The organism is Pseudarthrobacter kochi (assembly GCF_055412805.1).
Genome location: NZ_JBVAYV010000033.1, coordinates 1 through 43,184, shown reverse-complemented (window position 1 = coordinate 43,184; position 43,184 = coordinate 1). Strand labels below are relative to the sequence as shown.

The following is a 43,184-nucleotide window of genomic DNA, read 5'->3' as shown; positions in this document are numbered from 1 at the left end:
TCGGATTGGCCAAACGGAGTTCTAGACAAACCCCATTTTTCCCGATCCGACAGGCATTCTCCGTTTAAACCGCCGATACAACCTCAACCCGACCGGTGGATCGAGGCTAAGCCCGGGTCCAGCGAACGTCCAGACTCCGCTGGCAGACTGCTCGCTGACCCCAAGCAAAGGAATCCCTGAACATGATCACGCCTGCGTCAGCCCCCAAGTCGCCCGATGGGGCCGCTGCCACCACTGTCGATCCGACGCGACCCGGGCTGCTGGGCCGGGTGTCCGCCGAAGCCGGGGGGACGTTCTTTGTGGTGATCGCCGGCCTGGGCGTTCCGTTATTCACCATTCCGCAGTCGAACCCCCTGTCGGCCGCCTTCGCCGCTGGACTGGCCGTTACCGCGGCAATGCTGGCATTCGGGTACCTCTCCGGCGGCCACTTCAACCCTGCGGTGACGGCCGGTAACGCCATTGCGGGCCGCATCCGCCCCCTCGACGCGGCGGCATATGTGGGCGCGCAACTCGTGGGCGCCCTGCTCGGCGGGGTGACGCTCTTTGGCATCCTGCGCACCGTCCCCAATATCGCCGACACCAGGACGGCCTTTGACACGGTGGCCGCCGGTTTCGGTGAAAGGTCCATCATCCAGGTCCCGATGGCCGGCGTGCTGCTCATCGAGGTGCTCGGTGCCGCCCTGCTGGTGGCCGTTTACCTGGGCACCACCTCGGAGCGGAACCCCTCACGGCTTGCGGCGCCCTTTGCCGTGGGCCTGGCCACGGCGGTGCTCCTGCAATTCGGCCAGGCGCCCGGCAACACTCCTTTTAATCCGGCGCGCGCCACCGCCTCGGCCGTCTTCAGCAGCCCGGATGCGCTCGGCCAGCTGTGGCTCTTCTGGGTTGCTCCGCTGGTGGGCGCGGCCCTCGCCGGACTTGTGTTCCGCGGTTTCGCGCTGTCGACGCCGGCCACGGTGCCGGTGCCTGCCGCGGAGGACGACGTGGACGAAGTTGACGACGTGGACGGACTTGACGCAATGGACCAGGACCGGACGCCGGAGCGTTCGGCCGGCGCCGAACCGGTTGCCGGCAGCGACGAAGCGCGTGCCTTCTTCGACGGGGAACGCGGGGAACGCGGCAAGTAGGCCGCCAGCCGCTGCGCCGGAGCGGTGGCGCAATCCTGTCGGTGGCAGCCGATACCGTAGGAGCATGCGGTTATTGCACACCTCGGACTGGCATTTGGGCCGGTCGTTCCACGGCGTTGGCATGCTCGATGCCCAGCGCGCCTTCATCGACCAGCTTGTGTCCTTCGTGCGGGCGGAGGCCGTCGACGTCGTCCTGATCGCCGGCGACGTCTACGACCGCGCCCTGCCGGGGGTCGACGTCGTCCGCCTGCTCGACGACGCCCTGGTGGGCCTGACCGGCGCCGGCGCCCAGGTGGTTCTGACCAGCGGCAACCACGACTCGGCCATCCGGCTCGGGTTCGCGTCCCGGCTGCTGGAACGCGGGGGAGTGCACCTGCGCACCCGGCTCACCGAGCTGGACCAGCCCGTGCTTTTTCCGCTCGACGCCGGACCGGACGCCGACGGCGGCGCCGGGCCGGTGCTCGCCATCTACGGCATTCCCTGGCTGGAACCACGGCTCGTGGCCGACCAGCTCGGCGTCGACACCGCCAGCCACTTCGAGGTGACCCGGGCGGCCACGGCCCGCATCCGCGCCGATCTTGCGGCCCGGGCCGGAACCCGCACGGTCCATTCCGTGGTCCTGGCGCACACTTTCGCCAGCGGCGGGATCAGCTCCGACAGCGAACGGGACCTCAGCATCGGCGGCGTCGGCGCTGTGCCGCTGGATCTCTTCGACGGCTTTGGCTACACGGCGCTTGGCCACCTGCATGGACGGCAGGAGCTCTCGCCGACCGTCCGCTACTCCGGGTCTCCGCTCGCGTACTCGTTCTCCGAGGCGAAGCACAAGAAGGGCAGCTGGCTCCTGGACGTCGACGCGGGCGGCATCCGCCGGCTCAGCGAGGTGCTCTGGGAGGCTCCCCGGACGCTGGCCGTGCTGCGCGGGAAGCTGGAGGAACTGCTGGTGGCCGAGGACCACGCGTGGGCCGAATCGGCCTATTGCCAGATCACCCTGACCGATGCCCAGCGCCCGGCCCAGGCCATGGAAAGGCTGCGCGCGCGGTTCCCCGACACCCTGGTACTGGGGTTCGACCCGGAAGGAGCCGGCGCTGCCGCAAAAACCAGCTACAGCAGCAGGCTCGCAGCGGCCGAGGACGACCTTTCCGTCTGCTGCGGTTTCCTGGAGCACGTCCGCGGCCGGGCGGCCGACGACGGTGAGGCTGCTGTCTTTGCCGAAGCCCTGGAATCCGTGCGCCTGGAAGGAATTTCCCTGTGAGGATCCATCGTCTCGAGATTTCCGCCTTCGGGCCTTTCGCAGGCACCGAACACATCGATTTTGACCGGCTGAGCGCGCACGGGCTGTTCCTGCTGAACGGTCCCACGGGAGCCGGCAAGACCAGCGTCCTGGACGCCATCTGCTTCGCGCTCTACGGGTCGGTCCCCGGGGCGCGGCAGGACGGCAAGCGGCTGCGCAGCGACCACGCCGCGGCCGCAGCGGAGCCCCGGGTCACGTGCGAATTCTCCGCCCGCGGCCGGCACTTCGAAGTCTCCCGCGCCCCCGCCTGGGACAAGCCCAGCGCCCGGGGCAAGAACGGCTTCACCGTGCAGCAGGCCAATACGCTGCTCCGCGAACGCGTCGACGGCGAATGGATTGAGAAGTCCGGCCGGAACGACGAGGCAGGCGCCGAGATCGCCGATGTCCTCGGCATGAACCGGGAACAGTTCACCCGTGTGGTGATGCTGCCGCAGGGCGACTTCGCGGCCTTCCTGCGGTCCAAGGCCACCGACCGCCTGGAGCTGCTCCAGAGCCTCTTCGGCACCCAGCGTTTCGAGGCCGTGGAACAGGAACTCGGCCGGAAGGCGCAGGCGGCCCGCACCGAGGTCGCCAGCCTGAACGGCCAGCTGGAGCTCCTGCTCGTCCAGGCGGAGGCCGAAACGGCCACCCTGGAACTCGACACGGAGGGTGCGCCGGACCGGGCTGATCCGGACTCCTTCCTGACCTGGCTGGAGGCGAATGCCGCCACCGCCGCGGAGCGGCGACGGGCTGCTGCCCTGGAGCGGGAGGTGCTGCGCGCCGACCGCTTGTCCGCCAGGGACGCCGCGACGGCGCGGGCCACCCGCCAGGCCAGGCTGGCCGCGGCCGAACGCCGGCGCTCCGAGGCTGAGGCCGCCGCGCCCACAGTCGCCGCCAAGAACAGCCAGCTGGGCCTGCACCGTCAGGCCGAAGTGCTCGGCGGGCAACTGCAGGCCGTGGACAGCGCCGGAACGGCGGAGGAAGCGGCCGCCGCCGCCGTGGCCGCTGCCGTGGAAGAACTGCGCGCCGTCGCGCTCACCGACCCCGAACTCGCCACGCTGCGGAACGGAACGGGTGACGGCGGCCCGGACTCACGGGCCGGCGCCTCCGTGGGCGGCGCCGGCTTCGGCGATGGCTCCACCGTCGACGCCGGCACGTTGCGGTCGGCGCTGCGCGGACTGCGCTCATTGCGCGCGGTGCTGGAGGAACGGCTTCCCGACGAAGCCAGGCTTGCCGGACTGCGGAGCCGCACCGCCCGGCTTCGCCTGGACCTGGCCCGGCTGGAAGACGACCGCACTTCCGGGGCTGCTGCCCTGACCGTCCTGCGCCTGGAATCAGAGGCCCTGCTCGCCGGACTGCGACCGCTTGAAGAACTCGCCGCCGAAGTGCACATGCGGACCAAGGAAGCAGCGGCCGCGGAGGAATTGCTTATCCTGGTCCGCCGGTACGCCGAGGCCGTGACGGCCTGCGGAGCGGTTACGGACCGCCATGGCCGCGCCCGGGAGGAGTACCAGGACCTCCGCCAGCGCTGGCTTGATCTGCGCGAGGAACGGCTGGCCAACGCTGCCGCGGGGCTCGCGTCCCAGTTGCAGCCCGGCGTCCCGTGTTCGGTGTGCGGCAGCCCTGACCATCCGGCGCCCGCCCCCGCCGCGGCTTCGGCGCTGACCGTGGCCGAGGCCGAAGAGACCGCGCAGCACGCCTGCGAGGTGGCGGAGGCCGCCCTCGTGGCGCTCGAACGCGAACTCGCCGATGCCCAGCAGGACGTCGCCGTGCTGGCGGCCCAGGGCGGCAACACGGCGCCCGACGACGCCACGCTCGAGGCCGCCCTGGCCAAAGAACGCGCCGCGGAAGCGCACCGCGCGGCGACGGAGCTTGCCGCCAACCGCGCACGGCAGTCCCGGCTGGACGAGGAGATCGCCGGCGCCGAGGAGGCCCAGGCGGCCGCGGCGTCCAGCATCGCCCACACCGGGTCCACCCTCACTGAAGTCCAGGAGCAGGCCGAGGCCCTGGAACTGGCCCTCGACAAACTCCGGGCGGGCCACCCGGTCCTGGCAGCCCGCATCACAGCGCTCGACGGCACCACCGCCGTGCTGGAACGCGCCGATGCCGCGCGGACCCGGGTGGAACAGGCCGCCGCACGTTCCGCGGACGCCCGGCACCAACTGGAGCTGGCGCTTCCCGGCGCCGGCTTCGAGTCCGCGGACGCGGCCCGGGCCGTGCTGCTTCCGGCCGCCGACGCCGCGGCACTCGAAGCTGCCGTCCGCGCCGGGCAGGACGAAGCGGCCCGGATTGAGGGGCTCTTTGCCAGCGAGGAACTTGTCCTGGCGGCGCACGAGCTCGAAACAGAAGGACCCCTCGTCGAGGACTTCATGGAACAGCTCCGCGCAGACGCTGCCGCGGCGGAACGCTCAGCCCGGGACGCGGAACTCGCGGCCGGCCTCGCGGAAAAATCCGCGCGGACCCTCGGCGCTATCGCCGCCAACTATGCGCAGCTTGCGGCGGCAGGACGGGAACCGCGGGAACGGGCGGCACTGCTGGCCGCCGTCGCCGACGCGGCCCGCGGTGCGGGAGACAACACCTACCGCATGAGCCTGAACAGCTACGTGCTCGCGGCCCGGCTCGAACAGGTGGCCGTCGCTGCCTCGGAACGGCTCATCGGCATGAGCGACGGCCGCTACACCCTGCAGCACACCGACGCCAGGGCGGCCCGCGGGCAGAAGTCCGGGCTCGGCCTGGAGGTCGTGGACCAGTGGACCGGGCAGCGCCGCGACACCGCAACGCTCTCCGGTGGTGAGTCCTTTATGGCCTCACTCGCTCTGGCTCTCGGCCTTGCGGACGTGGTGCAGCAGGAATCCGGCGGTGTCGACATTGAGACGCTGTTCGTGGACGAGGGATTCGGCAGCCTCGACGAACAGGCGCTCGAGCAGGTCATGGATGCCCTGGAGGGGCTCCGCGACGGCGGACGGGTGGTCGGCCTGGTGAGCCACGTGGGCGAAATGAAACAGCGCATCAGCACCCAGCTCCAGGTGGTCAAGGGACGCAACGGTTCCACCCTGCACATCGCCGACGACGCCCAGGCCTGACACGCGTCCGCGGGCCCGGCGACCGCCACGGCAGCCGGCCCCGCGGAGACGGCAACAGTTGCGGATACACTTGGGGTGTTACCGGGTCGCGCGCATCGGGAGGAGGGACGATGCGCACCATCGAACGAACCCGGAATCATGACCCTTTCAACGCGTTCCCAAGCGCCCGTTTCCGCGGCGCCCCAGTTCCCTGACACCCTTTCCTCCTGTCCCGGGTCCGACTCCGCGCCGGGACCCGGCACTCTGCGCGCGACGCCCCGCAGGGGCGGCCGGTACGCCCGCTTGCCGCTCCTCGCCGGACGAGGCTTTGTCCCGCTCGGGCTTTTTGCCCGCCTCCCGCTCGCCATGCTCACTGTCGGCGCCCTCACCCTGGTCACCGCCGTCACCGGTTCCTATGCCGTCGGCGGCGTGTCAGCCGGCGCGGTAGGCATTGGCTCGGCGCTCGGTGCCCCCGTGCTGGGCGCGCTGGCGGACCGGCGCGGCCAACGCCCGGTGCTGGTGATCGCCGCCGTCTTCAACACGGTCGCCGTCATCGCCCTGATCCTCGCCGTCTATCTGGTCCCGGGCGGACCGGACCTCGCCACCGCCTTCCCCTTCCTGGCGGCCGCCTTCTTGGCCGGGGCCAGCGGCCCCCAGGTGGGCCCGCTGTCCCGGGTCCGCTGGATGGCCCTGACCTCCCGCGGCGGACGCGACGCCAACCCCGCGGACCTGGACACGGCACTGTCCTACGAAAGCACCGCCGACGAACTGACCTTCGTCTTGGGCCCGGCGCTCGTGGGCATCCTCGCCAGCATGGTCGCACCATGGCTGCCCCTCGCCCTCGCCGCGGCCCTGACCATCACGTTCGTCCCGGCGTTTGCCGTGCACCCCACCCACCACGCAGTGGTCCGGACGCCGGCGCGGACAGCGGCCGGCGCCGCCCGGGCGAAACAGCTCCGGGCTTCCCTGCCGGCCGGACAGCGTGCGGGCGCCTTCGCCGCCGTCGCGCTTCCCGTGCTGGCCATGGTCTGCATGGGAACATTCTTCGGCTCGACCCAGACCGCGCTGAGCTCCTTCTCCGCCAGCTTCGCCACCTCCGAGCTGGCCGGCCTCCTCTACGCGGTGATGGGCCTGAGCTCCGCCGCGGCGGCCCTGTCCGTGGCGTACTGGCCCCAGCGGTTCACAGCGAACGCCCGCTGGCTCGCCTGCGCGGCACTGATGGCAGGACTTGCGCTGCTGCTGTTGCTGCCGTCGGCCGCGCTTCCCATGGTCCTCGTGCTCCTGGTCCTCGGCCTGCCGGTCGGACCACTCATGGTCACGGTCTTCGCAATCGGCGGCCTCGTCGCCCCGGCCGGAAAACCCGGCACGGTCATGACCGCACTGGCGAGCGGCATCGTCGCCGGCACCGCAATCGGCTCATCCGTTGCAGGGCAGCTGGCGCAGAACCACGGGTACTCCACCGCGTTTGTGGTGCCGGTATGCGCGGCCGCGGCACTGTTCCTGCTCGGAACGGCAGCCGCCGTCGTGCTCCGGCAACAGAACAGGACGGTGGCGCCGGCTGCTTGAGGGGTCCGGCGGCGGGGGAGTTGGGGTGCGCGTCAGCCCAGCTGGCTTTCGATGCGCCGGGCGCTAGCGGCCAGGGCAGCGGCCACTTCCTCGGGATCCTGGGCGGCGCGGATATATACGACGGCGAGCGCCGCCGGCCGCCCGCCCGGAACCTGGATGGGGACGGCCAGGGAGGAGACGCCGGAGATGACCTCGTCGTGGCTGGCGGAATAACCGCGGCGGCGCGCCTCGGCCGCTTCGGCCCGGTAGGGGATGCCGGGCGCGGCGGCGGCCCATTCCTGTTCTGACAGGGCGGACTGGATTGCGATGCCGGGGGCGCCGGCACTGATCGGATGCCGGGAGCCCGGATGCTGGACCACCGCGGCCCCGGTGTGCCGCGGATCCACGGTGACCAGGGTGACGCAGTCCTCGTGGTCCCAGACGGCGACGAAAGCACTCATCGTCAGCGCATTCGCGAGCTGGGTGAGCTCGGGCAGGGCCGCCGTCTGCAGGTTCCGCGACACCCCGCGGGCCAGGACGGCGAGGCCCGGGCCGGGCTGGACCCGGCCGCGGTCGTCGCGCACCAGCAGGGAGTGGTCCTCGAGGGTGCGGAGGATGCGGTAGGCGACGGAACGGTGCACCCCCATCGCGTCGGCGAGTTCGGCGATGGTCAGCGGGTGCTGGGCGTCGGCCAGGATTTCCAGGGCGCGGATGCCGCGCGACAACGTCTGGGACGGGGAAGCCTGGGCGCTGCCGGCGGTCGGGGTCATGGGTCCATCCTAGGTGCGGGCGGCGGTGAAGCCGGGAGGCGCCGTGGGGCTCTTGTGCTCCGCCTCACAGTGCGCTAGCGTTCTATATGGGAATTACGTGTTCGATTATAGAACAAAAACCAACGCCGCCGCCATCCGCAAGGGATCATTGATGATTGCCAAGCCCCGCACCGAGTCCGTTCCGGGCCGTATGTCCGCGCCCCGGTCCCACCAATTCCGCGGCAGCCTGGGCAGGTACGCCACCGGTGTCGCGATCGTGACATTCGACGGCGTCACGAAGCGCCACGGCATCACCGTCAATTCCTTCACCTCGGTGTCCATGGACCCGCCGCTCGTACTTGTCAGCATCGCCCGCGCAGCGAAGGCCCACGACGAGCTCGCCGGCCGTCCCTTCTCTGTCAACATCCTTGGTGCGGAGCAGCGGCAGCTTGCCATGCACTTCGCCGGCCGTCCCGGGCCCGAGCCGCTCTGGGCCGAGGGCGAAACAGCACCGCGGCTATCCAATGTCCTCGCCTACTTTGAATGCAGGCCCTGGGCGGCGTACGACGGCGGCGACCACACGCTCTACATCGGCGAGGTGGTGGACTTCAACTACCGCAACGGCGATGCGCTGGCCTTCGCGAACGGCACCTTCACGACCATCCCGGAAAGCCTGCTGGGCATGGAAGACCTGCTCTGACCCCAGCAGTCCGACTCAGGCCTTATCGGCACAGCTCAACGATGACTGGAGAAGCAGTAATGGGTATCCGTACCGGACAGCAGTACCTGGACAAGCTCAACGACATGACGCCCCACGTGGTGATCGACGGTGAGGTCGTCAGTGACAAGATCGCCGAGCACCCCGCGTTCCGCAATGTGGCACGTTCCTACGCGAAGCTCTTCGACATGCAGCACGGCCCCAGGTACCAGGACGCACTGACGTACACCTCGCCCACCACCGGTGACCTCGTCAACGCCTCCTTCCTGGTGCCGAAGACCGTCGGGGACCTCGAGCGCCGCCGCCGTGCCATCTCCACGTGGGCCGAGTCCTCCAACGGCTTCCTGGGCCGCTCCGGCGACTACATGAACTCCTCCCTCACCGCCCTCAGCACGGCCGGCAAGTGGTTTTCCCAGGCGGATCCCAGGTTCGGCGAGAACATCCGCAACTACTACGAGTGGGCCCGCGAAAACGACGTCCTGGCCACGCACACCCTGATCCCGCCGCAGGTCAACCGCTCGGTCTCCGGATCTGAACAGCTCGGGGGCCAGCTTTCGGCCCGGATTGTCGAGGAGCGCGAGGACGGCATTGTCATCCACGGCGCCCGCATGCTGGCCACCATCGCCCCGATCGCGGACGAGCTCCTGGTCTTCCCTTCCACGGTGCTTCGCGGCACTCCGGACGACGCGCCATACTCCTACGCGTTCGCCATCCCCAACGACGCTCCGGGCCTGCGCTACCTGTGCCGCACCTCGCTGTACAACGGCGGAAGCACCCATGACGAGCCGCTCGCCTCCCGCTATGAGGAAATGGACGCCGTCGCGATCTTCGACCACGTCTTCGTCCCCAACGAGCGCATCTTCATGCTGGGCAACCCGCAGCTGTGCAACGGCTTCTACTCCGAAACCGGCGCCGCCGCCCTGATGACGCACCAGGTTGTCACCCGCACGATCGCCAAGAGTGAGTTCTTCCTGGGCCTGGCGTCCGAACTCGCCGACTCGATCGGCATCGACGGTTTCCAGCACATCCAGGAGGACATCGCCGAACTGATTGTCGACGTCGAAATCGGCAAGGCGCTGGTCCGGGCCTCCGAGGCGGACGCGCAGCTCAACGAGGCCGGCGTCATGCTGCCGAAGTGGTCCACACTGAATGCCGCCCGCAACTGGTATCCGAAGGTCGCCCAGCGCTTCCCGCAGATCATCCGCAAGTTCTCCGCCTCCGGGCTTATGGCCCTTCCCGGCGAAGCGGACGTCAACAGTGACGCCCGTGCCGACATCGAGATGTACCTGCAGGGCAAGTCGCTGACCGGTCCCGAGCGCGTCCGGCTCTTCAAACTGGCCTTCGACGCCTCCGTCTCCGGCTTCTCCGGCCGGCAGTCGCTCTACGAGTACTTCTTCTTCGGTGACCCGGTGAGGATGGCCGGCGCGATGGTGAACAGCTATGACCGCGGGCCCGTGCGGGCCCGGGTCCGGGAGTTCCTCAACCGCGCCGACTGACGGGCAACTCCGCCGTCATTTAGGGGCGGCGGGGAAGCTTTTTTCAAAGATGTGTGACCTGGCACATATTTCATAGTAAGATTCAGAATACTAACTGACCGTTCGATCAGTAAATCCAGAGGCATTCAGTTATTCTCTTCGCACCCATCCCGGGCAGCACCTCTGCCCCCAGCAACGGAGTTCCAATGACCGCAACTTCACGTGTCGATTCAGAGGCGGGCCCCAGCAGCAAGCATGAGGAACGCAAAGTCCTCGCGGGCACGCTGGTCGGGACCACCATCGAGTGGTACGACTTCTTCATCTTCGCCCAGCTGACAGCAACGCTGCTGTCGCCGCTGTTCCTGGCCCCGCTGAATGCCTCCAATCCGGGCCTGGCGCAGATCCTGTCCTTCGCCCTCATCGGCATCAGCTTCCTGTTCCGCCCGCTCGGTGCCATCGTCGCCGGCCACCTGGGTGACCGGCTCGGCCGCAAGGCCATGCTGGTCTTCACCCTCATCATGATGGGTGCCGCCACGGCGCTGATCGGCATGCTGCCGACCTACGCCCAGATCGGCTTCTGGGCTCCGGTCCTGCTGATCCTGCTCCGCGTCATCCAGGGCTTCTCCGCCGGCGGTGAATGGGGCGGCGCCGCCCTGATGGCTGTCGAGCACGCTCCCAAGAGCAAGCGCGGCCTGTTCGGCGCGTACCCGCAGATCGGTGTTCCGGTCGGCATGATCCTGGCCACCGGCCTGCTCTACTTCCTCAACACGTCCATGTCCAAGGAGGACTTCGCGTCCTGGGGCTGGCGTGTGCCGTTCCTGCTCTCCATCGTGCTGATCGTCGTCGGCTACCTGATCCGCCGCGCCGTGGCCGAGAGCCCGGTCTTCAAGGAACTGTCCGAGCGCAAGGAGGAGAGCAAAGCGCCCCTGGGCGAGCTCATCCGGAAGCACAAGAAGGCCGTCCTCTACTCGACGATGATCTTCATCGGCAACAACGCTGCCGGCTACCTCCTGATCGCGTTCTTCATCTCCTACGCCACCAAGTCCCTGAAGATGCCTGTCGCGCAGATCCTGCTGGCCACCACGCTGGCTTCCTTCGGCTGGCTGATCTTCACCCTTGTCGGCGGCTGGCTCTCGGACAAGATCGGCCGCGTCAAGACCTTCCTGATCGGGTACGGCATTGTCTTCGCCTGGATGATCCCGATGTTCGCTCTGATCGACACCAAGAACATCGTGCTCTACGGCGTCGCACTGTTCGTCCTGACCATTGGCTTGGGCCTGTCCTACGGCCCGATGTCCGCGATGTACGCCGAGATGTTCCCGGCAAACGTGCGCTACTCGGGCATCTCGATCGGCTACGCCTTCGGCGCCATCCTGGGCGGTGCGTTCGCGGCCACCATCGCGGAGGCCCTGCTGCAGGGAACGGGGTGGACCGGTTCCATCGGTATCTACATCATGATCCTCTGTGTCATCTCCGCCGTCGGTGTCCTCCTCGCCGGTGAAACCAAGGGCCGCCCGCTCGGCGTCGTGCACCACACGCCGGCTGAAACGGCAAAGCACTAGCAAGCAGCCTGACAGGAGGGGCACGGACCGCTTGGTCCGTGCCCCTCGCCTTTTAACCAGCGCCGTTCAGGCGGGCCGGGCCGCCAGGTGCCGGACGACGTCGTCGTCCCGCACCTGGCGGAAGGTGCGGTAATAGCTGCCGACGGCGCGGAACTGGCCCGGGATGAACAGGCTGAAGACGGCGTCGGCGAGCCGCTCCATTTGCGTCTGTGCCTCCAGCGACGCGACGGGAACCCCGACGACGACCCTCGCCGCACCTGCCGCCCGGACGGCCTCGACGGCGGCGCGCATCGTCGCACCGGTGGACATCCCATCATCGACGACGATGACCGTTTTGCCTCTCACGGGCAGCCGCGGCCCCGGGTAGGCTCCGGCGCGGCGCTGCAGTTCTGCCCGTTCGTTGCTTTCCACCACGTCCAGCGCGGACCTGCTGACACCGATGGTGAGGAGCCGGTCCACAAGGTCCAGATTCCGGCGGCCGCGGAACTGGGGGAAGGCGGAGGCGAGAAGCCTGCCTGCCTGCCCGCGGTCCGTGTATTGCATGCCCATAAGACGCACCTCCGGTTCCGGCCCAGTTGCTGCGGCCAGCCTACGTCCGGCGGGGAAGCCACGCGAGGCCGGGGCCGGATTCCTCCAGCGGGCAGTCCTATCCATCCATCGAATGGAGATACGGCGGTAGGCTGTCCAGTGGGGGTTGGGCCGTGGTGGCCTCACCACTTTGTTGGCCCGAACTACGTGGGGGAATCAATGGCCGTACCAGTTGTCGGCGCCAATCTTCAGGCCCGGTTGTCTGCAGCCGTCTCCGTCACGTGCCTGGCAGCCTTACTCGCAGCCTGTGCACCCGCCACCGAAACCCGGACCCCCACGCTGGATCTTGCCGCGGCCAAGGAGTCCACTCGCGCGCAGCAAGATGAGCTGGTGTCGGTGATCCCGTCGTCGGCTGTCGCGGCGACGCAGCAGACCGGGACCTCCCGTGCTCTTTTTGAGTGCGGGACCGGCGGCTACTACTGGCCTGGCACCCTGGATGTTGTCCTCAGCGCTGACGCCGACGGCCGTGCGCTGCTGGAGCAGATCAAGGCTGACCGGTCCGCCAGAAGCGGCTGGACTGTCAAGGACAAGACGAGCGTCAACGGAGATCCGGAGCTGGTGATCGTCAGCCAGGACGGCTTCCGGCACTCGATCGATTTCAACCCGGAGCGGAACGCGCTCAATGTCCTGTCCTCGTCCGCGTGCTTCGGTATGGCGGGAACCCCCGAACCGGGCGTCGACTATTAGACGCCCAGGAAGCTGACGGCGCCCTGTTTAAAGGCGCGGCTGGTGATGGCGTTGGTGTGGTTCCGGCCCGGCAGGATGAGCTGCTCGACCATCGCCCCGGCCTTCGCGCCCAGGGCGGCGAGTTCCGGCATCGACGCGGCGCGCTCGTCCTTTTCCCCGGCCACGAGCAGCATCGGCATGTGCGGCACGGCCTCGGCGGGATCGAATGGCTCGCTTTCGATGGCCTCCACGAGGGACAGCAGCGAGAAAATGTTGTTGCTGGGCAGCATCTGCGCCATCTTCAGCAGCCCCGCGGTGGACGCATCCGCGATCGGGGTGCCATCCGCAAGGTAGCGCTGCGCGGCAGCCAGGTCGAAGTCGGCCAGCGGATCGGCGACATTGGGGCCGCCCAGGACCAGCCGGTGCACCAGCTCATGCTGGGTGGCGCCGAACTCCCAGGCGAGCCGGGAGCCGAGCGAGTAGCCGATCAGGTCCAGCCCGCTGGACGGGTCGCCGTCACGCAGGGGGCGGACGCCGGCGTCGAACGCGATCTGCAGCAGATCGGCGCGGATCCTGCTGGGCGCGTAGGAGTCCATGTCCTCGGGGGCTCCGCTGCGGCCGTGGCCGGGCAGGTCCACCGTGATGACGCGGCGGCCGGCTTCCAGCAGCGCGGTCAGCCAGCCGGTGTCCTCCCAGTTGAGCTTGGAGGAGGAGGAGAAGCCGTGCAGCAGCAGCACCGGTCGCAGTCCGGCGTCGGATTCTGGCTCGTGCACCCCGACGTACAGCTGGGGGTCGGTGCCCTCGACGGTGTGGGAATGCTGTTCGCCGGTGTGTCTGCCGCTCATGGTGTCAGTCCTCATCAAGTACGGCGCTCAGGCGGACCCGGCGCTTCGGTGCCTCTTCCTTCGGGACCGTGCCCACAATGCCGGCGGTGTTGTCCGGCACCTCGAACACAATCAGGGGCTCGCCGACATTGATCTTGTCGCCGGGCCCGCCGTGGATACGCACTACCTTACCTGCCTGCGGGCTCGGCAATTCAACGGCCGATTTGGTGGTTTCGACCTCGACGAGCGGCTGGTTGCGCTCCACCTGGTCGCCCGGGGAAACCAGCCATTCGAGCACGGTGGCCTCGATCAGGCCCTCGCCGAGGTCCGGCAGCGGGAAGGAAATTTCAGCCACGTTTGTACTCCAATACTCGCTGGATGCCAAAGAGGATCCGGTCAATGTTCGGGATGTATTCGTCTTCCAGATCGCCCGAGGGATACGGGACGTCGAAGCCGGTCACACGCTCCACCGGCGCCTTGAGCGTGTCGAAGCACGCCTGGGTGATCAGCTGGGCCACCTCGGCGCCCAGCCCGGAGGTCAGCGGCGCTTCATGGACGACGACGGCGCGGCGCGTCTTGCGCACGGAGGCGGCCAGCGCCTCCGCATCGATCGGCTTGAGCCAGCGCAGGTCCAGGACCTCGATGTCGATGCCGTCCTCGGCGGCGAGCTCGGCCACCTGGAGGCACCGTGCCACCATGGCGCCCCACGCGACCAGCGTGAGGTGGCGTCCCGCGCGCATGACCTTGGCGCCGGTGGGGGAGCCGCCATCCGCGTCGTGGCTGGCGGTGTCCACCTCCCCCTTTTGCCAGTAGCGGGACTTCGGCTCCATGAAGATCACCGGGTCCGGACGGGTGGCGGCGTACTTGAGCAGGTGGTAGGCCTCGTGCGGGTTCGACGGCGAGACCACCTTGAGCCCGGGTACATGCGCGAAGAGTGCCTCCAGGCTTTCACCGTGGTGTTCGGGGGCCCGGATGCCGCCGAAGCTGGGCACGCGCAGCGTGATCGGCATCGGCATGGTGCCGCGGCTCCGGTAGTTCATTCGCGCAATCTGGCAGACGATCTGGTTGATGGCCGGGTAGGCGAAGCCGTCGAACTGAACCTCCGGGATGGGGTGGAACCCGGCCATCGCCAGGCCCACGGACATGCCGAGAATGCCGGATTCGGCCAGCGGGGTGTCAAAGACGCGCTGTTCGCCGTGTTTGGCCTGCAGCCCGTCAGTGATCCTGAAGACGCCGCCGAGCCGGCCGCAGTCCTCGCCGAAGATCAGGGTCCTGGGATCTTCCGCGAGGACCTCGTCGAGGGCCCGGTTCAGGGCCTGCTGCATGGACATCACGGTGGTGGAAGCGGGCGTGTGCACTTTCCCGCTTTCAAGGGTCGAGTTAGACATGTTCGGACTCCTCGCGCCAGTTGGCGGCCTGGGCCTGCAGGGCAGGGGTGGTTTCCTGGAAGACCAGGTCAAACATTTCGGTGCCGGGGCGGGAGCCGAGCGCCTGGATGCCGGTGCGGATCTGCTCCTCCTCGGCCTTCGCCGCGGCCAGGGCCCCGGCGAAGAACGCCTCGTCGGCGATGCCGTCGGCGAGCAGCCGCTGCCGGAGACGTTCCAGCGGGTCCATGCCGGCGCCGTCGCGCTCCTCGTCGAGCGAGCGGTAGCGTCCCGGATCGTCGGAGGTCGAGTGCGGGCCGCGGCGGTAGGTCATGGCCTCGACGAGCACGGGGCCGTGGCCGGCCCGGGCGTGTGCGAAGGCACGCCGGGTTGCCTCGACGACGGCGATGACGTCATTGCCGTCGATCTGCAGTGCCGGCATGCCGTAGCCGGCGGCGCGGGCGGCGACGGAGCCGCCGGCCACCTGGCGTTCGGTGGGAACCGAGATCGCCCAGCCGTTGTTCTGGACGAAGAACACGACGGGGGCGTTCATCACGGCGGCGAAGTTCAGGGCCTCGTGGACATCGCCCTGCGAGGACGCGCCGTCGCCGAAGTACGTCATGGCGACGCCGAGCTTGCCGTCGGCGGTGCCGGCCAGCGTCTGGCCGTGGGCCCAGCCCACAGCGTGCAGCACAGAACCCGCCACTACGGCCTGGATCGGGGCGAGCCGGGACTGCTGCGGGTCGTAGAGCCCGCCGTGCCAGGTGGCCTTGTGGGTGGACATGTACGCCACCATGTCCACGCCCATGGTGCGGGCGACGCCCATTTCCCGATAGGTGGGGAAAACGAAGTCCCGGGTGGTGTCCACGGCGTAGCCGCTGCCCACCTGGGCCGCTTCCTGGCCGAGCTCGGGAGCGTAGCCGGGGATGATGCCCTGGCGCTGCCAGGCAATGGCCGAGGTATCCAGGTGGCGGACGGCCACCATCAGCGAGTAGAGCTCGCGGAGCTGGGCGGGAGTGAGCGGTTCGGCGGCATCGCCGGAAGCCACGGGAAGTGTGTCCATGGTTGTGACCCTAGTCACCGGCCCGCCGCTGGGCAATCAGCCGCCAAATCACTGACCAGACTGCACAAGAATGCCAGTCGTAACGCCGCCTGGCCTTACAGCTTGTGCAGTTAGTCGGGTTGCTGCGCGCGGTCGCGGGTCAGTCGGGCTCCGATCCAGCAGGCCGCGGCAATGCCGGCGACCAGGGCGATGGTGCTGACGAGTTGTTTGCTGCTCTCCGGGCTGCTGAAGCCGACGGCGAAGATCAGGGCCAGGAGCGCCAGGCCGAAGATGGTCAGCCCCGGGAAGCCCCTCATGCGCAGCGGCAGCTCGGTGCCCTCGCGGTCGGCGCGGCGGCGGAGGATCAGCTGGGACACAAGCGCGGAGCCCCAGACCATCAGGCAGGTCGAGCCGACCAGCTGGAACAGTGCCGGCAGGATCTGCTCCGGGAAGAGCAGCTCCAGGACGGTGGCCAGGAAGCCGAACGCCACGGAGACGCCGACGGCGGCCGCCGGCACCCGCGCCTTGTTGACCTTCGAGAGGAACCGGGGAGCCTCGCCGCGCTCGGACAGCGAGAAGACCATCCGGGAGGCGCCGTAGAGATTCGCGTTCAGTGCCGAGAGGAGCGCGACGACGGCCACCAGGGTGATGGCGGCGCCGGCACCGGGGATGCCCGCCATGTCCAGTACGCCGGCGAACGGCGACGCCAGGGCCTCCGAGGTGTAGGGGAGGACGGCGGCGATGACGAACACCGAGCCGATGTAGAAGACCAGGATGCGCCAGACAACGGTGCGGATCGCCTGGGCCACGCTGTGCCGGGGATTCTCGGTCTCGGCGGCGGCCACGCTGACAATCTCGGTGCCGCCGAAAGCGAAGATCACGACGAAGAGCGCGGTGGCGATGCCGCCGAGGCCCGCGGGGGCAAAATTGGCGGTGAAGTTGGTGAGTCCGGGGGAGGGGACGTCCGGCAGCCAGCCCAGCAGCAGGGCGGTGCCGATGCCGAGGAACGCCAGGATGGCGGCCACCTTGAGGATGGCGAACCAGAACTCGAACTCGCCGAAGTTCTTCACGCCGGCGAGGTTGACCGCCGTGAACAAGACCATAAAGATCAGGGACAGGGCCCAGACCGGGATGGCCGGCCACACGGTAAACAGCAGGGCGGCCGCGCCGAGGGCTTCGGCGGCGATGACAACCACCAGCTGCAGCCACCAGAGCCAGCCCACGGTGGCGCCGGCGGTCCTGCCCATGGCCTTTGCGGCGTAGACGGAAAACGCGCCGCTGTTGGGGTTGGTGGCGGCCATTTCGCCGAGCGCCCACATCACCAGGATGATCAGGGTTCCCGCGACCAGGTAGGAGATCAGGACGGCGGGTCCGGCGGCCTGGACTCCGGCCCCCGAGCCGAGGAACAGTCCGGCGCCGATGGCGCTCCCGAGTCCCATCATGGTGAGTTGGCGTGGCTTCATGCTGTGGCCGAGTTTCAGGCCGGGGCGCTCCGCGGTGGACTTCATTGTCATGCTGGCGAACCTTCGTGTGGTGTGGACCTGTCAGTCCTTATGGGACCTATTGAATTTACCGTCAGGGAACGGGGTCCACGTGCGCCGGCCGTGAGAACATGGTGACAGTTTGTTGGCAGGAGACGCAGTTTCCACAACGGTTTGTCATGCAAACCCGTCTGCAGGAGGAACATTTGATGGACGTTGATGCCCTGGATGCGAAGATTGTCCGATTCTTCACGGATTCACCCCGGGCCCCGGTGCTGGAGGCCTCCCGCGTCCTCAAAGTTGCCCGCGCCACCGTACAGTCACGGCTGGACCGGATGCAGGACAGCGGCGTTATCGGTTCCTGGGTGCCGCAGCCGGATCCGGCCCACTTAGGGTTCCCCGTCGTCGCATTCTGCTCCCTGACAATCAACCAGGACCTCGGACACGACGCGGTGGTCGAGGCCCTCGCGGAGATCCCGGAACTGATCGAAATCCATACTGTGTCCGGCAGTTCGGACCTCATGGCCCGCATTGCGGCCCGCTCCAACCCGGACCTGCAGCGTGTGCTGGATGCCATGATCGCCACCCGGACAGTGCTTCGCTCGTCCTCGGTGATTGTGCTGAACACCCATTTCCAGGGCCGCACGCTCCCGCTGCTGGAAGCCGCCGCCGCGGGACGCTGAGCAGGGCAGCCCCTCGCGCGGCTCCGGCGGCCCAGTGTGACCTGAAACATTTTGCGCCCGGGAGGGGGCGTCGTAGAATTAGTTCTAGTCAGTCTGACTATAACTAATCCGGCGGTCGGGCCGGAACTGTCCGGGCGGTCCTCCAAACCGGCCCGGAGCCTCAGGATGCGGGGTGAAGCACCATCTACACAGCAGCTGCCAACGTCTCGGAGCGCCAGCTCGCGCCGCCGTCGTTGGCCATCTCCACGGTGATCTTCGCCCTCCGCCCCAGCGAGCGTTCCGGACGTCCCACCCTCTGGATCCCGCTGGTGCGCCGCATCCGCGAACCGTTCAAGGGCCTGTGGGCGCTGCCCGGCGGCCCGCTGACCCATGCCGAGTCCCTGCCGGACGCCGCCTCGCGGAACCTGCAGGAGACCACCGGGCTGGCGCCCAGCTACCTCGAACAGCTTTACGCGTTCGGTGGCCTGCACCGTTCGCCCACGCAGCGCGTCGTTTCGATTGTGTACTGGGCGCTGGTCCAGCCCACCGAGGCCGCGCTCGCGGACGAATCCGAGAATGTCCGGTGGTTCCGCGCTGACCGGCTCGGCGACCTGGCCTTCGACCACAACGCGATCGTCGACTACGCGCTCTGGCGGCTGCGCAACAAGATGGCCTACGGGTCCATCGCGTACCACCTGCTCGGCGAGTACTTCACCCTGGCCCAGGTCCGGGAGGTCTACGAGGCCGTCCTGGACCGCGAGCTGGACCCGGCCAACTTCCGCCGCCAGGTCAAGGCCACGCCCGAGATCGAAGAAACCGACCAGTACCTGCAGGGCGGCAAACACCGTCCGCCCCGCCTCTACCGCTTTACCGGCCGCCCAGGCCTTGACCCAGACAACAGGAGCACACCATGAGCAGCGTCAATACGGCCATCCAGCTGATCACGCGCGAGCAGGCCACCAGCAACAGCGCCAAGGGCAGGGCAACAGCCGCCACGTGCAGCCCGGCGCTCGCCCGCGGGCCCTGGGACAATGACCTCTCCGAGGCCCTCGCCGGTGTCCCCGCCTACGGCCCAGGAGCCTCCGTCGCGGACGTCGCGCCGGCGTCGACCCCCCGGCAGGGCCAGCTCCCGGAGGAATACAAGACGGCCAGCGACGCCGAACTCGACACACGGATCAGGGCCGCCAAGGCAACGCTCGGGGACCGCGCCGTGGTCCTTGGCCATTTCTACCAGCGCGACGAAGTGGTGGCATACGCCGACTTCGTGGGTGACTCCTTCCAGCTCGCCAACGCGGCGCTGACCCGTCCGGACGCCGAAGCCATCATCTTCTGCGGTGTGCACTTCATGGCAGAAACCGCCGACATCCTGTCCCGCCCGGACCAGGCCGTGATCCTGCCCAACCTGGCCGCGGGCTGCTCCATGGCGGACATGGCGGACATCGACTCCGTGACCGAATGCTGGGAACAGCTCGAGGAACTGTTCGGCACCGAGCCCGGCGCCGACGGCCGGGTCCCGGTCATCCCGGTCACCTACATGAACTCCTCGGCCGCGCTCAAGGGCTTCTGTGGGGAGCACGGCGGCATCGTGTGCACGTCCTCGAACGCTGCCACGGTCCTGGAATGGGCGTTCGAGCGCGGCCAGCGCGTGCTGTTCTTCCCGGACCAGCACCTGGGCCGCAACACCGCCAAGGCCATGGGCGTGCCGCTGGAACAGATGCCGATGTGGAACCCGCGCAAGGACCTCGGCGGCAACGACGAACAGACCCTGCAGGGCTCCCGGGTGATCCTGTGGCACGGCTTCTGCTCGGTCCACAAGCGCTTCAACGTGGCCCAGATCGAGAAGGCCCGCGCCGAGTTCCCCGGGGTCCAGGTGATCGTGCACCCGGAATGCCCCATGGAAGTGGTGGATGCCGCCGATTCCGCCGGGTCCACCGACTTCATCCGCCAAGCCATTGCCGCCGCGACCGAGCCCACCACTTTCGCCGTCGGCACCGAGATCAACCTCGTCAACCGGCTGGCCGCGGAAAATCCGCAGCACACCATCTTCTGCCTGGACCCGGTGATCTGCCCCTGCTCCACGATGTACCGCATTCACCCCGGCTACCTCGCCTGGGTCCTGGAAGCGCTGGTGCGGGGCGAGGTGGTCAACCGCATCACGGTGGAGGACGCCGTCGCCGCCCCGGCCAGGGTTGCCCTCGAGCGGATGCTGGCGGCCCGGCCGTGACCAGGCCGCTGCGTTTGGTAGTTGTCGGCAGCGGCATTGCGGGACTGTACGCAGCGCTGCTGGCCTCTGACGCCGTTCTTGACGCTGCGCCCGACGGCGGTCCGGCCTTTGAGGTGGTGCTCCTGACCAAGGGAACGCTCGAGCAGAGCAACACCTTCTACGCCCAGGGCGGCGTCTCGGCCGTCCTCACGCCGGCGGAGGCCGCGCCCGGCGATTCCGTCGCAGCCCACATCGCCGACACCCTCGCCGCCGGCTCCGGGCTCAACGACCCCACCGCCGTGCGGGTCCTGTGCACCGAGGCAGTCCGGGACATCGCGGGGCTGCAGCGGTTCGGCGTCCAGTTCGACGGCGGGCCCGGCGGCGGACCGGCGCTTGGCCTTGAGGCGGCCCACTCCGCCGCCCGCATCCTGCACGCCGGCGGCGACGCGACGGGTGCCCGCATCGCCCGCGCCCTCGTCGCCGCCGTCCTGGACCGCGCGTTGCTGGGACGGCTAAGGGTCGAGACCGGAGCCTTCGTGACCGAACTCCTCACCGGGCACCGCGGAGCCGGGCCGGCGGGCGGGACCGCCCGGGTCACCGGCGTCGCCTACCTGTCCCACGGGCAGCCCCGGCGCTTGGACGCTGACGCGGTGCTCCTGGCCACCGGAGGCGCCGGACGGATCTTCGCCCGGACGTCCAACCCCTCCGTCGCCACAGCCGATGGCCTGGCCCTGGCCTGGCGGGCGGGGGCGGCCGTCCGGGACCTGGAGTTCTTCCAGTTCCACCCCACCACCCTGGCGGCGGACGAGATCCCCGGCGGCCCGCCCGCACTGCTCATCTCCGAAGCGGTCCGCGGGGAAGGTGCCGTCCTGCTCGACGCAGCCGGCCACCGCTTTATGCCCGACTACCACCCGGACGCCGAACTGGCACCGCGCGACGTCGTCTCCCGCAGCATCGCCCTGCACCTCGCCGCGACGGGCGCCCCGGCGGACAGCCCCGTGTACCTCGACGCCCGCGGAATCGAGGCCACCCGCGGTCCCGGTTTCCTGGCACGGCGGTTCCCCACCATCACCGCCGCCACCCGCGCCGCCGGCTACGACTGGACCACCCAAACGCTTCCGGTGTCCCCGGCGGCCCATTACTGGATGGGAGGCGTGGCCACCGACCTCTGGGGCCGCACCTCCGTGCCGGGACTCTACGCCGCCGGTGAAGTCGCGTGCACCGGCGCGCAGGGCGCCAACCGGCTGGCCAGCAATTCGCTCCTGGAGGGGCTGGTCTTCGGCCGGCGCGCGGTGGAGGCTTTCCTGGGTGACGAAACGGGCTGGGCGTCGGATAGGGCGTCGTCCGACGCCGTTCCTCCGCGTGCTCCCCACGATCGCCCTAACCTCGCAAGCTCGGCCAGGGAACCCGGATCGCGTGGGCCCACGGCCGCGGGCGGCCTCCCCTTGACGCACGCTTCCGGAACGCCGTCGAACGACGGCCGGCAGGCAGCCCTGGGTGCCGGCCGGGAATATCACCCGGCGGCGCCCGATGGTGTTGCGAAGACTGTGGCTGGTCCCGGGCCGTTCTCGCGCGACGCTCTGCGGCGCCTCATGACCAGCGCGGCTGGCGTGTTGCGCAGCGGCGAGCAACTGCGGGAGGCGCAGGCCACCCTTGCTGTCTGGGCCGCCGTCGTCCGTCCCGAGATCGTGACGGACGCGGTGGACCCGTCCGGGCACGAGGACCGGAACCTGCTCCTGGCCGCCCAACTGCTCGTCGCCGCAGCGCGGAAGCGGACCGGCTCGGTGGGCGCCCACTACCGGGCGGACGCCGGCACCGCCGCCGCCCTTATCGCAGTGCACGCGGCCCCCGGCCGCTCCGCCCTGCCGGCCGGCACACACAGCCACCGGAATGCCGCCGTATCCCGTCCGAAGCAAAGGATTTCGTCATGACAGCACCCGCCGCAGCCCGCCCGGCCGCCCTCCCGGTGACGGCGCTCGCCGGAACCCTTCCCGCAGCCGCTGTCGACGCCGTGCTGCGGGCCGCCCTGGACGAGGACGCACCCTACGGCGACATCACCTCGCAGACACTCATCCCCGCGGACACACGCGCGACGGCGGTCCTGGCCGCACGCGTCCCCGGCGTGCTCAGCGGCGGGGAGGTGTTCGCGGCCGCGATGAAGCTCACGGACCCCGGCGCCGACGTCGAACTCCTCGTGGCTGACGGTTCCGCCTTCGCCGCCGGCACGGCGCTCGCGAGGGTCAGCGGGAACGCCCGCGCCGTGCTGCTCGCCGAACGCGTGGCACTGAACCTGGTCCAGCGGATGAGCGCCATCGCCACCAGGACGGCGGAGTTCGTCGCCCTGGTGGACGGCACCGGGGCGCGCATCACCGACACCCGCAAAACGACGCCGGGCCTGCGGGTGCTGGAACGCTATGCCGTGCGCTGCGGCGGCGGAGCCAACCACCGCTTTGGCCTCTCGGACGCCGTGCTGGCCAAGGACAACCATCTGGCCGTCCTGACCGGGGGAGACCCGTCGAAGCTCACGGCCGTGCTGCGGGAAGCCAAAGGCCGCCTCGGGCACACCACCCACTTCGAAGTGGAGGTGGACAGCATGGACCAGATCGGGCCCGTGCTGGCAGCCGGGGTGGACACCATCATGCTGGACAACTTCACCCTGGCGGACCTTGCCGCCGGGGTGGCCCTGGTGGCCGGCCGGGCCCGGGTCGAGGCCAGCGGAAACGTCAACCTGGCCACCGTGGCCGGCATCGCCGGCACCGGGGTGGACGTCATCTCGATCGGCGGGCTCACCCACAGCGTCGCCGCCCTGGACCTGGGCCTCGACATTGAACTCGGCCTCGGCACGGAACAGAACAACCACCGGACGGCCGGCCAGGCAACGCCATGATCTTCCTCGACGCCGCGGCCACCACACCGGTCCGCCGCGAGGTAATCGAGGCCATGTGGCCGTTCCTTACCGGGGAATTCGGCAACCCCTCAAGCCACCATTCGCTCGGCGACTCCGCCGCCACGGCGCTCGGCGGGTCACGGGCGGCGACGGCCCAGGCGCTGGGCTGCCGCCCGGGCGAGATCATCTTCACCTCCGGTGGCACGGAGGCGGACAACCTGGCCGTCAAAGGCATTGCCCTGGCGCGCCGCGCCGCGGACTCCAGGCTGGACCGGGTGGTGATCAGCGCCGTCGAGCATCCTGCTGTGGAGGAGTCCGCCCGCTACCTGGAACGCGTGCACGGCTTCGCCGTCGACGTGGTGCCGGTGGATTCCTGCGGCCGCGTCACCGGGGAGGCCCTCGCCGCCGCGCTCCGGCCGGAGACCGCGCTGGTCAGCATCATGTACGCCAACAATGAAGTGGGAACGGTGCAGCCGATTGCGGAGCTGGCTGCGCTGGCCCGCGCGCGCGGAATACCGTTCCACACCGACGCGGTCCAGGCAGCCGGCTGGCTCCCGCTCGACACCGCAGCCCTCGGCGTCGATGCCCTGAGTATCTCCGGCCACAAACTGGGGGCGCCCAAAGGGAACGGGGCCTTGTTCGTGCGGGGCCGGATCCGGCTGGAACCTGTGATCCACGGCGGCGGGCAGGAACGCGGGCGCCGGTCAGGGACCGAAAACGTGGCCGGGGCCGTCGCCCTCGCGACGGCGCTCACCCTCGCGCAGACCTCCCCGGGGGACCGTGCGGCCCATGTTGCCGCCCTGCGCGATGACTTCATCCGCGCGGTGCAGGCGTTGGTTCCGGGCGCGGTCCTCACCGGCCACCCGAGCGAGCGGCTGCCCTCCGTGGCCTCGTTCTGCTTCCCGGGGACCAACGGCGAATCCGTGCTGCTGGAACTCGAACGCCAGGGAGTCATCTGTTCCAGCGGCTCCGCCTGCGCCGCGGGGTCGGACGAGCCGTCCCCGGTGCTGCGCGCGATGGGCATCAACGCCGAAACCGCCCAGACCGCGGTCCGCTTCAGCTTCGATTCCACCATCACGGCGGCGGAACTGCAGGAGGCGGCGGCCGCGGTCCGCACCGCCGTCGGCAGCGTCCAGGCCCTCGGCCCAACCAGCTAGCAGCAGGGGCCGTTTTGGGAGCCCAAAACGGCCCCTGCTGCTGGTCAGATGAGGCTGGCGCATCGGGTTCAGCGGTGCCGGGCCCGGCGGAAGATCCAGTGCCGCAACAGGGTAAAGCGGACAGCCGTGGCAGCGAAGCCGGAGATTGTGGTGGTCCATAGCTCGTCGGCGACCGTGGCCGCGGGGTTGATCCAGTGCAGCACGCCGAGGCTGCCGCCGGTGATCAGCAGCGCCACCAGGATGACGATCAGGCCGTTGAGGTGGTCGCGCTTGAGCCGGCGGCGTTCGGTGATCTTAAAGGTCAGCCGCCGGTTCAGCGCCGTGTTCATCAGGGACGTGAGGATGAGGGCTGTCGCGTTGGCCGGCTGCGAACCGAGGTACGGCCGGAGGAAGGCATAGAGCGCCAGCGACGTCACCGTGCAGAGAATGCCGACGCCGGTGAACCTCAGCAGCTGCCGGACCAGCGGGTAGCGGAGTATGCCGCGGTGCCGCCGGCGCGCAGGAGGCCGGCCCGGGGCAGGGGCAGGGGCAGGAGCGGGGGAGTGCTGCTCGAGCTGGGCATCCATCCGCTCAGTACAGCTCGCCGGCAGGGATCTCCACGGCCAGGCGGTTGGACGGGCCCGCGAGGGGGCATGCCCACGCCTCGTTGTAGGCACAGGACGGGTTGTAGGCGAAGTTGAAATCAACGACGAACTCGGCCTCCGGGCCCGAACCCTGCACGCCGTGGAAGGCGCCCTTGATGGTGTCCAGCAGGTAGCGGCCGGCGCCGTAGCTGCCGCCCGGCTGTCCCGCCGTGGCATCACGGAACGGCACAAAGATGCCGCCGCCGTATCCCAGAAGTTTCCAGACGGCGAGCTGGCCCAGTTCCGGCAGATCGAAAGTGCCCAGCCGGACAAACCGGACCACACCGTCGGTGCCGGTCTCAACATTCATTTCCCGCCCCGCGCCCTCGCCCGTCAGCGGGATGTGGAAGCGGTAGATCGGGTCGTAGTCCGCGGTCTTCAGCCCGGCGAAGCTGGACTTGGCAGCCGCGGTCAGCGGTGAGGCCGGGTGCGTGCCGAACATCCGGTCCCGCTCCTGGCGCCAGTACGAATGGGCCTCGGCCGGGTTCTCCGCAGCGATCTTCCGCACGTTGGCGTACAGCGCAAAGGTCCGGAGCCGCCAGTCCGCGATGTCGACGGCGGAGATGTCCGCCACGCTGTCGTGGGCCCCGAAATCCCGGGAGCCAAAATCCTGATCCGCCATGTCCCCAGCGTATCCCGCTTTGCCCGCGGCAAATCGCGCCGCCGGCGGCGGGTCCCGGGCGCCGACCTGGCCGTAGACTTTCGCGCATGCAGACCACCTCCGCACCGCCCGTCAGCCGCGCTGCCGCCGCACTGGCCGAACTCGTGCAGTTCCGCACAGTCTCCTCCCGGCTGGAGCAGGAGGTGGACACCGGCGAGTTTGACGGCTTCATCGCCGCGCTGGCCCGGCTGTATCCCGCTGTCCACGCCGCCCTGGTCCTCGAACGCGTCAACGGCCACGCGCTGCTGTACCGCTGGCCCGGCACCGGCCCGGACGCTGCGGCGCGGCCGGCCGTGCTGATGGCACACTACGACGTCGTCCCGGCCGGCGATCCGGACGGCTGGACCCGGCCGCCGTTTTCCGGGCACAACGACGGGACCTACCTGTGGGGCCGCGGAACCCTCGATGACAAGGGTCAGCTGGTCGCCGTCATGGAAGCAGCGGAAACCCTGCTCACCGCAGGGTTCGCCCCCGCCCACGACCTCTACTTCTCCTTCGGCAACAACGAGGAGACCGCCGGGAACAGCGCAGCGGCCGCGGCGGAACTGCTGGCCGGCCGGGGCGTGAAACCCTGGCTGGTGCTGGACGAGGGCGGCGCCGTCGCCGGCGGGGCCTTCCCGGGCGTGACCCGGCCGGCCGCCGTCGTCGGAGTGGCCGAAAAGGGGATCCTGGACGTGGAACTGCTGACCAGGGATCCCGGCGGCCACGCCTCCACCCCGCCCCGGATGGGCGCCACGGCGCGGCTGGCCCGCGCCATCACCCGGATCGAACGCAGCCCCTTCCCGCAGTCGCTGCCGGACGTGACCGCGGAAATGCTCCGGCGCTTCGGCCCGCACGTCCCCGCTCCCATGCGGGCGGTGTTCGGCAGGCTGTCCGTGTTCCGGGCCCCGGTGACGCTGCTCTTTGGCCGGATGGGAAACGAGACCAACGCGATGACCCGCACCACCGTCGCCATCACCACGCTGGAGGGCAGCGCCGCAGCCAACGTCCTGGCCGCGACAGCCCGGGCGAATGCCAACATCCGGGTGGCCGTGGGGGAAACCGTTGAGGGGACCGTGGAGCGGCTGCGGAGGATCATCCGGGACCCGAAGGTCGAGTTGCGCGTCGTGGAAGGCAACGACCCGTCGCCGGTCTCGGCCCACTCCGGGGCGCAGTGGGAGCTGCTGGAGGGCTGCATTGCCAAGGCCTTCCCGGAGGCGCTCATCACGCCGTACATCATGATGGGCGGCACGGATTCGCGCCGCTTCACCGGCATCTGTGACGCGGTCTACCGCTTCGCCCCGTTCTATATGGATGCCGGGGCGCGGGGCTCCATCCACGCCGTCGACGAGAAGATTGCACTGGAGACCCTGGAACGCGGCGTCGGCTTCTACGAAACGCTGATCCGGGAACTCTGAGCGGCCCGATGTCCCGTTACGCTGGCACCATGACTGGGACGGATACCTTCCGGCGGACGCCGGCCCGCGGCGTTCGCATTGCTTTTGCGCTGGCGCTCGCCGCCGCCGCACTGTCCGGCTGCAGCAGTGAAAGCAAGGGCACCCCCGCCTGGACGGCGGACGGCAGTGCGGGCGCCAGCCCAGCGGCCTCCCCGGCCGGCCCGTCCGCGGCCGGCACGAGCCCGGGCGCCTCGCCAGGGTCCACCGCCTCCGCCTCGGCATCACCGGGCTCGACGGCGGCGGCGTGGAAGGTCTTCACCGATCCGGCGAAGACCGTCAGTTTTGAACTGCCGCAGGAGTGGATCGCCCAGTCGGTAACCCCCGGGGAAGGAACCCTGCCCGGGGCACTGAAGATCGAGGTCAAGGACGCCGACGGCGGTTACCTGGCCACCCTGCAGACCCGTATCCAGCCAACGCCCGCCGCGGCCTGTCCGGACGGCGCCGCGAAACCTTACGTCGTCGTCAACAGCGTCCCGGTGGACTTGCCGCACCGCGGCGGGGAAGGCACCATTGACCCCCGGGTGGTGTTCCGGGTGATTCAGGGCTACAAATACTTCGGCTCCTACGGCATCACCAACGTCGTTGGCGGCGCGGACGGAAAGTCCTGCGTGCTCCAGAACCTGGTCCGCGGCCCTGAGGGCAAGGGCGACTATTCCTTCGGTGACCTGACGGAGCTGAAGGCCTTCGCCACGGACCAGAAGGTTGCGCCGGCCAAGGCTTTCGACACCCTCGACCAGGCCGCCAAGTATGTCAACGAAGGCCCAGAATTCGCCAATGTCCAGCGGATGCTAATGTCTCTGAAGATCAAAAACTAGTCCCGCACCGCCCTGGCACAACAGGGCCGGGAGCGGCGACTTTCCCCGCCGTTGCCTCACACCCCGGAGATAGATGGAACGCTCTGTAGCCGCCCGCATGGCCTTCAAGACCGTGGCCGACACCAAGGTCGCCCTGGCGGTGTCCGTGGCACGCAACTCCGGTTACAGCGGTTTCGTGGAGTCACTGTCCGTCACTTCCGGCGGCGAAGATGTCCCGCTGACGGAGCTCTCGGACCACCACGGCGGCCGCTTCCACTACATGGAATTCGCGGAACCCACGGAAGTGCTCGTGGAGTACACGGCCAGCGTCAGCGGCTTCGCGGTGCCGGAGGAACCCCGGCTGATGGAGCTCATCCGCTACGTCCGGCCGAGCCGGTACGCCGAGTCCGACCGGCTCCTGCCGACCGCCTACGCCGAATTCGGCGGCATGCAGGGCACGGAGCTGGTACACGCCGTGCGCAATTGGGTCTTCAGTGAGCTGCGCTACATCAGCGGATCCTCACGCGGGACCGACGGCGCCGTCGAGACGCTGCTGCACCGCCGCGGGGTCTGCCGCGACTTCGCCCACCTGGCGATCTCCCTGCTGCGCGCCAAGAATGTTCCGGCCCGGCTGGCCGCCGTGTACGCCCCGGGGCTGAGCCCCATGGACTTCCACGCGGTGGCCGAAGCCCATATCGACGGCGCCTGGCACGTCATCGATCCCACAGGCCTGGCTCCGCGGGAGAGCATGCTGCGGATCACCGCCGGCCGGGATTCCTCGGACACCGCGTTCCTGTCCACGGTGGGAGGCAGCCTGTCGCTGACGCAGCTGCAGGTGACCGCCGTCGTCGACGGCGAGCTGCCGGACGAGGATCCGGCGAAGCTCGTCACCCTGCAGTAGGAGCCAGCTGCCAGCGGCCCTGGGCCCGGCGCCCGCAGGTCAGCGCGCGGTCACCGAGGCCCGCAGCTTCTCCGTCAGACGCAGCAGCTCCTGCTGTTCGGCCGCTGTCAGCGCCGGACCCACCAGGGTAGCGATGTCACGGACGTGCTCCCGGCCGATCTGCTTCTGCAGTTCCCAGCCGGCTTCGGTGAGCTTGACCAGGACACCGCGCCCGTCGTCGGGGGCCGGCATCCGTTCCACGAGGCCCCGCTTTTCGAGGCGCTCCACGAGCCGGCTGAGGCTGGACTGGCTCAACAGGACGTGGTCGTTGAGCTCGTTCTGCCGGAGCCACCCGGACGGGCAGCGTGAGAGCGTGAACAGCACGTCGTACTCGTTCAGGGCCAGGGTCTTGAACGCCGGGCCGGCCTGCAGCCTCCGCATCACCGCCACCTGGGCGCGGAACAGGGATTCCCAGGTCTCCGCGGCCAGGCGCACCGGCGACTCGCTTGTCTTGGCGGACATCACACGCTCTGGGTGCCGGCAGGGCTGGCAGCTTCGCTGGACGGCTGTCCGGCCGCGGCCAGGGAGGCGGCCACGCGTCCGGCATGCGTGGGCGGCTCGGGGACGTGGGCCGGGGTCTTGTCGGCGTATTCCTTGCGCAGGACCGGCAGGACCTCTTCGCCGAACAGGTCCAGCTGCTCCAGCACGGTCTTCAGCGGCAGGCCCGCGTGGTCGATCAGGAACAGCTGGCGCTGGTAATCGCCGAAGTACTCACGGAAGCTCAGTGTCTTCTCGATGACTTCCTGCGGGCTGCCGACGGTCAGCGGGGTCTGTGAGGTGAAGTCCTCGAGCGACGGGCCGTGGCCGTAGACCGGGGCATTGTCGAAGTACGGTCGGAACTCCTTGACGGCGTCCTGCGAGTTCTTCCGCATGAAGAACTGGCCGCCGAGTCCCACGATCGCCTGGTCGGCCTTGCCGTGGCCGTAGTGCTCGTAGCGTTCGCGGTAGAGGCCGATCAGCTGCTGGTAGTGCTCCTTGGGCCAGAAGATGTTGTTCGCGAAGAAGCCATCGCCGTAGTAGGCGGCCACTTCCGCAATCTGCGGCGTGCGGATCGAACCGTGCCATACGAAGGGGGCGACGCCGTCGAGCGGGCGCGGGGTGGAGGTGAAGTTCTGCAGCGGCGTGCGGTGCTTGCCGGACCAGTTGACGGTGTCCTCGTCCCAGAGGCGGCGCAGCAGGGAGTAGTTTTCGATCGCGAGCTCGATGCCGTCCTGGATGTTCTTGCCAAACCAGGGGTACACAGGGGCGGTGTTGCCCCGGCCCAGGACCAGGTCCACGCGGCCGTCGGCGAGGTGCTGGAGCATGGCGAAGTCCTCGGCGATCTTCACCGGGTCGTTGGTGGTGATGAGCGTAGTGGCCGTCGACAGGATGATGCGCTCCGTCTGGGCGGCGATGTACGCCAGGGTCGTCGTGGGGGAGGAGGAGAAAAAGGGCCGGTTGTGGTGCTCGCCGATGGCGTAGACATCCATGCCGATTTCCTCGACCTTTTTGGCGATCGCCACCGACGCCTTAATGCGTTCGTGTTCCGTGGGGGTGCGGCCCGTGGTGGGGTCGGTGGTGATATCGCTGACGCTGAATACGCCGATCTGCATGAGGTGCCTTTCCGTGGCCGGAGTCTTCCGGGAGCTGTTTCCACTATAACCGATTTAGATGCATTTGCATCTATCGACGGGTATAACGTCCGCCGCGTCCGGATATTCCCCGCCGGCGCGGCGCGAGTTTCCCGCCAGCTCTTCCCGCCTACCTCAAAGGGTCGGGCCTAGGATGCAATCAATCGGCTGTCGAACAGGATCCCAGCCCGCCCGGAAGGTCGCCATGCGCCGTGTCATTGCGTTTCTGTGTCTCGTGGAGATCACCAGCGGGATCCTGCAGGGCTACTACACGCCCATCCTCACCGACATCGCCCGGCATCTGAACATCCACGACGGCGACGTCAACTGGTTCGAGGCCGCGCAGCTGATGGTCAGCGCACTGGCCGTCCCCGTGCTGGCCAAACTCGGTGACACGTACGGGCACCGGAGAATCCTGCTTGTGTCCACCCTGTTGACAGCTGCCGCGTCCTGGGGCGTGGCGCTCGCCCCGGACTTCTGGACGTTCCTGGCGGCCTGGTCCCTGCAGGGTTTCTATGTGGTCTGGCTGCCGCTGGAGATTGCCCTGATCTTCAGCCGGGTGCACCGCTTGCCCGACGGCGCTGCCCGCACCCGGCGCGCCGCCGGCCTCCTTGTCGGAGCACTGGAATTCGGTGTGATCGCGGGTGCCCTTGCCGCAGGTGCCCTGGTGGAGACCTGGACCGGCCAGCTGCAGCTTGTGCTGATGGTTCCTGCAGTGGCCGTCTCCGCCTGCTGGTTCGCCATCCGCTTCGGCGTGCCGGAGTCCCTGGAACGCAGCGGCGGCCGGGTGGATACCCGCGGGTTCGCACTCCTCGCCGCCGGGCTCCTGCTGATCACATCCGGGCTGACTTTCATGCGGCTCAACGGCCCCGGCGCGTGGTGGCCATGGGCGCTGGTGGCTGCAGGGATCCTGGTTTTCGTCCCGTTCACCCGGTTCGAGCTGGGCCGGGAGGATCCGCTGGTGGACATCCGGATGCTGCGTGCCAAGTCCATGTGGCCGGTCCAGCTGACCGCCGGCCTGTTCGGCGTCTCGGTGCTGGGCGCGCAGGCGCCGCTGTCCACCTTCGCCCGGACCGACCCGGCAGTCCACGGCTACGGGCTCGGGCTGCGCGCCGGCCAGGTTTCGATCATCATCGGCGTCTACGTGCTGGCGCTGCTGGTGGGTGCCCTGCTCTATCCGCTGGTGACCCGCAGCCTGACCCCGCGCTGGACGCTGGTCTGCGCGGCCGCTCTGGTCGGCGGGGGATATCTGCTGTTCCTGCCGTTCCACTCCAGCCTCGCCGAGACCCTGGTCAACATGGCAGTTGCCGGCATCGGCTCCGGCGCCCTCGTGGCCGCCCTGCCCTCGGCGGCCGCCGCGGCCGCACCGCTCAACCGGACCGCGATGGCCACCGGCCTGACCAACACCACCAAGACGATTGGCGGCGCCTTCGCCTCTGCGGTGTTTGGTATCGCCCTGCTGAGCCACGTCCTTGGCGAGGCCGGGGCCGCCGCGGCGGAAGCCGGCGAAACCGCCGCGCCCCTGGCCGGCTACCTGACGGTGTGGACGATCTGCGGCGTGACGGGGTTGGCTGCAGCCGCGGCGCTGGTCCTGGTGCCGAGGCTGGCGTTCTCCGATCCGGTACCCGTCGCTGACCCGCTGCCGGCGGGCTCGCACTAAACGGGCTCGCACTAAACGGGCTCGCACTAAACGGGCTCGCCGATCGGGGACCGGAACCGACGCCACTTATGGGGACGGCTCCCGCCGCTCCAGGGACAAGGCCCTTCTCTGGAGCCGCCGGGGCGCTATCTTCGTAGCTTGGAGGGTGCCCACATGGTCAAAAGGCCCGGAAGTACTGCGGCCGCAATCCTGCTTGCAATCAGTCTCCTACTGGCGGGATGCACTGCTCCCCGGCTGGAGCCTGCGGCCGGGGTGGATGCGCGGGCGGTGCTGGAGGCGTTCAAGGGCCGGGCCATGGTCTCCCACCTGGAGGCGCTGCAGCGTATTGCTGATGAGAACGGCGGGAACCGTGCGTCGGGGACGTCCGGGTATGAGGCGTCCGCCCGCTACGTCGAGGAGCAGCTGCGCGCTGCAGGGTACAACCCCGTCCGGCAGACCTTCACTTTCCGCGGCGAGGGCAGGAACCGGAAACAGGTGGAGAGCTTCAACATCCTCGCCGACACCGGCGGCAGCGCCGAGAACACCGTGGTGGTCGGCGGGCATCTGGACTCCGTGCCCGAGGGCCCGGGCATCAACGACAACGGCTCCGGGGTCGCGGCCATCCTTGAAATTGCCAAGTGGATGAAGGAGAGCGGAGCCACCCCGGCGAACCGGGTCAGGTTTGCGTTCTGGGGCGGCGAGGAGGACGGCCTGTACGGTTCCCAGCACTACCAGCTCTTCGTTCCGACTGTCCACGGTCCGCATCTCCGGCCGGAACTACCTCGGGAACCACGTCACCTTTCCCATCGGTGCGCACGTCGGGCAGAACGTCTTGCTCGCGACGAAAGTCATGGTGCCGATCGACGGACCGTCGCGGCGGGACGTGGGCCTTCTCGGCTCGCCACCGTTCGAAATTCCCCGGTCCGTGCAGCGGGACGCCCAATTCGATGAGCGGGCAATGGAAGAAGCGAAAAATCGGGAACTTCCGGCCAAGAACCGCCACAACATTATGAGCATGGTGTATTTCCTGGCTGTGCGCTGGGTCCTTCTGTTCGCGGCCACCATTGCCGGCGCCGTCGCGGTGATAGCCCACAGCTTCCTTGGTGTCCTGGCAGTTGCCCTGGCAATTGTGGCACTGCTGGTGTTCCGTATCCTGTTCACCGCTTTGGTGGAGCGTTCAGTCATGGGATTCCGACGGCTCAGGCCCCAATTCTGCTCCATCTACGACGGCTACTTCTGGCGGCACGAACGGCTCTGGAAATTGCTCGTCGTGCCCCGGTTCAACGGGACACCCTTTAAGCCCCTGATGTGGAGACTTCTGGGGGTCAAGGTCGGAAAACGGCTGTACGATGCCGGAGCGACCATCCCGGAAAAAACGCTCGTGACGATCGGTGATGACTGCACGTTCAACGAAGGAGCAACAATTCAGGGCCACTCCATGGAGGACGGCACGTTCAAGTCCGACTACGTGGTGATCGGCGACCGTTGCAGCCTGGGGGTAGACGTCTGGATCAACTACGGTGCGAGTCTGCACACCGGTTCCACGCTGCGGGCTGACGCTTTGCTGATGAAGGGCGAGGATGTCCCGGAAGGCACCTCCTACGTCGGCAACCCGGCGCGCGAGATCGTGGTCCCCGCATCACGGGAACCACACCCGGCACCCGCCACCGGGCGTTGACGGACTCGGCGGGCAGGCACATGAAGTCATCGCGGGCAAGCCACGGCGCTCACGCGCCGCGCCGCCACAAGGCAGTCAGCATCTGACCGTGGTGCCGGCGGTGTAACGACGGCTAGTGCGAGCCGGTGGGGAGGCGCGCGTCGTCGGGAACGTCATCCGGGAAGTCGTCGGGGACGGCGCCGGGGACGGCCCGGCGGCCCCGGGAAGGTACGGTATCGGCGCCGGCACCGGCATTGGAACCCGCACCGGCCTTGGCCAGGGCCCTGCGCTCGCGCCGTCCCTCCACGAGTCGGTACAGCACCGGCACCAGGACCAGGGTGAGGGCGGTGGAGGAGACCAGGCCGCCGATCACCACGATGGCCAGCGGCTGCGAGATGAAGCCGCCTCCGCCGGTCAGGCCCAGGGCCATCGGCGTCAGCGCGAACACGGTGGCCAGCGCCGTCATCAGGATCGGCCGAAGACGCTGGCGGGCGCCGTGCGTGATGGCGTCCGCCACGCTCATCCCGGGCGCGCCGTTCCGCGGCTGGCGGTACTGGTTGATGAGGTCGATGAGCACAATCGCGTTCGTCACCACGATGCCGACCAGCATAAGCATGCCGATCAGGGAGGGCAGGCCCAGCGGCACTCCGGTGATGAGCAGCAGCCCGATGGCGCCGGTGGCCGCGAACGGTACGGAGACGAGCAGGATCAGCGGCTGGATGAGCGACTTGAACGCCGCCACCATGATCACGTAGACAATCGCGATGGCGGCGAGCAGGGCGAGGCCGAGCTGGGCGAAGGACTCGGACTGCTGCGTCGTGGCGCCGCCGATCTCTGCAGTGACACCCGGCGGCAACTGGACGGTCTTGAGCCGGGCCTGCACCTCGGTGCTCACCGCGCCGAGGTTCGCGCCCGACGGCGTGATGGACACGCGGGCGGTCCGCTGGCCGTTGCTCGCAGTGATGGAGACCGGGACGTCCACCTGCTCCACTGAGGCGATGCTGGACAGCGGCACGGGACCCGCCGCCGTCGGCAGCGGGGTTTGCCGGACGGCGTTGATGCTGGTGAAACGGGTGCCTTCTCCGATGCGGACCGGGAAGTCGTTGGTGTCGATGCGCACGGTTCCGGCCGGGATGGGGCTGATGGTTGCGGCGAGCACGCCGGCCACCTGTTCCTCGGACAGCCCCGCGGCGACGGCTTTGGCCCGGTCCACCTTGACCTGGACCACCGGCTGGCTGGCCGCCAGGTTGGTGGCCACTTCGGAGGCACCCGGGACGCCGTCCATGGCCTTGACCATGGCGTCGCTCGCGGTCCGGAGATCCGCGGTCGTTGCAGCCTTGAGCGTGATGTCGACGGTCGAGGACGTGCCGAAACCGCCTTGCTGGGAGCCCACGGTGATCTTGCCGGAATCGGGAATCCCGGCCAGTTTGGCGCGCACGGTCTCCTTGAGTTTGCCTTGGTTGGCCTTCTCCTCGGTCACCACGGTGAAGCTGGAGTTCGAGGCTCCGGACGACAGCAGCGCCGAGAAACCGGTCTGGGCGTTGCCGGTGGTGACCTGGACGTCCTTGACGCCGTCGATCCCGCGGAGAACTTCCTCGACCTTGACCGCCGAGGCACTGGCTGCGGCCAGGCTGGTGCCGGCGGGGAGGGCCTGGCGGACGGTCATGCTGTTCTCGCCGGAGTTGCCCAGCAGGTCGGTGGCCAGCAGCGGGGTCATGGCAGCGGTGCCGCCCAGGACCAGCAAGGCCGCGATCAGGGTCACGACCGGGTGGTTCTGGGTCCTGGTCAGGACCGGGAGGTAGCCGCGCTGCAGGACGGTGCGCTGCTCCGCCTCATGGGCCTTGGCCGCGATCTCCCGGGCCGGGGCGTCCCGGGCTGTGATGTCCCGGGCTGTGCCGGGCTTCTCAGCGGGGTTCCGCAGGAACCAGTAGGCCAGCACCGGGACGATGGTCAAAGAGACCAGCAGTGAGGACAGCAGTGCGATGGTGACTGTCAGCGCGAACGGCCGGAACAGCTCGCCGGCCAGGCCGGCCACAAAGGCGATCGGCAGGAAGACGGCCACGGTGGTGAGGGTCGAGGCCGTGATGGCGCCGGCGACTTCACGGATGGAGGTCTGGATCGCCGTGATCTTCGCTTCGCCGTAGCTCAGGTGGCGCTTGATGTTCTCGATCACCACGATGGAGTCGTCCACGACGCGGCCGATCGCGATGGTGAGCGCACCGAGGGTCAGGATGTTCAGCGAGTAGCCGGTGGCCGAAAGCCCGATGAAGGTGATCAGCAGTGACAACGGGATGGAAACTGCGGTGACCAGGGTGGCGCGGACGGACATCAGGAACAGCAGGATCACCGCGACGGCGAAGCCCAGGCCCAGCAGGCCCTCCGTGGTGAGGTCCTTGATGGACTTCTCGATGAACGGTGCCTGGTCGAAGATTGGTGTGAACCGGGCGTTGGAGCCCAGTTCGGCCTCGAGCTGGGGGATCGAGTCCTTCACCGCGTGGGAAATGCCGACGGTGTCGCCTTCGGGCTTCTTGGTGACGGACAAGGCCAGGGTTTCCTTGCCGTTGGTCCGGGTGATCGAGGTGCGGGCGTCCTCCGTGATGCTGACGTCCGCGACGCTGCCGATGGTCGCGGCGTTCCGGGCGCCGCCCAGCGGGAGCGCCTTGATGGCATCGAGCGAGTCGACCGGGCTGCCGATCTGCAGCGAGAGCGTCTTTCCCTGTTCCTCGATGGTGCCGGCCGGCACGAGGGCGCCGTTGTTCTTCAGGGCCTCGCTGATGGACTGGATGCTCGCACCGGAGGCCGCCATGGCCTCAGGGCGGGGGAGGATCTTGATGTGCTGGCTGGCGCCGCCGGTCACCTCGGCGCCGCGGACGCCGTCGATCTTTTGCAGCCGCGGGACGGTGAGCCGGGCCAGGTCGGTGTTCAGCTCGCTGAGGGGCTTGTCCGAGGAGACGGCGAGGAAGACGATCGGGAAGTCGCTGATGCTGCCGGCGATGGCCTGGGGCTGGACATCGTCCGGCAGCGCCCGCTTGGCGTTGGAGATGGCCCGGTCGATCTGGTTCCGGGCGCGGTCCAGGTTCGAACCATAGGTGAACACCATGCTGATCTGGGAGACGCCGTTGCGCGAGGTGGACGACGTCGATTCGAGGCCCTCAACGCCGTTGAGTGCCGTCTCCAGCGGGCTGCTGATCTGCTTGTCCACGACTTCGGGGGAGGCTCCCGGCATCGACGTGATGACCGTGATCTGCGGGAACTCGATGGAAGGGATGAGTTCCTGCTTGAGCGAGGACATCGTGATCACGCCGAAGACGGACGCGAAGACGGTGATCAGCGCGATCAGGGCCCTGTTGGCCAGCGACAGCTTTGCGAGCCGGAACATCTCATGGTCTCCTGGTGGGTTGACGGACGTACTGGTGAGCGATCAAAGCTGCCGCAACCCGGAGCGGGCGTCAGCTGCGCGCGGCGACCGGTTCCAGCTGGAGAGCCTTGGCCGTGTCGGCTTCGAGCTGCGCGGCGAGTTCCGGGTTCTCGTTGAGCTTGACGCCATAGCCGGGCATCATCTCCTTGAACCTGGACTGCCAGCCCTTGAACTGCTTCGGGAAGGACTTCTGGAGCAGTTCGATCATGATCGGCACCGCGGTGGACGCGCCCGGGGACGCGCCCAGCAGGGCGCCGATGGAGCCGTCGCGCCCGGCGATGACTTCGGTGCCGAACTGCAGCACGCCGCCCTTCTTCGGGTCCTTCTTGATGATCTGCACACGCTGGCCGGCGGTGATGAGTTCCCAGTCGCCGTCCTGCGCGGCGGGGTAGTACTCACGCAGGGCCTCGACCTTGGCGCCGTGCCGCTTGGCGACTTCCTTGACCAGGTAGGCGGTGAGGTCCATGTTGTCCTTGGCCACGGCCAGCATGGGGATGATGTTGGAGGGCCGGATGGACAGCGGCAGGTCCAGGTAGGAGCCGTTCTTCAGGAAGTTCGTGGAGAAGCCGGCGTACGGTCCGAACAGCAGGGAGCGCTTGCCGTTGACGAACCGGGTGTCCAGGTGCGGGACGGACATGGGCGGGGCGCCGACGGAGGCCTGGCCGTAGACCTTGGCACTGTGCTGGGCGGCGAGGGTCTCGTCGGTGCAGCGGAAGAACTGGCCGGAAACGGGGAAGCCACCGAATCCCTTGCTTTCCGGGATGCCGGAGGCCTGCAGCAGGTGCAGGGCGCCGCCGCCGGCACCGACAAAGACGAACTTCGCGTGGATGGAGCCGTGCTCGCCGGATTGGGGGTGCTTGAGCGCGAGGTCCCAGCCGCCGTCGGACGCGCGCTTGATGCCTGAGACATCGTGGCCGTAGTTGACCTCCACCCCGTTGTTCCCGAGGTAGGTCGTCAGCTCCCGGGTCAGGGCGCCGAAGTCGACGTCGGTCCCTTCCGCGGCGCGGGTGGCGGCGATCCGCTGCTTGGGGTCGCGGCCCTTGACGATCAGCGGGGCCCACTTGGCGATCTGGGCATGGTCCTCGGAGTACTCCATCGAGCGGAACAACGGGTTCGGCTTGAGGGCCTCGAAGCGGGTGCGCAGGAACTTGGCGTTCTCTTCGCCGATGACGAAGCTCATGTGGGGGACGGTGTTGATGAAGCCCTTGGGGGAGCCGATCATGCCGTTCGTGACGAGGTGGGACCAGAACTGGCGCGAAAGCTGGAACTGCTCGTTGATGAGGAGTGCCTTTGCCGGGTTCACCGAGCCGTCTTTGGCCGCGGGCGAGTAATTAAGCTCACACAGCGCGGCGTGTCCGGTGCCGGCGTTGTTCCACGGGCCGGAGCTTTCCAGGCCCGGCTCATCCAGCTTCTCGAAAAGGGAAATCGTCCAGTTCGGCTCGAGCTGCTTCAGGAAAGCGCCGAGCGTGGCGCTCATGATGCCGCCACCAATCAGGACGACGTCGGCATGTTGGGTCTTGGAAATGAAAGTCACAATCAGTCTCCGATAGCAGCGGGTCTGGCTGTCACAGAATATCCCCGCACCGCCCTCTTACTGAAATTGGGTCCGTCCGTCAAGGCTTTAGCTCGACCTTCGTGAAAACTTCATTCAGCACGGGCGACGCCGGATACTTCAGCACCCGGTCCGAGAGGGCCAGGGCCGAGATCGGGAACGCAATCGGCACGGCGGGGACCGAAGCGGCGATCTGCGCGTTGATGGTCTGGTACTGCTCCGTCCGCTCCTTGCCGTCAGGCAGGCCGCGTGCCCGGGCGATCTTGGAAAAGACCTGTGGGTCCTGGTAGCCGAACTCGCCGGTGTTTTCGCCGAAGAGTGGCCCCACGAAGTTGTCCGGGTCAGAGTACGAGCCGTTCCAGCCCAGCAGATGGAGGGCATGGTCCCCGGGGGAGGTAACTTTTTGGAGGTAGCCCTCGGACCATTCGACCGGTACCGGCTTGATGTTGAGTCCGACGGCGGTCAGCTGCTTACTGATTTCCGCATAGACCTTTTCGGGAGTCGGCAGGTAGGGCCGGGTGACGTTCAGGGGATAGTAGAACTTCAGTTCCTCACCCTTGTAGCCGGCCTCGGCGAGCAACTCCTTGGCCTTTGCCGGATTGTGGCCCAGTGCCGGCGCGTTGTTGTTGAAGCCGCTGAGTTTGGGCGGGACGAACTGCGTCGCCTGGGCGGTGTTGTCAATAAAGAAGCGGCGGATCAGGGTGTCCTTGTCCAGCGCCATTTCGATGGCCTGGCGGACCTTGAGGTTCTGCAGGATGGGTACTTCCTGGTTCATGCCCAGGTACATAACGGAGAAGGGATCGCGCTGGATGATCTGCTCTCCGCGCTTCACCAGCTGATCGAAGTTGCCGACGGTCACGGCGTCGTAGGCATCGATTTTGCCGTCGAGCAGGGCCTGCATCCGTGTCTGGGTGTGGTCGTAGGTGACAAAGTTGATCGTGCCGATCTGGCCCTTGTCCCCCCAATAGTCCTTGTTGCTGGCGAGCGTGATGCTCCCCGGGTCCCAGGAGCTGAAGACGTAGGGACCGGTTCCCACAGGGTGGAGCCCGTAGGCCGAGATCGGCTGGCCGTCGCGGGTCTGGGTCAGCTCATCCGCTTTGTGGGAGGTGAGGGCCTGGGGCGAGGAGATGGCAAAGGCGGGCAGAGTGAGGGCCTGGAGGAACCCGGTGAAGGGCTGGGTCAGGTCGATCCTCACGCTGTCCGGGGCCAGTGCGGTGCAGCCCTTGTAGATGGACAGGGATGCCTGATCGGCGTGTGCCTTGAAGACGCCCTTGAACGTCGTTCCCGGAGCCTGCTTCCGCAGGGCGTTGGGGAAGTTGAACCAGCGGTTGAAGTTGCTGCAGACGGCGGCGGCGTCGAAAGCGGTCCCGTCCGTGAAAGTCACCTTCTCGCGGAGCTTGAACGAGTAGGCCCGGCCCTGATCGCTCGTGTTCCATTCGGTGGCCAGCAGCGGCGTTGGCGCTCCAGTGGTCTGGTCCACGCCGACGAGTCCCTCCAGGACCTGGCGCGTGATCCGGTAGGACTCAATGTCGGAGACGACAGCCGGATCCAGCCCGAGCGGCTGCGAGGCGGTGCCGAAGGTGAAGACCGCACTGGGGGCCGTGTTGGTCGAAGTGGCCGAAGCGGTTGCCGGGCCGGGCCCCGGGGTTCCGGTGCAGGCGGCGAGCGGCAGCATCAGGAGGACGGCACCGAAACCGGCTGCAATGCGGCGCACGGCGCTGGTCCGCGCTCCACTGGCCCACGTTCCGCTGGTCGTGCTGGGACGCGCGGTACGGCTGGGCACTGTACTTTGGGGCACTCGGGTATCACCTCGGGGGACTGGTGGACCGCCGGCTGCGGAACAGGCCCATTCTAGATGACGGGCCGGGACGATCGCTGTGAGCCAGGCGGCGTCCGCCGGCGCGACACAAACGGGCGGTACACAACGGGCGGTACACAAGCGTAGGCCCGCACCAGAGGTGCGGGCCTACGTTTCTCCTTATTGGTCCAGTGAGTCAAGCTGGAACCGCAGCAGGAGCGTTCAGTGCTGCCTACTTGGGCATCAGTACCGAGTCGACCATGTACACGGTGGCGTTGGCGGTCATGACGCCGCCGCAGACGACGTTGGCCTCGTCAGCCTTGAGCGCGTCCTTGGTGCCGGTGACCGTGATGGAACCGCCCTGGACCGTCTTGTGCGTGCCGACGATCTGGTCCGGGCTGATCTTGCCGGGCACTACGTGGTAGGTCAGGATCTTGCTGAGCAGGGCATCGTCCGTCTTCAGCGTTTCGATCGTGGCGGCGTCGATCTTCTTGAAGGCATCATCCGTCGGTGCGAAGACAGTGAATTCGCTGCCGTTCAGGGTGTCCACCAAGTCGACCTTCGGGTTGAGCTTGCCGGACACCGCGGCCGTCAGGGTGGTGAGGATCGGGTTGTTGGACGCCGCGACTGCTACCGGGTCGAGGGCCATGCCGGAGACGGAGCCGGCACCGCTGGGCACCTGGGCGGCGTAGGCGGCGCAGCCGCTGCCGACGAGGTTGGCGGCCGGATCCATCGCTGCTGCCGAGCTGGCGGACGGCGTCGGTGCCATGCTTGTCGCCATCGGCGTGGAGGCCGGGGCCGAGGAGCTGGGTGCTGCGGTGGTGGATCCGCCACAGGCAGTAAGGCTGAGCATGGCTGCAGCAGCGATACCTGCAACGGAAAGTGTCGTGCGCTTGATGTTCTGCATTTCAGTTTCTCCTTTGTTGTGCCGATCGTTGCCGGCGGCGAACAATTGCCGCTCTGGCCCTTTTCCGACTTGTTGGGCACCGACCCTTGGTTGGTGTCTCAATGTGTATTCGCTGGCTCGGAGGAGACGGATGGGTGCAGGGTGAAAATTCTTTTTCTATGCGCAAATGGCGCGGCTTTTAGCGCATTCCGGCGGCATTCCGGCGGCGGCGCGGCGGCGGCACGTGGCGCCGGCCGCCAGGACTGGGCCGGTCCCGCCGGTGATTGATGGCAGCGGCGCTGAACTGCCGTGGCGGTTTTGGAGGAGTTTGCGGGCAGAAAGAAAGAGAGCCCCGGTCCGAAGACCGGGGCTCTATTCACTGAGTGCGCAAGGGGGGATTTGAACCCCCACGCCCGAAGGCACAGGAACCTAAATCCTGCGTGTCTGCCAATTTCACCACTCGCGCGCGGCGCCAACGCCCGACTTGTCCTGCGATAGTCGGGGGCGGATGCCAGGCTCCATTGTACATTTCGCAGCAGGCGCTGCGGCGACCTGTGGCCGGCTGCATCCGGTGGCTGCATCCGGTGGCGGCCTGCGGCGACAGCCGGTGGGCGCCTAGTCGTTGGCGTTGAGGTCCCGGCGGAGCTTGGCGACATGCCCGGTGGCCCGGACGTTGTATTGCGCGATGGCGACCTTCCCGGCGGGGTCGACGACCACGGTGGAGCGGATGAGCCCGTCGTACGTTTTGCCGTAGTTCTTCTTCTCGCCCCAGGCCGCATAGGCCTCGGCGACCGCGTGGTCCGGGTCCGACAGCAGGGGGAAGGTCAGCCCTTCCGCGGCTGCGAACTTGGCGAGCTTGTCCACGGGGTCCGGGGAAATGCCCACCACCTCGTAGCCGGCCTGCTGCAGGGATGCCAAGGAATCGCGGAAATCGCAGGCCTGTTTCGTGCACCCGGGGGTGGCAGCGGCCGGGTAGAAGTAGACGACGGTGCTGCGGCCCCGGAAGTCCTCGAGCGAGACGTCCAGCCCCTCCGAATTCTTCAGCGTGAAGGCTGGCGCCGGATCACCGGGGATAAGTCGTTCAGGCAAGTTGTGCTCCATTCTCAGGGCGGTCGCAGGGGGCACATCCCAGCCTAGTGAGCGTTGGTGCGGGCGCCGAATCGTACGCTCGCTATACTCTCTGGTATGCCTGATATGGATCGCTGGCCCACGGGCCGCCTATTGTCAACGGCAGCACGCCTTGTTGAACACTCCTGGAACGAGAAGCTCGGGGCCATTGGCCTGACCCATGCTGGGGTCATTGCCATGGAAGTGCTCTCCGTCAACGGACCAATGACCCAGGCCCAACTTGCCCAATTGGTGCGTGTCCAGGCGCAGACCATGGGTAAGACTCTCAGCCGGCTCGAGGCGCACGGGCACATCTCCCGGCAGCGGAGTGCCTCCGACCGCCGCAGCCACGTCGTGTCTCTGACGGAGCGGGGCCGCGAAGCCGTTGCTGAAGCCGCTGACATGGAGCGTTCCGTGCTCGCTGCGGCCTCCATCGATCCTGACGTGTTGCGGCAGGAACTCCAGGCGGTCGTCACCGAACTGGCAACCAGGATTTCCACCACCGACGCGAAGACAATCGTCACCGCCGTAGAACCGGGTCTGCCGGTCGAAGCCAGTTAAGGTGAGCTAGGGCCAATACCGTTTACTTAGGTGGTTTGGGTATTCGTTTGAGCGGCCAGCCTGACATCTTGCGTTTGACTACGCGGGGGTTGCTTCGTTGTCGGCGTGGTGGCAGGAGGTCGT

37 protein-coding genes and 1 tRNA gene are annotated in these 43,184 nt (G+C 68.2%); 21 read left to right on the top strand and 17 right to left on the bottom strand.

Features of this window, described 5'->3' with window-relative positions; genetic code table 11:
* The first annotated feature begins 182 nt into the window (after positions 1-182).
* The 4 genes from ACZY0Y_RS15030 to ACZY0Y_RS15015 all read left to right on the top strand — a co-directional run bounded on the left by ACZY0Y_RS15030 (position 183) and on the right by ACZY0Y_RS15015 (position 7,022).
* Entirely contained in the window at positions 183-1,124 is a 942-nt protein-coding gene (locus ACZY0Y_RS15030) for an MIP/aquaporin family protein (protein ID WP_463958859.1), read from the top strand.
* Between the two features lie 64 nt (positions 1,125-1,188).
* On the top strand, positions 1,189-2,376 hold the full coding sequence (locus ACZY0Y_RS15025) for an exonuclease SbcCD subunit D (RefSeq protein WP_463958858.1): 1,188 nt from the start codon (positions 1,189-1,191) through the stop codon (positions 2,374-2,376).
* Positions 2,373-5,477 (top strand): AAA family ATPase, encoded by a 3,105-nt coding sequence (locus ACZY0Y_RS15020; RefSeq protein WP_463958857.1) that lies wholly within the window; start codon positions 2,373-2,375, stop codon positions 5,475-5,477. The genes ACZY0Y_RS15025 and ACZY0Y_RS15020 overlap by 4 nt, the downstream gene beginning before the upstream one ends.
* A 138-nt stretch (positions 5,478-5,615) precedes the next feature.
* Positions 5,616-7,022 (top strand): MFS transporter, encoded by a 1,407-nt coding sequence (locus ACZY0Y_RS15015; protein ID WP_463958856.1) that lies wholly within the window; start codon positions 5,616-5,618, stop codon positions 7,020-7,022.
* Positions 7,023-7,054: 32 nt separating this feature from the next.
* Here ACZY0Y_RS15015 and ACZY0Y_RS15010 read toward each other — a convergent pair whose 3' ends face one another.
* A complete protein-coding gene (locus ACZY0Y_RS15010) occupies positions 7,055-7,771 on the bottom strand; it encodes an IclR family transcriptional regulator (protein WP_463880179.1) in 717 nt (238 codons plus the stop codon).
* A gap of 151 nt (positions 7,772-7,922) precedes the next feature.
* Between ACZY0Y_RS15010 and ACZY0Y_RS15005 the strand changes: the two genes are divergently transcribed.
* From ACZY0Y_RS15005 to ACZY0Y_RS14995, 3 genes are all read left to right on the top strand, one after another.
* Positions 7,923-8,450 carry a flavin reductase family protein gene (locus ACZY0Y_RS15005; protein WP_463880301.1) on the top strand — a complete coding sequence of 176 codons (528 nt, stop codon included), beginning with the start codon at positions 7,923-7,925 and terminating at the stop codon, positions 8,448-8,450.
* Positions 8,451-8,509: 59 nt separating this feature from the next.
* Positions 8,510-9,964: a 4-hydroxyphenylacetate 3-monooxygenase, oxygenase component gene (gene hpaB, locus ACZY0Y_RS15000; RefSeq protein WP_463958855.1), complete on the top strand. Its 1,455-nt coding sequence runs from the start codon at positions 8,510-8,512 to the stop codon at positions 9,962-9,964.
* Between the two features lie 185 nt (positions 9,965-10,149).
* The gene (locus tag ACZY0Y_RS14995) at positions 10,150-11,505 is read left to right on the top strand and encodes an MFS transporter (RefSeq protein ID WP_463880183.1); all 1,356 of its coding nucleotides are present in this window, start codon (positions 10,150-10,152) and stop codon (positions 11,503-11,505) included.
* A 66-nt stretch (positions 11,506-11,571) separates the two neighbouring features.
* Here the strand turns inward: ACZY0Y_RS14995 and ACZY0Y_RS14990 are convergent, their stop codons facing one another.
* Positions 11,572-12,054, bottom strand: a complete 483-nt coding sequence (locus tag ACZY0Y_RS14990) for a phosphoribosyltransferase family protein (protein WP_463880186.1) — start codon at positions 12,052-12,054, stop codon at positions 11,572-11,574.
* Positions 12,055-12,252: 198 nt separating this feature from the next.
* Here ACZY0Y_RS14990 and ACZY0Y_RS14985 point away from each other — a divergent pair, with 198 nt between their 5' ends.
* Positions 12,253-12,780, top strand: coding sequence for a hypothetical protein (locus ACZY0Y_RS14985; protein ID WP_463958853.1), 528 nt, complete (start codon positions 12,253-12,255; stop codon positions 12,778-12,780).
* Here ACZY0Y_RS14985 and ACZY0Y_RS14980 read toward each other — a convergent pair.
* The 5 genes from ACZY0Y_RS14980 to ACZY0Y_RS14960 all read right to left on the bottom strand — a co-directional run bounded on the left by ACZY0Y_RS14980 (position 12,777) and on the right by ACZY0Y_RS14960 (position 17,503).
* Positions 12,777-13,604, bottom strand: a complete 828-nt coding sequence (locus ACZY0Y_RS14980) for an alpha/beta fold hydrolase (RefSeq protein WP_463958851.1) — start codon at positions 13,602-13,604, stop codon at positions 12,777-12,779. The genes ACZY0Y_RS14985 and ACZY0Y_RS14980 overlap by 4 nt on opposite strands.
* A gap of 4 nt (positions 13,605-13,608) precedes the next feature.
* Positions 13,609-13,938 carry a biotin/lipoyl-containing protein gene (locus ACZY0Y_RS14975; RefSeq protein WP_043482513.1) on the bottom strand — a complete coding sequence of 110 codons (330 nt, stop codon included), beginning with the start codon at positions 13,936-13,938 and terminating at the stop codon, positions 13,609-13,611.
* Positions 13,931-14,971, bottom strand: a complete 1,041-nt coding sequence (locus tag ACZY0Y_RS14970; RefSeq protein ID WP_463958849.1) for an alpha-ketoacid dehydrogenase subunit beta — start codon at positions 14,969-14,971, stop codon at positions 13,931-13,933. The genes ACZY0Y_RS14975 and ACZY0Y_RS14970 overlap by 8 nt, the downstream gene beginning before the upstream one ends.
* On the bottom strand, positions 14,964-16,010 hold the full coding sequence (locus ACZY0Y_RS14965) for a thiamine pyrophosphate-dependent enzyme (protein WP_463958847.1): 1,047 nt from the start codon (positions 16,008-16,010) through the stop codon (positions 14,964-14,966). The genes ACZY0Y_RS14970 and ACZY0Y_RS14965 overlap by 8 nt, the downstream gene beginning before the upstream one ends.
* Before the next feature lie 110 nt (positions 16,011-16,120).
* Positions 16,121-17,503, bottom strand: a complete 1,383-nt coding sequence (locus ACZY0Y_RS14960; protein WP_463880200.1) for an amino acid permease — start codon at positions 17,501-17,503, stop codon at positions 16,121-16,123.
* A 176-nt stretch (positions 17,504-17,679) separates the two neighbouring features.
* On the opposite strand from ACZY0Y_RS14960, the gene ACZY0Y_RS14955 reads away from it, so the two are divergent.
* The 6 genes from ACZY0Y_RS14955 to ACZY0Y_RS14930 all read left to right on the top strand — a co-directional run bounded on the left by ACZY0Y_RS14955 (position 17,680) and on the right by ACZY0Y_RS14930 (position 24,379).
* The gene (locus ACZY0Y_RS14955; RefSeq protein WP_463958846.1) at positions 17,680-18,153 is read left to right on the top strand and encodes an Lrp/AsnC family transcriptional regulator; all 474 of its coding nucleotides are present in this window, start codon (positions 17,680-17,682) and stop codon (positions 18,151-18,153) included.
* 182 nt (positions 18,154-18,335) lie between these two features.
* Positions 18,336-19,046 carry an NUDIX hydrolase gene (locus ACZY0Y_RS14950; protein ID WP_160669006.1) on the top strand — a complete coding sequence of 237 codons (711 nt, stop codon included), beginning with the start codon at positions 18,336-18,338 and terminating at the stop codon, positions 19,044-19,046.
* Positions 19,043-20,356: a quinolinate synthase NadA gene (gene nadA, locus ACZY0Y_RS14945; RefSeq protein WP_463958844.1), complete on the top strand. Its 1,314-nt coding sequence runs from the start codon at positions 19,043-19,045 to the stop codon at positions 20,354-20,356. The genes ACZY0Y_RS14950 and nadA overlap by 4 nt, the downstream gene beginning before the upstream one ends.
* Positions 20,353-22,266 (top strand): L-aspartate oxidase, encoded by a 1,914-nt coding sequence (locus ACZY0Y_RS14940; protein ID WP_463958842.1) that lies wholly within the window; start codon positions 20,353-20,355, stop codon positions 22,264-22,266. The genes nadA and ACZY0Y_RS14940 overlap by 4 nt, the downstream gene beginning before the upstream one ends.
* Positions 22,263-23,222, top strand: coding sequence for a carboxylating nicotinate-nucleotide diphosphorylase (gene nadC / locus ACZY0Y_RS14935; RefSeq protein ID WP_463958840.1), 960 nt, complete (start codon positions 22,263-22,265; stop codon positions 23,220-23,222). Before ACZY0Y_RS14940 ends, nadC begins: the two co-directional genes overlap by 4 nt.
* Entirely contained in the window at positions 23,219-24,379 is a 1,161-nt protein-coding gene (locus ACZY0Y_RS14930) for a cysteine desulfurase family protein (RefSeq protein WP_463958839.1), read from the top strand. Before nadC ends, ACZY0Y_RS14930 begins: the two co-directional genes overlap by 4 nt.
* A 68-nt stretch (positions 24,380-24,447) precedes the next feature.
* On the opposite strand, the gene ACZY0Y_RS14925 is transcribed toward ACZY0Y_RS14930, so the two are convergent.
* Both ACZY0Y_RS14925 and ACZY0Y_RS14920 read right to left on the bottom strand, forming a co-directional pair.
* Positions 24,448-24,945, bottom strand: coding sequence for a GtrA family protein (locus tag ACZY0Y_RS14925; protein WP_463880214.1), 498 nt, complete (start codon positions 24,943-24,945; stop codon positions 24,448-24,450).
* A gap of 4 nt (positions 24,946-24,949) precedes the next feature.
* Complete coding sequence (locus ACZY0Y_RS14920) at positions 24,950-25,624, bottom strand: DUF1684 domain-containing protein (protein WP_463958837.1); 675 nt, start codon at positions 25,622-25,624, stop codon at positions 24,950-24,952.
* A gap of 86 nt (positions 25,625-25,710) precedes the next feature.
* Here ACZY0Y_RS14920 and ACZY0Y_RS14915 point away from each other — a divergent pair, with 86 nt between their 5' ends.
* The 3 genes from ACZY0Y_RS14915 (at position 25,711) to ACZY0Y_RS14905 (ending at position 28,794) form a co-directional block, all read left to right on the top strand.
* Positions 25,711-27,060, top strand: coding sequence for a M20/M25/M40 family metallo-hydrolase (locus ACZY0Y_RS14915; protein WP_463880220.1), 1,350 nt, complete (start codon positions 25,711-25,713; stop codon positions 27,058-27,060).
* A gap of 29 nt (positions 27,061-27,089) precedes the next feature.
* Positions 27,090-27,914: a hypothetical protein gene (locus ACZY0Y_RS14910; RefSeq protein WP_463958836.1), complete on the top strand. Its 825-nt coding sequence runs from the start codon at positions 27,090-27,092 to the stop codon at positions 27,912-27,914.
* Positions 27,915-27,987: 73 nt separating this feature from the next.
* Positions 27,988-28,794, top strand: coding sequence for a transglutaminase-like domain-containing protein (locus ACZY0Y_RS14905; protein WP_463880225.1), 807 nt, complete (start codon positions 27,988-27,990; stop codon positions 28,792-28,794).
* A gap of 39 nt (positions 28,795-28,833) precedes the next feature.
* Here the strand turns inward: ACZY0Y_RS14905 and ACZY0Y_RS14900 are convergent, their stop codons facing one another.
* On the bottom strand, positions 28,834-29,295 hold the full coding sequence (locus ACZY0Y_RS14900; RefSeq protein ID WP_160664948.1) for a MarR family winged helix-turn-helix transcriptional regulator: 462 nt from the start codon (positions 29,293-29,295) through the stop codon (positions 28,834-28,836).
* Complete coding sequence (locus tag ACZY0Y_RS14895) at positions 29,295-30,425, bottom strand: LLM class flavin-dependent oxidoreductase (RefSeq protein ID WP_463880227.1); 1,131 nt, start codon at positions 30,423-30,425, stop codon at positions 29,295-29,297. The genes ACZY0Y_RS14900 and ACZY0Y_RS14895 overlap by 1 nt, the downstream gene beginning before the upstream one ends.
* A gap of 223 nt (positions 30,426-30,648) precedes the next feature.
* Here ACZY0Y_RS14895 and ACZY0Y_RS14890 point away from each other — a divergent pair, with 223 nt between their 5' ends.
* The 3 genes from ACZY0Y_RS14890 (at position 30,649) to ACZY0Y_RS14880 (ending at position 33,760) form a co-directional block, all read left to right on the top strand.
* Positions 30,649-32,103: an MFS transporter gene (locus ACZY0Y_RS14890; protein WP_463958834.1), complete on the top strand. Its 1,455-nt coding sequence runs from the start codon at positions 30,649-30,651 to the stop codon at positions 32,101-32,103.
* 153 nt (positions 32,104-32,256) lie between these two features.
* Positions 32,257-33,033 (top strand): M20/M25/M40 family metallo-hydrolase, encoded by a 777-nt coding sequence (locus tag ACZY0Y_RS14885; RefSeq protein ID WP_463958832.1) that lies wholly within the window; start codon positions 32,257-32,259, stop codon positions 33,031-33,033.
* Positions 33,034-33,040: 7 nt separating this feature from the next.
* On the top strand, positions 33,041-33,760 hold the full coding sequence (locus ACZY0Y_RS14880; RefSeq protein ID WP_463958830.1) for a hypothetical protein: 720 nt from the start codon (positions 33,041-33,043) through the stop codon (positions 33,758-33,760).
* A gap of 112 nt (positions 33,761-33,872) precedes the next feature.
* Here the strand turns inward: ACZY0Y_RS14880 and ACZY0Y_RS14875 are convergent, their stop codons facing one another.
* The 6 genes from ACZY0Y_RS14875 to bcp all read right to left on the bottom strand — a co-directional run bounded on the left by ACZY0Y_RS14875 (position 33,873) and on the right by bcp (position 42,482).
* The gene (locus ACZY0Y_RS14875; protein ID WP_463958828.1) at positions 33,873-37,118 is read right to left on the bottom strand and encodes an efflux RND transporter permease subunit; all 3,246 of its coding nucleotides are present in this window, start codon (positions 37,116-37,118) and stop codon (positions 33,873-33,875) included.
* 70 nt (positions 37,119-37,188) lie between these two features.
* A complete protein-coding gene (locus tag ACZY0Y_RS14870; protein WP_463880238.1) occupies positions 37,189-38,691 on the bottom strand; it encodes a malate:quinone oxidoreductase in 1,503 nt (500 codons plus the stop codon).
* Positions 38,692-38,770: 79 nt separating this feature from the next.
* Complete coding sequence (locus ACZY0Y_RS14865) at positions 38,771-40,384, bottom strand: ABC transporter substrate-binding protein (RefSeq protein ID WP_463958860.1); 1,614 nt, start codon at positions 40,382-40,384, stop codon at positions 38,771-38,773.
* A 355-nt stretch (positions 40,385-40,739) separates the two neighbouring features.
* On the bottom strand, positions 40,740-41,414 hold the full coding sequence (locus ACZY0Y_RS14860) for a fasciclin domain-containing protein (protein WP_463880241.1): 675 nt from the start codon (positions 41,412-41,414) through the stop codon (positions 40,740-40,742).
* Positions 41,415-41,777: 363 nt separating this feature from the next.
* Positions 41,778-41,859: transfer RNA gene (locus ACZY0Y_RS14855), tRNA-Leu, on the bottom strand.
* A gap of 149 nt (positions 41,860-42,008) precedes the next feature.
* A complete protein-coding gene (gene bcp, locus ACZY0Y_RS14850) occupies positions 42,009-42,482 on the bottom strand; it encodes a thioredoxin-dependent thiol peroxidase (RefSeq protein WP_463880243.1) in 474 nt (157 codons plus the stop codon).
* Between the two features lie 105 nt (positions 42,483-42,587).
* Here bcp and ACZY0Y_RS14845 point away from each other — a divergent pair, with 105 nt between their 5' ends.
* The gene (locus ACZY0Y_RS14845; RefSeq protein WP_463880307.1) at positions 42,588-43,061 is read left to right on the top strand and encodes a MarR family winged helix-turn-helix transcriptional regulator; all 474 of its coding nucleotides are present in this window, start codon (positions 42,588-42,590) and stop codon (positions 43,059-43,061) included.
* The last annotated feature ends 123 nt before the right edge of the window (positions 43,062-43,184 follow it).

Excerpts from the sequence above, each read along its gene's own strand:
- ACZY0Y_RS14970 (WP_463958849.1), bottom strand. The coding sequence starts at position 14,971 with ATGTCTAACTCGACCCTTGAAAGCGGGAAAGTGCACACGCCCGCTTCC.
- ACZY0Y_RS14960 (WP_463880200.1), bottom strand. The coding sequence starts at position 17,503 with ATGACAATGAAGTCCACCGCGGAGCGCCCCGGCCTGAAACTCGGCCAC.
- ACZY0Y_RS14995 (WP_463880183.1), top strand. The coding sequence starts at position 10,150 with ATGACCGCAACTTCACGTGTCGATTCAGAGGCGGGCCCCAGCAGCAAG.
- ACZY0Y_RS14930 (WP_463958839.1), top strand. The coding sequence starts at position 23,219 with ATGATCTTCCTCGACGCCGCGGCCACCACACCGGTCCGCCGCGAGGTA.
- ACZY0Y_RS14965 (WP_463958847.1), bottom strand. The coding sequence starts at position 16,010 with ATGGACACACTTCCCGTGGCTTCCGGCGATGCCGCCGAACCGCTCACT.
- ACZY0Y_RS14845 (WP_463880307.1), top strand. The coding sequence starts at position 42,588 with ATGGATCGCTGGCCCACGGGCCGCCTATTGTCAACGGCAGCACGCCTT.
- ACZY0Y_RS15030 (WP_463958859.1), top strand. The coding sequence starts at position 183 with ATGATCACGCCTGCGTCAGCCCCCAAGTCGCCCGATGGGGCCGCTGCC.
- hpaB (WP_463958855.1), top strand. The coding sequence starts at position 8,510 with ATGGGTATCCGTACCGGACAGCAGTACCTGGACAAGCTCAACGACATG.
- ACZY0Y_RS14895 (WP_463880227.1), bottom strand. The coding sequence starts at position 30,425 with ATGCAGATCGGCGTATTCAGCGTCAGCGATATCACCACCGACCCCACC.
- ACZY0Y_RS14910 (WP_463958836.1), top strand. The coding sequence starts at position 27,090 with ATGACTGGGACGGATACCTTCCGGCGGACGCCGGCCCGCGGCGTTCGC.
- ACZY0Y_RS14890 (WP_463958834.1), top strand. The coding sequence starts at position 30,649 with ATGCGCCGTGTCATTGCGTTTCTGTGTCTCGTGGAGATCACCAGCGGG.
- ACZY0Y_RS14920 (WP_463958837.1), bottom strand. The coding sequence starts at position 25,624 with ATGGCGGATCAGGATTTTGGCTCCCGGGATTTCGGGGCCCACGACAGC.
- nadC (WP_463958840.1), top strand. The coding sequence starts at position 22,263 with ATGACAGCACCCGCCGCAGCCCGCCCGGCCGCCCTCCCGGTGACGGCG.
- ACZY0Y_RS14985 (WP_463958853.1), top strand. The coding sequence starts at position 12,253 with ATGGCCGTACCAGTTGTCGGCGCCAATCTTCAGGCCCGGTTGTCTGCA.
- ACZY0Y_RS14865 (WP_463958860.1), bottom strand. The coding sequence starts at position 40,384 with ATGCTGCCGCTCGCCGCCTGCACCGGAACCCCGGGGCCCGGCCCGGCA.
- ACZY0Y_RS14905 (WP_463880225.1), top strand. The coding sequence starts at position 27,988 with ATGGAACGCTCTGTAGCCGCCCGCATGGCCTTCAAGACCGTGGCCGAC.
- ACZY0Y_RS14955 (WP_463958846.1), top strand. The coding sequence starts at position 17,680 with ATGGACGTTGATGCCCTGGATGCGAAGATTGTCCGATTCTTCACGGAT.
- ACZY0Y_RS14900 (WP_160664948.1), bottom strand. The coding sequence starts at position 29,295 with ATGTCCGCCAAGACAAGCGAGTCGCCGGTGCGCCTGGCCGCGGAGACC.
- ACZY0Y_RS15025 (WP_463958858.1), top strand. The coding sequence starts at position 1,189 with ATGCGGTTATTGCACACCTCGGACTGGCATTTGGGCCGGTCGTTCCAC.
- ACZY0Y_RS14925 (WP_463880214.1), bottom strand. The coding sequence starts at position 24,945 with ATGGATGCCCAGCTCGAGCAGCACTCCCCCGCTCCTGCCCCTGCCCCT.
- ACZY0Y_RS14875 (WP_463958828.1), bottom strand. The coding sequence starts at position 37,118 with ATGTTCCGGCTCGCAAAGCTGTCGCTGGCCAACAGGGCCCTGATCGCG.
- ACZY0Y_RS15005 (WP_463880301.1), top strand. The coding sequence starts at position 7,923 with ATGATTGCCAAGCCCCGCACCGAGTCCGTTCCGGGCCGTATGTCCGCG.
- ACZY0Y_RS14860 (WP_463880241.1), bottom strand. The coding sequence starts at position 41,414 with ATGCAGAACATCAAGCGCACGACACTTTCCGTTGCAGGTATCGCTGCT.
- ACZY0Y_RS15015 (WP_463958856.1), top strand. The coding sequence starts at position 5,616 with ATGACCCTTTCAACGCGTTCCCAAGCGCCCGTTTCCGCGGCGCCCCAG.
- ACZY0Y_RS14885 (WP_463958832.1), top strand. The coding sequence starts at position 32,257 with ATGGTCAAAAGGCCCGGAAGTACTGCGGCCGCAATCCTGCTTGCAATC.
- ACZY0Y_RS14880 (WP_463958830.1), top strand. The coding sequence starts at position 33,041 with ATGGAAGAAGCGAAAAATCGGGAACTTCCGGCCAAGAACCGCCACAAC.
- ACZY0Y_RS15010 (WP_463880179.1), bottom strand. The coding sequence starts at position 7,771 with ATGACCCCGACCGCCGGCAGCGCCCAGGCTTCCCCGTCCCAGACGTTG.
- ACZY0Y_RS14990 (WP_463880186.1), bottom strand. The coding sequence starts at position 12,054 with ATGGGCATGCAATACACGGACCGCGGGCAGGCAGGCAGGCTTCTCGCC.
- nadA (WP_463958844.1), top strand. The coding sequence starts at position 19,043 with ATGAGCAGCGTCAATACGGCCATCCAGCTGATCACGCGCGAGCAGGCC.
- ACZY0Y_RS14980 (WP_463958851.1), bottom strand. The coding sequence starts at position 13,604 with ATGAGCGGCAGACACACCGGCGAACAGCATTCCCACACCGTCGAGGGC.
- ACZY0Y_RS14915 (WP_463880220.1), top strand. The coding sequence starts at position 25,711 with ATGCAGACCACCTCCGCACCGCCCGTCAGCCGCGCTGCCGCCGCACTG.